General features: G+C 64.6%; 40 protein-coding genes and 1 tRNA gene (1 of these 41 running past the window's edge). 30 read left to right on the top strand and 11 right to left on the bottom strand.

Annotation, left to right across the window (positions count from 1 at the left end; translation table 11 throughout):
* The 5 genes from R2834_21150 to R2834_21130 form a co-directional block, all read right to left on the bottom strand.
* Positions 1–158: the 5' end (the start) of a VWA domain-containing protein gene (locus R2834_21150; GenBank protein MEZ4702853.1), read on the bottom strand. Its footprint begins 829 nt before the window's first position; only the first 158 of its 987 coding nucleotides appear in the window; the start codon lies at positions 156–158; its stop codon lies beyond the left edge, outside the window.
* A gap of 31 nt (positions 159–189) precedes the next feature.
* On the bottom strand, positions 190–969 hold the full coding sequence (locus R2834_21145; GenBank protein MEZ4702852.1) for an NAD-dependent deacylase: 780 nt from the start codon (positions 967–969) through the stop codon (positions 190–192).
* Positions 970–972: 3 nt separating this feature from the next.
* Complete coding sequence (locus R2834_21140) at positions 973–2,016, bottom strand: hypothetical protein (protein MEZ4702851.1); 1,044 nt, start codon at positions 2,014–2,016, stop codon at positions 973–975.
* A gap of 28 nt (positions 2,017–2,044) precedes the next feature.
* On the bottom strand, positions 2,045–2,956 hold the full coding sequence (locus R2834_21135; protein MEZ4702850.1) for a DUF58 domain-containing protein: 912 nt from the start codon (positions 2,954–2,956) through the stop codon (positions 2,045–2,047).
* Positions 2,957–3,034: 78 nt separating this feature from the next.
* The gene (locus tag R2834_21130; protein ID MEZ4702849.1) at positions 3,035–5,332 is read right to left on the bottom strand and encodes a parallel beta-helix domain-containing protein; all 2,298 of its coding nucleotides are present in this window, start codon (positions 5,330–5,332) and stop codon (positions 3,035–3,037) included.
* A 277-nt stretch (positions 5,333–5,609) separates the two neighbouring features.
* Between R2834_21130 and R2834_21125 the strand changes: the two genes are divergently transcribed.
* The 4 genes from R2834_21125 to smc all read left to right on the top strand — a co-directional run bounded on the left by R2834_21125 (position 5,610) and on the right by smc (position 14,186).
* Positions 5,610–6,029, top strand: coding sequence for a DUF2914 domain-containing protein (locus R2834_21125; GenBank protein ID MEZ4702848.1), 420 nt, complete (start codon positions 5,610–5,612; stop codon positions 6,027–6,029).
* A 24-nt stretch (positions 6,030–6,053) separates the two neighbouring features.
* Positions 6,054–6,998, top strand: coding sequence for a S1/P1 nuclease (locus R2834_21120; GenBank protein ID MEZ4702847.1), 945 nt, complete (start codon positions 6,054–6,056; stop codon positions 6,996–6,998).
* A gap of 185 nt (positions 6,999–7,183) precedes the next feature.
* Positions 7,184–9,817, top strand: a complete 2,634-nt coding sequence (gene clpB / locus R2834_21115; protein MEZ4702846.1) for an ATP-dependent chaperone ClpB — start codon at positions 7,184–7,186, stop codon at positions 9,815–9,817.
* A gap of 643 nt (positions 9,818–10,460) precedes the next feature.
* Positions 10,461–14,186: a chromosome segregation protein SMC gene (gene smc / locus R2834_21110; protein MEZ4702845.1), complete on the top strand. Its 3,726-nt coding sequence runs from the start codon at positions 10,461–10,463 to the stop codon at positions 14,184–14,186.
* A gap of 85 nt (positions 14,187–14,271) precedes the next feature.
* Here smc and R2834_21105 read toward each other — a convergent pair whose 3' ends face one another.
* On the bottom strand, positions 14,272–15,321 hold the full coding sequence (locus tag R2834_21105; protein MEZ4702844.1) for a Gfo/Idh/MocA family oxidoreductase: 1,050 nt from the start codon (positions 15,319–15,321) through the stop codon (positions 14,272–14,274).
* A 239-nt stretch (positions 15,322–15,560) separates the two neighbouring features.
* Between R2834_21105 and R2834_21100 the strand changes: the two genes are divergently transcribed.
* From R2834_21100 to R2834_21055, 10 genes are all read left to right on the top strand, one after another.
* On the top strand, positions 15,561–17,456 hold the full coding sequence (locus R2834_21100; GenBank protein MEZ4702843.1) for a cation:proton antiporter: 1,896 nt from the start codon (positions 15,561–15,563) through the stop codon (positions 17,454–17,456).
* Positions 17,457–17,461: 5 nt separating this feature from the next.
* Positions 17,462–18,358, top strand: a complete 897-nt coding sequence (aroE, locus tag R2834_21095) for a shikimate dehydrogenase (GenBank protein MEZ4702842.1) — start codon at positions 17,462–17,464, stop codon at positions 18,356–18,358.
* A 65-nt stretch (positions 18,359–18,423) separates the two neighbouring features.
* Positions 18,424–19,353: an HDOD domain-containing protein gene (locus tag R2834_21090; GenBank protein ID MEZ4702841.1), complete on the top strand. Its 930-nt coding sequence runs from the start codon at positions 18,424–18,426 to the stop codon at positions 19,351–19,353.
* Positions 19,354–19,411: 58 nt separating this feature from the next.
* Positions 19,412–20,530 carry an aromatic ring-hydroxylating dioxygenase subunit alpha gene (locus tag R2834_21085; protein ID MEZ4702840.1) on the top strand — a complete coding sequence of 373 codons (1,119 nt, stop codon included), beginning with the start codon at positions 19,412–19,414 and terminating at the stop codon, positions 20,528–20,530.
* On the top strand, positions 20,527–21,276 hold the full coding sequence (gene pgeF / locus R2834_21080; protein MEZ4702839.1) for a peptidoglycan editing factor PgeF: 750 nt from the start codon (positions 20,527–20,529) through the stop codon (positions 21,274–21,276). Before R2834_21085 ends, pgeF begins: the two co-directional genes overlap by 4 nt.
* Positions 21,273–22,280 (top strand): alpha/beta fold hydrolase, encoded by a 1,008-nt coding sequence (locus tag R2834_21075; GenBank protein ID MEZ4702838.1) that lies wholly within the window; start codon positions 21,273–21,275, stop codon positions 22,278–22,280. Before pgeF ends, R2834_21075 begins: the two co-directional genes overlap by 4 nt.
* 1,092 nt (positions 22,281–23,372) lie before the next feature.
* On the top strand, positions 23,373–26,663 hold the full coding sequence (locus R2834_21070; GenBank protein MEZ4702837.1) for a CHAT domain-containing tetratricopeptide repeat protein: 3,291 nt from the start codon (positions 23,373–23,375) through the stop codon (positions 26,661–26,663).
* Positions 26,664–27,315: 652 nt separating this feature from the next.
* Positions 27,316–30,216 (top strand): PAS domain S-box protein, encoded by a 2,901-nt coding sequence (locus R2834_21065; GenBank protein MEZ4702836.1) that lies wholly within the window; start codon positions 27,316–27,318, stop codon positions 30,214–30,216.
* 238 nt (positions 30,217–30,454) lie between these two features.
* On the top strand, positions 30,455–30,664 hold the full coding sequence (locus R2834_21060; GenBank protein ID MEZ4702835.1) for a hypothetical protein: 210 nt from the start codon (positions 30,455–30,457) through the stop codon (positions 30,662–30,664).
* 187 nt (positions 30,665–30,851) lie between these two features.
* A complete protein-coding gene (locus R2834_21055) occupies positions 30,852–33,326 on the top strand; it encodes a TonB-dependent receptor (GenBank protein ID MEZ4702834.1) in 2,475 nt (824 codons plus the stop codon).
* 22 nt (positions 33,327–33,348) lie between these two features.
* Here the strand turns inward: R2834_21055 and nfi are convergent, their stop codons facing one another.
* The gene (gene nfi, locus R2834_21050; GenBank protein MEZ4702833.1) at positions 33,349–34,014 is read right to left on the bottom strand and encodes a deoxyribonuclease V; all 666 of its coding nucleotides are present in this window, start codon (positions 34,012–34,014) and stop codon (positions 33,349–33,351) included.
* Positions 34,015–34,030: 16 nt separating this feature from the next.
* Here nfi and R2834_21045 point away from each other — a divergent pair, with 16 nt between their 5' ends.
* Complete coding sequence (locus R2834_21045) at positions 34,031–34,705, top strand: hypothetical protein (protein MEZ4702832.1); 675 nt, start codon at positions 34,031–34,033, stop codon at positions 34,703–34,705.
* Between the two features lie 66 nt (positions 34,706–34,771).
* On the opposite strand, the gene R2834_21040 is transcribed toward R2834_21045, so the two are convergent.
* Entirely contained in the window at positions 34,772–35,347 is a 576-nt protein-coding gene (locus R2834_21040; GenBank protein ID MEZ4702831.1) for a nitroreductase, read from the bottom strand.
* Positions 35,348–35,702: 355 nt separating this feature from the next.
* Positions 35,703–36,110, bottom strand: a complete 408-nt coding sequence (locus R2834_21035) for a hypothetical protein (protein MEZ4702830.1) — start codon at positions 36,108–36,110, stop codon at positions 35,703–35,705.
* Between the two features lie 242 nt (positions 36,111–36,352).
* Here R2834_21035 and R2834_21030 point away from each other — a divergent pair.
* Positions 36,353–36,426: transfer RNA gene (locus R2834_21030), tRNA-Val, on the top strand.
* Positions 36,427–37,419: 993 nt separating this feature from the next.
* Here the strand turns inward: R2834_21030 and R2834_21025 are convergent.
* Positions 37,420–37,611, bottom strand: coding sequence for a hypothetical protein (locus tag R2834_21025; protein ID MEZ4702829.1), 192 nt, complete (start codon positions 37,609–37,611; stop codon positions 37,420–37,422).
* Positions 37,612–37,735: 124 nt separating this feature from the next.
* Between R2834_21025 and R2834_21020 the strand changes: the two genes are divergently transcribed.
* The gene (locus R2834_21020; protein ID MEZ4702828.1) at positions 37,736–37,972 is read left to right on the top strand and encodes a hypothetical protein; all 237 of its coding nucleotides are present in this window, start codon (positions 37,736–37,738) and stop codon (positions 37,970–37,972) included.
* Positions 37,973–38,164: 192 nt separating this feature from the next.
* Positions 38,165–40,264: a PQQ-binding-like beta-propeller repeat protein gene (locus tag R2834_21015; protein MEZ4702827.1), complete on the top strand. Its 2,100-nt coding sequence runs from the start codon at positions 38,165–38,167 to the stop codon at positions 40,262–40,264.
* A gap of 200 nt (positions 40,265–40,464) precedes the next feature.
* Here R2834_21015 and R2834_21010 read toward each other — a convergent pair whose 3' ends face one another.
* Positions 40,465–42,009: an arylsulfatase gene (locus R2834_21010; GenBank protein ID MEZ4702826.1), complete on the bottom strand. Its 1,545-nt coding sequence runs from the start codon at positions 42,007–42,009 to the stop codon at positions 40,465–40,467.
* A gap of 346 nt (positions 42,010–42,355) precedes the next feature.
* Here R2834_21010 and R2834_21005 point away from each other — a divergent pair, with 346 nt between their 5' ends.
* The 12 genes from R2834_21005 (at position 42,356) to R2834_20950 (ending at position 57,652) form a co-directional block, all read left to right on the top strand.
* On the top strand, positions 42,356–42,904 hold the full coding sequence (locus R2834_21005) for a YceI family protein (protein MEZ4702825.1): 549 nt from the start codon (positions 42,356–42,358) through the stop codon (positions 42,902–42,904).
* A gap of 79 nt (positions 42,905–42,983) precedes the next feature.
* The gene (locus tag R2834_21000; protein ID MEZ4702824.1) at positions 42,984–43,193 is read left to right on the top strand and encodes a hypothetical protein; all 210 of its coding nucleotides are present in this window, start codon (positions 42,984–42,986) and stop codon (positions 43,191–43,193) included.
* A gap of 125 nt (positions 43,194–43,318) precedes the next feature.
* Complete coding sequence (gene thrS / locus R2834_20995; protein MEZ4702823.1) at positions 43,319–45,256, top strand: threonine--tRNA ligase; 1,938 nt, start codon at positions 43,319–43,321, stop codon at positions 45,254–45,256.
* Between the two features lie 367 nt (positions 45,257–45,623).
* Complete coding sequence (gene infC, locus R2834_20990) at positions 45,624–46,166, top strand: translation initiation factor IF-3 (protein MEZ4702822.1); 543 nt, start codon at positions 45,624–45,626, stop codon at positions 46,164–46,166.
* Positions 46,167–46,290: 124 nt separating this feature from the next.
* Positions 46,291–46,485, top strand: coding sequence for a 50S ribosomal protein L35 (gene rpmI, locus R2834_20985; protein ID MEZ4702821.1), 195 nt, complete (start codon positions 46,291–46,293; stop codon positions 46,483–46,485).
* Between the two features lie 42 nt (positions 46,486–46,527).
* A complete protein-coding gene (gene rplT / locus R2834_20980; protein MEZ4702820.1) occupies positions 46,528–46,875 on the top strand; it encodes a 50S ribosomal protein L20 in 348 nt (115 codons plus the stop codon).
* A 358-nt stretch (positions 46,876–47,233) separates the two neighbouring features.
* The gene (gene pheS / locus R2834_20975; protein MEZ4702819.1) at positions 47,234–48,244 is read left to right on the top strand and encodes a phenylalanine--tRNA ligase subunit alpha; all 1,011 of its coding nucleotides are present in this window, start codon (positions 47,234–47,236) and stop codon (positions 48,242–48,244) included.
* A 12-nt stretch (positions 48,245–48,256) separates the two neighbouring features.
* Positions 48,257–50,749 (top strand): phenylalanine--tRNA ligase subunit beta, encoded by a 2,493-nt coding sequence (gene pheT, locus R2834_20970; GenBank protein MEZ4702818.1) that lies wholly within the window; start codon positions 48,257–48,259, stop codon positions 50,747–50,749.
* A gap of 58 nt (positions 50,750–50,807) precedes the next feature.
* Positions 50,808–51,173, top strand: coding sequence for a hypothetical protein (locus R2834_20965; protein ID MEZ4702817.1), 366 nt, complete (start codon positions 50,808–50,810; stop codon positions 51,171–51,173).
* A gap of 50 nt (positions 51,174–51,223) precedes the next feature.
* Positions 51,224–51,550, top strand: a complete 327-nt coding sequence (locus R2834_20960; GenBank protein ID MEZ4702816.1) for a cell division protein ZapA — start codon at positions 51,224–51,226, stop codon at positions 51,548–51,550.
* Between the two features lie 528 nt (positions 51,551–52,078).
* The gene (gene rny, locus R2834_20955) at positions 52,079–53,785 is read left to right on the top strand and encodes a ribonuclease Y (protein MEZ4702815.1); all 1,707 of its coding nucleotides are present in this window, start codon (positions 52,079–52,081) and stop codon (positions 53,783–53,785) included.
* A gap of 309 nt (positions 53,786–54,094) precedes the next feature.
* A complete protein-coding gene (locus tag R2834_20950) occupies positions 54,095–57,652 on the top strand; it encodes a PKD domain-containing protein (protein MEZ4702814.1) in 3,558 nt (1,185 codons plus the stop codon).
* Positions 57,653–57,671: the final 19 nt, after the last annotated feature.

Raw genomic sequence — 57,671 nt, 5'->3', positions numbered from 1 at the left:
CGCAGGTACGTCCAGACGGAGCGTGGGGCGGCCTTCACCGAGGCGATGTTGCTGAACTGCATCCCCGCCCGTTTGCGCCGCGCGCGCCAGTACTCCCAGGCGCCGAGAAGCGGCGCCAGGAGCAGGAGGAAGAGCCAGTAGGGTTGCGCGAATTCCATGGGTTGGGTGTTGCCTGAATCTCCTAACGGTTCATTCGCCGACCGGTTCGCCGGCCTGTTCGCGCAGGGCGGACAGGAGTTCCGGCAACACCGTACCGGCCGGACCGATCAGGGTTTCGTCCATATATCCCGCGATGGCGCTGGGTTCGATGTTGATTTCGACGGCATATGCGCCGTGGTCGCGGCCGGTGAGCGGGATCTGGGCGGCCGGAAACACGACCCCGCTGGTGCCGATGCTCAGCACGACGTCGGCGCGCCGGGCGGCCGCGAAGGCCTGCTCGGTGGCGTCGGCCGGCAGCAGTTCGCCGAACCATACGACATCCGGCCGGATGAAGCCGCCGCACGACGGGCAATCCGCCGGCGCGCCTTCGGCGAGGCGGTCGGCGAAGCCTTCCGGCGCCGGCGCGCGGCAGGCGATGCAATAGTTCCGGTTGATGTTGCCGTGGAGTTCCAGCACGTTGCGGCTCCCCGCCCGCCGGTGGAGGCCGTCGACGTTCTGGGTGATCAGCGTGAAGTCGTCGGTCATCGCTTCGAGGTCGACCAGCGCGCGATGGCCGGCGTTGGGCTCGGCCTCCGCCGCGATCCGCCGGCGCTCGGCATACCAGCGCTGCACCAGATCCGGCTTCCGAAGGAACGCGTCGACGTTCGCGAGGTCCTCGGGGCGGAACCGGCTCCACAACCCGCCGGGGTCGCGGAACGTCGCGATGCCGCTCTCGGCGCTGATGCCGGCGCCCGTGAGCACGGCGATCCGCCTTGCGCGGCGCAACCGGTCCAGCAACGGCTGGCTGAAGGAGCGCGCGGGTCTGTCCATCGGTCAGGCGGCGTCCTGCGCGGCGTCGGCCGGCGCGGCCTGGGGCTCGGGCGGCGTCTCAGGCGGCTTCTCGGCTGCCTTGAGCGTGGCCTCGATGGCCTCGATCAGGGCGCGGGTGCGGTTCATCGCCTCCTGGCCCACATGGGGCGGCGGGAGCAGGTCTGCAAACTTGACGAGGTCCATCACGCGGAAAATCTGCTGGGCCTTGCCGACCGTGTCGTCCGGAATCACCTTCGCGTCGACGCGGCGCTTCAGCAGGGCCACGAGTTCGTGCGTGGTCGATTCCATCGCGGGGATGCGCAGCCGGCGTGACAGGTAGATGCGGATGATCTCCGACATCTCCACATAATAGGGCTTGATGGTCTTGAGATCGCTCAGATTGGCTTTTTTCTGCAGCTCGCCGAGCCGGCGCATCGCAAAGGCGTACGGCGCCTCCTGCGGGCGGGCGATCGGTATCGCCTCCGGCACGGGCGCCGGGCGGGTATTCATGTAGCGGTACGCCGCATAACCCAGGCCGGCCGCCAGCAGCAATCCCACGATCCAGGGCCAGATCGACACCGGGAATTCGGCCAGCGGCGCCAGGTTGCGGATGCCCTCCGCCTCCTCGGTCACCAGCGACTTCACGGGGATGACGATCGGGAAGGTCTCTGCGCGCAGCGTATCCAGGCCGCGGAGGAAAAACACGGGAATCGCCGGCACGAACGCGGTGTCCAGCGCAAAGGTGGTGACCTGATAGACGACGCTGTCCTGCCGGCGTCCGGCCCCGCCTTCGATCAGCCTGCTGTAGATATCGGACATCCCCACGATCTCGAGATCCCCAAAGGCCTCGCCGGCTTCGGGCGGGAGGAAGAGCGGCTGGGCGTCGGCCTCGTGCTCCGCCACGATGTACAGCGCGAACCGGTCGCCCACCGACACGCTGTCTTTCGATACGTACGACCACACATCCTGCCCGGCCGCGCTCCGTAGCGGCAGGGCGGCGGCGACCAGCAGCGCGGCCAGCGGCCAGCCGATGAGGCGCCAGAAGGGGATGTGGGAGATTCGCGGCATGACCGTTTCCAGAGTGGGCGTGAACCCGTCAACTCATTTTGCTGCGCCGGCGGAAAAACTGGATGAGCGGCTCCACATACCCTTCGTCCGTCGAAATCCCCACCCGATCCACGCGAAGCCGGCGGAGCAGTTCGGTCGTCTTCGTCTGGTGCGTACGGGCGTGCCGGGTGTAGGCTTCGAGGGCGGCGGGATTCCGGGTGTCGAACGTGATGGTTTCGCCCGTTTCCGCATCCGTCAGGTCAACCAGACCCAGTGCCGGCAGTTCCTCTTCGCGCGGATCCTGGATGTGCACGGCGATGGTGTCGTGCCGCGACGCCACCGCGCGCAGCGGACGCTCGTAGTTGTCCACCATAAAATCGCTGATGAGGATGACGATCGAGCGCCGTTTCAGCACGTGGATGACGCGGTTGAGGGCGACGCTCACGTCGGTGCCGCGGCTGTGGCGGTCGTGCGCGTAGAGATCGCGGATCATGCGGAGCACATGCCGGCGGCCCTTCTTGGGCGGCACGAACAGCTCCACCTCGTCCGAAAACAGGATGAGCCCCACCTTGTCGTTGTTGCGGATCGCGCTGAAGGCGACGATCGCCGAGATCTCGGCCGCGATCTCGCGCTTGAATTTGTACCGGGTGCCGAAATCCTCCGACCCGCTCACATCCACGAGCAGCATGAGCGTCTGCTCCCGCTCCTCCTCGAACTTCTTGATATACGGCTCTCCGGTGCGCGCCGTCACGTTCCAGTCGATGCTCCGGATGTCGTCGCCGAACTGGTAGGGGCGCACTTCGGCGAATTCCATCCCCTGCCCCTTGAAGGCCGAATGGTATTCGCCGCCGAACACGTCTTCAACCAGACCCTTGGTGCGGATCTCGATCTGGCGAATCTTCTTGAAGAGCTCTTTCAGGTCCATGCCGGGAAAATAGCGCGCAATCGGTTCGCGTTCCACGTACGAACGCGAAAGGTTTAGCGTTTCGTGTGAAGCTTCGCACGAAATCAGGGACGGAGGCGCCGGCCGGCAATCCGCTCAGAGCGACGCGAGCAGCCGCCAAACGCGGTCGTTCGCCCGCCGCAGCATCGGCGACCACGTGCTCGCCGGCAGGGTGTAGGGCAGGCGGGTGGCCTCGGGTTGGTCCCAGCTATTGTTCGTTCCGCTCAGATCCCACAGCAGGTCGGCGCCGTGCAGGCCGGCTTCCAGCACGCGCACATCCGGAGACAGCCCGTTGGCTTCGAGCGTGTTGTCGTAGATCAGATTGTCGTCCGGGAAGGGATCGACGTCGTACGCGGTGCCGGCGCCGAACACGCTGTCGAGGCCGAGGAGGGCGATGCCGGCGGACTGGTTGTTGATCACCTCGTTGCCGGAGACGCGCACCGCGTCGGCCGCGAGGATCATCACCCCGGTGCCGGACGGGACGCGCTTCACGATCGCATCGGGGTCGGCGAAGTTCTCGTGGTTGTTGCTGTACACCCGGTTGGCCCGGACCACGGCCCCGCGGGAGATCTTGGACGGGTTGTTCGGCAGCAGGAAAACGAGGATGCCGCCGGCGTTGTCGTGCACGTCGTTGTTCTCGACGAGGGCGTCCACCGAGTTCTCGATTTCGATGCCGGTCACGTTCCCGTACACCGTATTCTCGCGGACGATGATGTTTTTGGATTGCCCCACGTAGATGCCGGCGTCCCGCGCGCCGGTGACGCGGCATCGCTCGATCGTCACCCCCACCACTTCCACGGGATACAGACCGTAGAGCCCGGTGTTCTCCAGATACAACTCCCGGAATACGACGTCCATCGCGCGGTCGATCATAACGCCGTTCGCCGTGTAGTTGCGCACGGTGAAGCCGACGATCGCGATGTGGCTGCCCGATCCGACGATACCGTCCGCCAGGATGCCCTGCCCGTCCAGGATGGGCCGGAGATCGCCTTCCTGCACGCCCATCAGGGTGATGTTCGACACGTCGAGCGACAGCGTTTCCCGGTAGATGCCCGGCGCGACGCTGATCGTGTCGCCCGGCTGCGCCGCGTCGAGCGCATGCTGGATGCGCTGGCCGTAATCGACGTACAGCGTCCGGCCGACCCGGCGCACGGGGACGGCCTCCTGCGGCGGGGGCGAGGCCTGATGGTAGCGCAACTCGGCCGACTCGTTCTCGAGCCGGGGCACGACCGGCAGGCCGGACGGCACCCGCTCCGGAATCGCCGGCCGCGCCGACTCGTCGGTCAGCGCGTGGAGGAAATTGATCAGGTCGTCTTTTTCGCGCACGGTGAGTGTGAACGGGCGGATCTTGTCGTCCTGGTTCGGGATCGTGTCGCCCAGCCCCCGTCCGCCGCCGCCGCCGTAGAAATCGAGCACCTCGCCCAGCGTCTCGAACACGCCGTTGTGCATGTACGGCGCCGTCAGCGCGACATTGCGCAGCGTGGGCACCTTGAAAGCGCGTTCGTAGCCCTGGCCCTCCACCTCGGCGCGGCCGAGGTCGGGTTCCAGGTCCCCGTCCGGCACGCCGATGATCTTGAAGTCGGGGTTCGCGAACGTGGGCAGGTTGTGGCACTCGAAGCAGCGGGTCTTGAGGGAGCGAAACAGGTCGAGGCCGCGGCGTTCGGACGGCGAGAGCGCGCTGCGGTCGCCGGCGGCGTAGCGGTCGTAGCGCGCGTTCCGCGACGTGAGCGTCCGCTCGAAGGCGGCGATGGCATAGGTCACGCGCTCGAACGAGATCGGGGCATCGCCGGCGTCCTCGAACGCCTCCCGGAAGGCGCGGACGTAGGCGGGGATGCGTTCGAGTTCGCGGACCAGTTCGTCGGGGTCCTGCGCCATTTCGCTCGGGTCCTGGATCGGCCCGGCCGCCTGTGCTTCGAGGTCCGCCGCGCGCCCGTCCCAGAACTGGCGGTGGTTGAACGCGGCGTTCCAGAGGGTCGGGGCGTTGCGGCGCAGCGAGGCGCCCCCGGTGCGCCCGCGGCCCAGGTGCCGGCCGCCGACGCCCATCGAGGTCAGCCGGTTGTCGGAAAAGCCGAGGTCGGGATGATGGCACGTGGCGCACGAAATGTCGTTGCCGCCCGAGAGGACCGGGTCGAAAAAGAGCAGCCGGCCGAGTTCGACGCGTTCCGCCGTCAGCGGATTGTCGGGCCGGACGGGCATCTCCGGGAAGGGGCGATCCAGGTTTTGGCCCTCGACGATGCGTTCGAAGTGCTCGAGGCCGCGCGTTTCGATCGCGCGGGCGACGTCGACCGGCGTTTGCGACGGCGCGAGCCCGGGCAGCGGCAGGAAGAGAAGGGAAACGAAGACGAGGGTGAGCACGATGGTGCCGGCCGTCGTTTTTTTCAGGAGCGATGGCATGTCTTTCCGGAGCAGAAGTTCGATGCGCCCATGCGGCGCGCTCATCGAGGCATTCTCGGGGCTGGAGGGGCAAATTTGCAAACCCGATACCGAACGAGCGGAAGGACCGGGCGCGCAAGGCGGCTTTCGGGTCTGGTTCGCATCGCCCCGCGTACGTAATGACCTACTTATCGAGGCGACCACGGCCTCGGACGCGCCAGTCCATCGAGCCTCCGGGTGGACGGGGCCGGCGATGGAGCTGGTGCGCATCCTGATGGAATTCAATCGCTACGCTATCATGAATTGGTTTACCCTGTTGATGGCGCTCACCGCCCTGGCGATCTCGCCGGCGCGCGTTCGGGCGCAGGACGGCCAGGTCGTCGTCGTCGAATCAATCCGCTTCGGTACGGGTATCGAAGACCGGGAGCTTGTTGGAACGGGAACGACGTTCACCAGCCGGCCCGACATGATTTATTGCCATACCCGGATCGAGGGCGCCCGTCCGCCGACGCACGTCTACCACATCTGGTCCTTCAACGGCGAGGAGAAACGCCGCGTCAAGCTCGAGGTCGGCGCCGCGTCGTGGCGGACCTGGAGCGGACGTTCGACCGAGGCGCTGCTGGCGCAGGGCGAAGGGATCTGGGAAGTCGAAGTGCAGTCGTCCGAAGGCGAAGTGCTCAAACGCGCCACCTTTACCATTCGGCGCGCCGACGGTTAAACCCTACGCGTTTTCATGCCCCTCATGACATCACATACGGCGGTTCGCCGGCCCGGACGCGCGCCCTTCTGGGGCGCCGTCCTCGTTGCGCTCGCCCTGCTCGCGCCGGCCTCCGCGCTCGCCTGGAGCAGCAACGGTCACATGATGATCGCGGCGCTGGCGTATCGCTCGCTCACGCCCGAGCAGCAGGCGGCCTACGCCGCGCTGCTGTACCATCACCCCGACTATGAGTCGTGGCAGCAGGACTTCGAGGCGCTGGGGGTCTCGATGGATGCCGGCGAGTACTTTTTCATGCGCGCCAGCCTCTGGCCGGACCAGATCCGGCGCCGCGGCAGCCCGTACGACCACCCCACGTGGCACTACACGAACTATCCGCTCGTCGCCGACAGCTTCGCGCTGGCTCCGTCCCTGACGCCGGAGAACGATGTCCTGCACGGCATCCGGGTCTCGATCGCGGAGATCGGGAATACGCGCCAGGACGCGGTTCTTCGCGCGGTGCATCTGAGCTGGCTCATCCATCTGATCGGCGACCTGCATCAGCCGCTGCATGCCGCGACGCTCGTCAATGCCGATTACCCCAGGGGCGACCGCGGCGGGAATGACTTTTTCGTTCGTCCGCGGCCGAATCGCGAGGGCATGAACCTCCATGCCTTCTGGGATCAGCTGCTGGGCACGTCCGCCAACGTCCGCGAGGTGCGCAATCAGGCGACGCTGCTCGGGCGGACGTACACCCGCATGGCGCTCCTCGAACTCGGCGAAGCCACCGACCCGACGGGCTGGGCGCTGGAGAGCCGCCGGTACGCGATCGATGCCGTTTATCTGGCCGGCCAGCTCCAGGGCGAGGTGGAGGATCGGCGGAGCCAGGCGCCGGTGCTGCCGGAAGAATACCCTCTTCGCGCCAAGCAGGTGGCCGAGCGCCGCGCCGCGCTGGCGGCCTACCGCCTGGCGGACGTCCTGGCCGATATCTGAACCCGAGTCCTGCCACGACGCCGCGGCCCGGACGCCGCCGGCTGCCATCCGCGGGCATCGCTTCCTTCGATCGGCCGGCCGTGCTGTCAATCTGTCACGTTCGGCCGCGTGGTACGTTTTTCGTTTGAAGCTGGCGAAAGAAGCACCTGTGCCAGGGTGCATCACACAGACCGGGTGAGAAGGCCATGAACTTGCAGAAATTTACGGTTAAGGCGCAGGAGACGGTGAAGCGCGCGACGGAGATCGCGGCTTCGAACAATCACCAGGGGGTCGAGCCGGTTCACCTGCTCAAATCCTTCCTGAGCGATACCCAGGGCGTCGTCCTGTCCATATTCAATAAGCTGGGCGTCAACAACAGCTTTCTCGACGTCAAGGCGGAACAGCTGATGGGCAAGCTGCCGGTGGTGACCGGCGCGAGCGTCTCGGGCCAGTTCGTCGGGAACGAACTCAAAAAGGTATTCGACCGCGCGCTCGCCGAGGCGGAAGTGCTCAAGGACGAATACGTCGCCAGCGAACACCTGCTCATCGCGCTCGCCGAGGGGAAAAACGACCTCGGGGTGTTTCTCCGCGAACAGGGCGTGGGCAAGGATAGCATCCTGGCGCTGCTGAAGGATATCCGGGGCGGTCAACGCGCCTCCGACCCGCACGCCGAAGATCGCTACGACGCCCTCAAGCGGTACACGCGCGACCTCAACGACCTCGCCCGCAAGGGCAAGATCGACCCCGTCATCGGGCGGGACGAGGAGATCCGGCGCGTGCTCCAGATCCTGTCGCGGCGCACGAAGAACAACCCGGTCCTGATCGGTGAACCCGGCGTGGGCAAGACGGCCATCGCCGAAGGGCTCGCCATCCGGATCGTGCAGGGCGACGTGCCCGAAAACCTGAAGTCGAAGCGCATCCTCGCGCTGGATCTCGGCTCGCTCATCGCCGGCGCCAAATACCGCGGCGAATTCGAGGACCGTCTGAAGGCGGTTGTCAAGGAAGTGACCGACTCCGGCGGCGAACTCGTGCTGTTCATCGACGAGATCCACACGCTCGTCGGCGCCGGCGCGGCCGAGGGTGCGGTGGACGCGGCCAACATCCTGAAGCCGGCGCTCGCGCGTGGCGAGCTGCGCGCCATCGGCGCCACGACGCTCGACGAGTACCGCAAATACCTCGAAAAAGACAAGGCCCTCGAACGCCGCTTCCAGACCGTCGTCGTCGACGAGCCGAGCGTGGAGGACACCATCTCGATCCTGCGCGGCATCAAGGACCGGTACGAGGTGCACCACGGGGTGCGCATCCTCGACGGCGCCATCGTCGCCGCCGCCGAACTCAGCCACCGCTATATCACCGCCCGCTTCCTGCCGGACAAGGCGATCGACCTGATCGACGAGGCCGCCGCGCGGCTCCGCATCGAAATCGACTCGATGCCCGAAGAGCTCGACGCCCTCGAACGCCAGATCCGCCAGCTCGAAATCGAGCGCGAAGCCGTCAAGCGGGACGGGGACGAGTCCAAGCTGAGCTCCATCAACGAACAGCGGGCCAACCTCGAGGAAGAGCGCAACGCACTCCAGGTGCGCTGGCAGCGGGAAAAGGACCTCATCGTCCAGATCCAGCAGGCCAAGGAAGAAATCGAATCCCTCCGCACCCAGGCCGAAAACCTGGAGCGGATGGGCGACTACGGCAAGGTGGCGGAAATCCGCTACGGGACCGTGCCGCAGCTCGAGAAACAGGTCGAGGAAGCCAAGAGCAAGCTCGACGAGGTGCAGAAGAAGGGCGCGCTGCTCAAGGAGGAAATCGACGCCGAGGACATCGCGGCGATCGTGTCGCGGTGGACCGGCATCCCGGTGTCGCGGATGCTCGAGAGCGAGCGCGAGAAGCTGCTCAAGATGGAGGACGAGCTGGCGCGCCGCGTGGTGGGCCAGAAGGATGCCCTCGAGGCCGTCTCGAACGCGGTGCGCCGCGGCCGCGCCGGCCTGCAGGAAGAGACGCGCCCGATCGGGTCGTTCATCTTCCTCGGTACCACCGGCGTCGGGAAAACCGAGCTCGCGAAGGCGCTGGCCAGTTTCCTGTTCAACGACGAGCAAGCCCTGGTGCGCATCGACATGAGCGAGTACCAGGAGCGCCACACCGTCAGCCGCCTGATCGGCGCGCCTCCGGGGTACGTGGGGCACGAGGAGGGCGGACAGCTGACCGAGGCGGTGCGTCGCCGGCCCTACTCGGTCGTCCTGCTCGACGAAATCGAGAAGGCGCACCCCGAGGTGTTCAACATCCTGTTGCAGGTGCTGGACGACGGCCGGCTCACCGATAACAAAGGGCGCACGGCCGACTTTAAGAACACCATCATCATCATGACCAGCAACCTGGGCTCGGAGGTCATCCAGGAGCGGATTGATGCGCTCGACGGCGAACTCACGCCGGCGGCCGAGGATCGCCTCCAGGAAGATCTGATGGGGCTGCTGAAGAAACGGCTCCGCCCCGAGTTCCTGAACCGGATCGACGAGGTGGTCATGTTCCACCCGCTCCAGAAGGAGCACATCCGCAAGATCGTCGAGATCCAGTTCGCCCGCATCCAGCGCATCGCGGCGCGGAGCCACAACATCACGCTCGAACTCACCGAGCCGGCGATGGACTGGCTGGCCGCCGGCGGGTTCGACCCCGTCTTCGGCGCCCGACCGCTCAAGCGCGTCCTCCAGCGTCAGGTGGAGAACAAGCTGGCCGAGGAACTGCTCTCCGGCTTCGTCCAGGAAGGAGACCTGGTCCAGATCGATCTGGCGCCGGACAAGTCGGGACTCACCTTCGAGATCCTCAAACATCCCGAAGTGGTCGAGGCATAAAAACAAAAGGGCGTCCGATGGACGCCCTTTTGTGGTTCAAGGCGGGGAGGTTCAAGGTTTAAGGAGGTGCACTGGAAAGGGCTTCCGATGCAGGATACGGGGATGCGGGATGCAGGATGATCGATATTCCGGACGGTTTTTCGGCAAACATCCCGTATCCCGCATCCTGCACCCCGCATCCCGCATCCTGCATCCCGCATCTCGCATCCCGCATCCCGCATCCTGCATCCCTCGATCACCTCTTCAACGCACGCAACGTCATGTTTAAAGATGCGCACCGTAAGTGGCTTCCGGTGTGCATCGCCCATGCATCCTGTGAGAGGCCGGCAGACCTTGAACGTCAAGCTTTGCACATTGAACCCTTTCACCCCCTGTGGAAAGCACTGAATCCTGCCTTTCAGGTTCTTTATTTATAAATACCTGCGTGTTGTATACAACTTGCTCATAAGTTGTGGAAAAGCGGGCTTGAAAAACGGGCTGGCGCGGAGTAAAATGGGAGGCGTTTTGGAACAGGGAAGCGTTCGGTTTCGCCTGTGACACCCCCCGGAACTCCGGAGCGACGAGCTTCCGGGGCGATCAGTAGAGAAACAGGTTCGATTTTGGTTGACCTCAGGGCATCGCCGGCGGCGGCCCTGCCGGGTCCATGCGCTGTCGACAATTCTGCATCGCCGCGATCTCTGGCATCCGTCACGCACCACGTCGCGCGCGGCACGCCCTTTCGTCATCCCTCCGGGGGTGCGTCCCTCAGTTAAAGCACGCCATGTACCTCAGTAAGCTAACCATGCACGGTTTCAAGAGCTTCGCGCAGCAGACGGAGCTCAAGTTCGATCCGGGCGTGACGGCCGTCGTTGGTCCCAACGGCTGTGGCAAATCCAACATCGTCGACGCCGTGCGGTGGGTGACCGGCGAGCAGCGCTCCCGGATCCTCCGTTCGGAGAAGATGGACAGCGTCATTTTCAACGGCACCGCGCGCCGGCGCCCCCTCGGCATGGCCGAGGTGACGCTGACGATCGAAAACACCCGCGGCGTGCTGCCCACGGAATACGCCGAGGTGACGATAGGCCGGCGGCTGTACCGGTCGGGCGAATCGGAATACCTGCTCAACGGCGTCCAGTGCCGGCTGAAGGACATCCTGGATCTCTTCATGGATACGGGGATGGGCCCCGGCGCGTATTCGGTCATCGAGCTCAAGATGATCGAGGAGATCCTCTCCGAAAACACCCAGGAGCGCCGGCATCTGTTCGAGGAAGCCGCCGGCATCACGAAATACAAGCTGCGGCGCACGCAGGCGCTGCGGAAGCTGGACAGCACCCAGGCCAACCTGACGCGCATCCGCGACCTGACGGACGAGATCGGGAAGCGGGTGCAGACGCTGAAAGGGCAGGCCGAAAAGGCGGCGCAGGCCCGCGAAGTGCAGGTGCGGCTCCGGGAGCTGGAGCTGTCGCTCGCCCAGATCGAACTCAACCGGCTGCGCTCGCTCGAGGAAAAACTCAGCAAGGAAACGCAGCAGCTGAAGGATCAGATCGACGTGCACACCGCCGAAGAGTCGCGCGAGGAAGCCGACATGGAGGCGCTGCGGGTCGAACTCGTAGGGCAGGAAAAGACGCTGTCGGCCCGGCAGCAGGATCTGAACCAGCATCTGGACAAGGTGCGGTCGCTGGAGACCGAGCGCCGGCTGGCGCTCGAACGCATGGAGACGGCGCACCGCAACCTAGAGCGCGCGCACCGCGAGCAGGAAGAGGAAGGAAAACGGATCCACGAACTGCAGGAGCAGGTGGAGAAGCTCAAGATCGAGATGACCGAGGCCCAGCCCGTGCTGGAGCGCGCCCGGAAGGTCGCCGCGGATGCCAAGGTGGAGAGCGAGGAGCGCAACGCCCGGGCCAAGGAAGCCTGGAAGACGGCGCAGAGCCTGCGTGAGACCGAGGAAGCCGCCGAGCGCACGCGCCTCGAGCAGCGGCGGACGCTCGACCGGCTCGCCAGCCGCATCGAACTCGTCGAGCAGGATCTCGTCGGCGTGCACGAACAGGCGGCTGCGCTCGAGCAATCCGTCGCGGATGCCCTCGGCAAGCGGGACCAGTTCGCCGCCACGCTCGGAAAGCAGAAGCAGCAGCTCGAACAGTCGCGCCTGGCGCTGAGCGAGGCGGAGCGCATCCACGGAGAAGCCCAGCAGAAGCACGAAAAGGGCATGGAAGACCTCCGCCGCATCGAACGCCAGTTCGACGCGGTGTCGGCCGAGGTGCAGCTGCTCGAAAGCCTGATCTCATCGTACGAGGATCTCTCCGAAGCGGCCCAGTATCTGGCCGAGAACACGGGCTGGACGCGCGATGAACTGACGACCGTGGCCGACGTGATCGGCGCCGAGGAGGAACACAGCCGCGCACTGGACGCCGCGCTGGGGGCGTACGCCAGCTGCATCGTGGTGAAGACCGAAGCCGAGGCCCGCCAGGCCATCACGCTGCTCCGCAACGAGCAGAAGGGGCGGACGAACATCATCGTGCTCTCCCGGCTCAAAAAGCCCATGCACTCGATCGAGATCATCGAGGAAGCCGCCGACCGGGGCGCGCGCCCGATGACCGACATCGCCCGCGTGCGCGAGCCGGCCTATCAGACCCTCTGCGACACGCTCCTCCATAACTGCTTCCTCGTCAATTCGCTGGAGCACGGCCAGGACCTCCTCGACACGATGGAGGAAATGGCGACGATGCTGTACGACACGGTCCTCCCCCTCCGCTACTACGCGCCGTCGGGTGAGTGGCTGGACGCGCGGGGGATCATCTGCGGCGGCAGCACCCGCGGGGACGACTCGGTGCGGACCGGCCGGCTCCAGCGCCGCGAACAGTACGACGCCGCCGTCGAGAACCTCAAAAGCCTGGAAGCGGCGCTGAACCAGAAGCAGCGCATCACCCAGCAGCTGCGCGAGGCGCTGGCTTCCATCCCGGTCGACGAGCGCCGGCAGGCGCTCCGCCAGGTGGAGCAGCAGTATAACGAAGCCGAACGGATGTTCAGCCGCGTGCAACACGAGCACGCCTCGGCCGACCAGCGCCGCGAGGAGCTGGCGGACCGCATCGCCCACATGATGGAGACGGTGTCCTCCGGGCGCACGCAGATCGCGTCGCTCCAGGAGCCGGTGAAGGAGATGGAGGCCAAGGTCGTCGCCCTGCGCGCCGAGCGCGGCGCGGCGGAAGAGGCGTTCCGGGCCGCCGAGGCGGACAACCGGGAGGCGCTCAATAAATACAACGACGCCAACCTCGCCGCCGTCCAGGCCCGCAACCACTTCGACAATGTGAGCCGCGACCTGGAGCGGAGCAAGCAGGACATTGCGCACCTGCAAGGCCGGCAGCAGGCGCGCGAGCAGCATGTCGCGTCGCTCAAAAAGATCATCGAGGACAACCTGGTCGCCAAGGAGAGCTACGACCTCCAGATCAAGGACCTCTACGCGCTCCACGCCGACCTCGAGGCCGCCGTGTCCGAGGCCGAGCAGGACCGGGCCGAGACCCAGGAGCGCATCCGCAACCTCGAACTCCGTCTCCGCGCCCTGCGCCAGAGCCGCGAGCAGGGGCTGCGCGAGGAAACGCAGCGCGCCGTCCGCCTCACCGAGGTGCAGACGCGCGCCATCGATCTCGTCAAGAAGATCGAAGAGGACTTTGAACGCTCGCTCATCGAAGACCCGGTGACGGTCGCCGGCGATTTCGACGACCGGAACGCGCGCCAGGAGGTGCAGTCGCTCCGCGCACGGCTCCGCGCCATGGGCTCGATCAACGAACTGGCGCTGGAGAGCTACGAGGAGGAAAAAGAACGCTTCGAGTTCATGAGCGCACAGCGGCGCGACCTCGAGGAGGCGGAGCAGACGCTGCTCGATACCATCACCGAGATCAACGTGACGGCGGCGGCGTGTTTCGACGAGACCTTCCAGGAGGTGCGCCGCAACTTCGCGCACCTGTTCTCGACGCTCTTCGGGAAGGACGATACGGCCGATCTCCTCCTCAGCGATCCGAACGATCCGCTCGAGTCGCCGATCGAAATCGTGGCCAAGCCGAAAGGCAAGCGGCCCAGCGCGATCTCACAGCTCTCCGGCGGCGAAAAAACGCTCACCGCCACGGCGCTCCTGTTTGCGATCTATCTCGTCAAACCGAGCCCGTTCTGCATCCTCGACGAGGTCGACGCCCCGCTCGACGAAGCCAACGTCGAGCGCTTCATGCAGCTCATCCGCGAGTTCTCCAACAACACGCAGTTCATCCTGGTGACGCACAACCGCCGCACGATGGAACTGGCCGACCGCCTCTACGGCATCACGATGCAGGAGCAGGGCGTCTCCAAACTCGTCGGCGTCAAGTTCGACGAACGGGTGGAGCTGACGGAAGAACAGTGAGAGATCGCCAATTGGAAAGTGCAAAATGAAAAGGTATCGCGGGCCGACCCAGGCGCCTCCATGTTGCACTGGTCCATGTGCAATCTCAAACCGCCTCCGTTTTCCCGCTGCGTTCGGCCCGGGCGACGGCTTGAATGACGCGAACGGCGTTTACGATGGTTTCCGGGCGGGTCTCGGCCGGCGGGCTTTCGCCGCGGTGGGCGGCGTAGAGCGCGTCCCATTGATAGGCGGCGCCGAGGGGTTTTGAGAAGACGGCCGGCGGGTGAATGGTCGGCTGGGACCGGGGCCCCGTAAAGAGTTGCACCGAACGCTGCTCGGGCGATCCGGGCCGGTAGGGCAGGTCTTTTCGCACGATGGTGCCGCGTTCGAAGCCGATGGAGAGCATGTCCGGATAGGCCATCCCGTCGTCGATGCAGAACGACGCGAACAGGCTGCCGAGGGTGCCGTCGGTGAAGCGGATCATCATCATGGCGTTGTCGGGCGTCGGCCGGCCGGTGAACACGCGCGCCGTGGCGACCTGGACCGACTCCGGCTCGGCGCGGCCGGCCATCAGTTGCATAAAATCGTTCAGGCCGTAGATGCCGAGGCGAAACAACGGGGCGGCCGGACACTGCGTGGGGTCGTCGTACCAGGAACCGTCGGCCTGCTCCCGATACGTGCACCAGGTCTCCCAGCGCAGCCCGACGGCGCGGCCGAGGTCGTGCGCCGCCTCCAGCTCCCGGATATGGCGGATGTCGGGTTCGAAGAAAGGACCCGGCGAGTTGAGATGGATCGTGCGGCCCAGCCGCTCGGCCTCGCGGAGCACGCCGGCGGCCGCATCCGGGTCGCGTTCGAACGGCTTCGTCGTCATCACGTCGCGCCCGCTCAGTACGATGCGGCGCAGCAGCCCGGCGCGGCCGGCGGGGCCGGTGAACAGCCCGACGACGCCGATCGAGGGATCCTCCAGCAGGGCATCCAGCGAAAAATAGGCGTTCACGCCGTATCGCTCGGCGACGGACCGGGCGCGCGCCGCGTCCGTGTCGCAGACCGCCCGCAGTTCGAACCAGCGGTTGCCGCCTCCCCGGATGAGTTCGTCTTCGATGACCTTGGCCCCAAAATTGAGACCGACAACGCCGATACCGATACGTTCTTTCATGGATTCCGGCTCGCGGCCGGGATGGATGGACGGAAGAGATGGAAGCGAAGAGGCCGATGCCGGCCTACCCCGGAACGCGCAACCCGGAACGTCGGATTCGCGCCCCGGATCGAAACCCGGCGCGCCGGTCTTCGATCCTTTTTTGCGGAGGTTCGTGGATACTTTCGTTGAAACGGAGTACCCTTATAGGCTGAAATTGCGCGCGTAACGATTACCCACAAAGCACGGGGAGGTAGCACTTGACGGAGTACTTCCTACTGGGACTCGCGGCGATCATCGTCCTGGGCGTCATGGCGCAATGGCTGTCATGGCGGTTCAAGATACCATCGATCCTGCTGCTGTTGATCTTCGGTTTTCTGGCCGGCCCCGTGACGGGGCTCCTGAATCCCGAGGAATTGATGGGCAGCCTGCTGTACCCGTTTCTCTCGCTGGCCGTCGGGCTCATCCTGTTTGAAAGCGGCCTCCATTTCCGAATGCAGGACGTGCGCGACGCCGGCAACGTCGTCCGTCATCTGATCACGGTCGGGCTGATAGCCACGTGGGGCATGGTCGCTGCGGCAGCGTTTTACATCCTCCACATGGATCTGAGCATGTCGATCCTGATCGGCGCGCTCCTCGTCGTGACGGGGCCTTCGGTCGTGGTGCCGCTCCTCCGGCACGTCCGCCCGCTCGGCCGCGTCGGCGCGATCGGGAAGTGGGAGGGGATGTTCAACGACCCCATCGGCGCCATCCTGGCGGTGCTGGTGCTCAAGACGGTCGTCTTCCTCAACGAACCGATCGTCGGCGGCCTGGAAGTCAGCAGCATGAGCGAGGCGTTTGTCCACGCCGGCCTGGGGCTGCTGCTCATCCTGTTCGTGAGCATCGGCGTCAGCGTGACCAGCACCGGGCTGCTGTATCTCCTGCTCCAGAAGCGCCTCGTGCCGGACTATCTCAAAAACGCGGTGGCCCTGACCGTCGTCGTGGGCGCCTTCGCGATATCGGAAGTGCTGCGCGAGGAGTCGGGACTGCTGACCACGGCGATGCTCGGTATCGCGATCGCCAACCTGCGGTTCGGTTCGGTGCCGCGGTTCTCGCATTTCAAGGCCGACGTGCGCGTGCTGCTGCTCGCGATCGTCTTCATCCTGTTTGGCGCCCGCCTGGACATCACGGAGCTGAGCTACATCAACCAGAACACGCTCCTCTTTCTGGCGATTCTCCTCTTCGCGATCCGGCCGCTGGCCGTGCTGATATCGGCCATCGGGTCGCGGATCAACTGGCGGGAGCTGATTTTTCTGTCGTGGATGGCCCCGCGCGGGATCGTGGCGGCGGCGCTGGCCGCGCTGTTCAGCTTCCAGCTCGAAGAGATCTTCCCCGAATCGAGCAGCGGCCTGGTGCCGGTCGTGTTCATGGTCGTGATCGGGACAGTGGCCATCTACGGGCTGACGGCCACGCCCCTGGCGCGGTTGCTCAAGCTGGCGCATCCCAACCCGCAGGGCGCCCTGTTCATCGGCGCCCAGTCGTGGGTGCGGCGCATGGCCAAGGTGCTGCAGGAACAGGGGTTCAAGGTGATGCTCATCGATTCCGACCCCCGCAACGTGGCGCATGCCCAGCAGGCCGGCCTCGACGCCCGCATGGCCCACGTCCTCTCGAAGGACGTGATCGACGAACTCGAACTCAGCGAAATGGGCCGCATGCTGGTGATGACGCCCAACGAAGAGATCAATGCGCTGGCGACGCTCAACTTCCACGAGTACTTCGACTCCTCCGAGGTCTATCAGCTTCCCGTGCGGCCTCGCGACGATTTTCGCCAGACGAACGAATACATCGAACACATCCGGGGCCGCCAGCTTTTCGGCGACAACGTCACCTTCGCCTCGCTCAACACCCGGTTCATCAGCGGCGCGTCGATCAAGACGGGGATGTTGTCCGAGGAATTCACGTACGACGACTTCCAGATGCGCTACGGCAAAAACGCGATCCCGCTGTTCGTGATGCGGCCCTCGGGCATCCTGCATGTGTTCACGGCCGACGACACCCCGGAGCCGCAACCCGGCGACACCCTGATCGCGTTGATCAACCGCGTCGATCGCGTAGCCGGCGAGTCCGATGGCATGATGGCGCTGACCGAGCCGACGCCGGCGTCGGAGAACGACTGACCCGGATGCACGCCGACTCCCCGTCCTCCGACCGGATCGATGCGCGGACGCGGCTCGTCACGCTGCTGGGGTATCCGCTCTCGCATTCACTTTCCCCGATCATCCATAACGCCGCGTTCCGGGCGCAGGGCGTGCCGATGGTCTATCTCTGCATGCCGGTGCCACCCGATGACCTGGCCGACGCGCTGACGGGCTTGCAGGCGCTGCGTTTCGTGGGCTCCAACGTCACCATCCCCCATAAACAGGCCATGTACGGGCGGGTCGACACGCTGTCGGACCGCGCCCGCGCGGTCGGAGCGGTCAACACCGTCGTCTGCCGGCCCGGCTCCGACGGCGCCAGGCCCTCGCTCCACGGCGACAACACGGACATCGTCGGCTTTCTGGCCCCGCTCGCGCCCTATTTCGACCGCCTCCGGGGGGAATCCATGCTCGTCTTCGGCGCCGGCGGCTCGGCGCGCGCCGTCGTCTACGCCCTGCTGAGCGCCCTGGAGCCGGCGCGCCTCTGGATCGCGGCCCGCAACACGGCCCGGGCGGAAGCGCTGGCGACCGCGTTCGCCGGCTACGACCGACGCGGCGGCCTGTCCGTCTGCGCCATGGACGACGCGCCGGCGGTGCGCGCCAGCCGGCTGCTGGTGAACACCACGCCCCTGGGCATGCAACCGAACACGGAGGCCACGCCGTGGCCGGCCGGCGGCTTCAGCCCGGAGCAGATCGGCTACGACCTGGTGTACAACCCGCGCGAAACGCGCTTCCTGGCCGATGTCGCCGCGAGCGGCGCGCTGGCCATCGGCGGCCTCGACATGTTGATCGAACAGGCAGCCGCCTCCTACGTGCAGTGGACGGGCGTCGAGATGCCCCGCGAGGTGGTTCGTCAGGCCCTGGCGCTGCATCTGCCGGCTTAACCTGTCGCTACGACGGCCCGATACTGAGGGAAATTACTGTCTATGATGGCTCTTTCCGCGCCCTGATGAATCATCCCGGCCGAGGCAAAACCACGTCGCTCGCCCATCTCAACCTCCGTTATCCCGCACTGCCGCAGACGTTTTTGCGGATTATGGAGCTTCTGCAGGGTGGCGCCACGTCGGATGTCGGGGCCGTCTGCGATGCGATCCAGCACGACCCGGGTGCCGTGGCGCGCGTGCTGCGGATCGCCAATTCAGCGCAACAACGGCCCGAAGACGAGATCCGAAGCACGCGTAGAGCCGTCGAGGTCCTCGGCCCGGAGTCGGTCGCCGGCGTCATCCTCAGCATGAATATGGCGGAGATGCGTTCGACGATGGATGTCACCACGACGCTTCCGTTTCTGAACTTCATCCGGCACAGCGTGGCGACCGGGTTTCTCGCGCGCTACCTCTTTCTGATGCACCCCGACGCGCCGCGGGATGCCGGAGCGCGGCAGGAGCGCGCCAGCGAGGCGTTTACCGCCGGCCTGATGCACGACTTCGGGAAGCTGCTGCTGCTCTACAATTTCCCCGAGGAAGCGTCCCGATTCTACGGGGTGATGGTGCGCGATTTTAGCACCGACTACGCGGTGCTCGAGGCCGAACGCGTGCTTTTCGGGTTCAGCCACGTCGAAGCCGGCAGCTTCCTCGCGCGTCAGCTTCGTTTTCCGGCCGTGTTTACGCAGGTGATGGCGCTCCACCACACCTATTCCGATCTCGGATCGATGCCCGCGTCGTTGCGGCACATGATCTACGTCGTGGCCGCCGGCAACCGGGCGGCGCACGCGATGGACGACGACGCGCCGCCTGATGCGCTCGACCGCTGCTTCGCGGACGAGATCTGGCGCCTGCTGGTGCAAGATGGCGCCGTCGGATGTTCCGACGTGCCGGCGCTGCGTCAGGAGATCGAGGACATGCGGCCGATGCTGACCGATTACCTCGACGCTTTCGCCTGACTGGATCGACTCCCGGTTCCGCACGTATCATCCGCGACTTCACCTTACCGGATGCCGTATGCGGGAATCGTCCTCCATCCCCCTCCCCGACTTCTCTCCCGAGACCCTCGCCGTAGCGCCGGTCGAACGGGCCGACACCATTCCGTCGAGCTGGTACCATCACCCCGATATCCATGCCTGGGACCGCTCAGCCGTCTTCGCGCGCAGCTGGCAATACGCCGGCCATCTCGGCCAGCTCGACCGCCCGGGCGCCTACCTCACGGCAGACCTCGCCGGCGCTTCCGTCGTGCTCGTTCGCGACGCCGATGGTTCGGTGAAGGGCTTCTACAACGTGTGCCGGCACCGGGGCGGGCCCCTCGCCATGGAGCACTGCGGCCATGCGAACATGCTGCAGTGCAAGTATCACGGCTGGACCTACAAGCTGGACGGGTCGCTGCGCGGCGTTCCCCGGTTCAACCGGGTCGATCTGTTTGATAAAAAAGACTACGGCCTCGTGCCCGTGCATGTCGAGGCCTGGCAGGGATTGCTGTTTGTCCACGCCGGCGTGCCGGAGACGCCGCTGCCGGAGGTCCTGGCCGGCATCGCCGAACGCATCGCGCCGATGCGGCTCGACGCCCTCCGCTTCGCCCGCCGTGTGCGCTACGAGGTCGCCTGCAACTGGAAGGTTTACGTGGACAACTACCTCGAAGGCTACCACCTCCCGTACGTCCACCCCGAGCTGTGCGACGTACTGGATGTCGGCCGCTACGAGACCGAAACGCATCCCCATTATTCGCTGCAATACAGCCCGCTGAGCGAAACGACAACCCGCTACGGGACGGCGTCCGACTCGGCCTATTATTATTTCGTCTTCCCGAACTGCATGCTCAACATTCTGCCGGGCCGGCTGCAGATGAACAGCGTCCTGCCGCTCGGTCCGGACCGCTGCGTCGTGTTGTTCGACTACTTTTATGCGGATATCGCATCGCCCGAGGCGGCCCGACGGATCGAGGAGGACGTCGCCTTCAGTGATCATGTCCAGCAGGAGGATATCGAGATCTGCGAGTGGGTGCAGCGCGGCCTGACGTCGCCGGCGTACGACCGCGGCCGGTTCTCCGTCGAGTGCGAACAGGGCGTCTACCATTTTCAGACCCAGCTCAAGGCGGCCTATCGGCGCGCGGCGGGTTCGCCGGCATGAGCGAACCCCCCACCTGGCTTCGGCCCGATATCTTCACCCGCGCCCCCGGCGTCGCCGCCGGCTTCAGCACACGCCTCGGCGGCGTCAGCGCGGCGCCGTTCGGGACGCTGAACCTCGGGCTCAGCACCGACGACGACCGGGAGTCCGTCCTCGAAAACCGGCGCCGGCTCTTCGGAGAGGTCGGTTTCGGGCTGGATGAGCTCGCGATCACCGGCCAGGTTCACGGCGACGCCGTGTGTGTCGTCGATGCGGCCGGCCTGTACAGGGGATTCGATGGGATGGTGAGCACGACGCCGCGGCTGCTGCTGTGCCTCAGCGCGGCGGATTGCGCTTCGGTGCTGCTGGCGTCCGCGGATGGCCGAATCGTCGGGGCCTGCCACGCCGGCTGGCGCGGCGCGGCGGCCGGCATCGTGGGGAAGACGGTGACGCGGATGGCCGAACAGGGCGCCCGGCCGGGCGATCTGCTGGCCTACGTGAGTCCCTGCATCTCGGCGGAGCGGTTCGAGGTGGGCGACGAAGTGGCCGACCGGTTCGACGATCGCTTCGTCATCCGGGCGCCCGGGGCGAAGCCGCATGTCGACCTCAAGGCCGTGCTGCTCGACCAGCTGGTGGCCGCCGGCGTGCCGGATGACGCCGTGGAAATCTCGCCGCACTGCACCCACGCGGAAACCGCGCTGTTTTTCTCGCATCGCGCCGAAAACGGCGTGACCGGACGGATGATGGGCTTTATCGGGATACGCGGATGAAAACGCAGGCTACGACGATCATCGCCCCGGGCGCCGCGGTGTACCAGCCGCCGCGCTGGCTGCGCAACGGGCATCTGCAAACTGTTTATCCTTCCCTCATGCGCCGGCTGTCGGGTGTCCACTATCGCCGCGAGCGCGTCGAGACGCCGGATGGCGATTTCCTGGATCTCGACTGGCTCGGCCCCGGCGGGACCGGGCGCGCGATCGTGCTCAGCCACGGCCTGGAGGGCAGCTCCGGCAGCGGCTACATCAAGGGCATGGCCCGCGCCTTCGTGCGCCACGGCTGGGACGCCGTCGCCTGGAATTTCCGGGGATGCAGCGGCGAGGTGAATCGCCGGCCGCGCTCGTACCACGCCGGCGCCACGGAAGACCTCGACGCCGTGGTCCACCATCTGCTCGGCCTGGGTTATGCCGAGATCGCGCTGGTCGGCTTCAGCCTGGGCGGCAACCTGACGCTCAAATACCTCGGCGAGCGCGGGGACGACGCGGTGCCGGCCATCGTCGGGGGCGCCGTTTTTTCGGTGCCGTGCGACCTGGAAGCGTGCGCAGATACCCTCACGCGGCCGGCCAACGCCTTTTATCAGTACCGGTTCATGATCCAGCTGCGCGACAAGATCCGCCGTCTCGCCGACCAGTTCCCCGGGGCGGTCGAACTCGAAGGGCTGGAGGCAATGCGCACGTTTCGGGAGTTCGACAACCGCTACACGGCGCGCATGCACGGGTTTATCGATGCGGCTCACTACTGGTCGACCTGCAGCAGCCGCCATTTCCTCGCCGGCATTCGCCGGCCGACCCTCCTCGTGAACGCCCTCGACGACCCCTTCTTGTCCCGCGCCTGCTACCCCGCCCGCGAGGCCGCCGCCAACCCGATGGTCGTTTTCGAGGCCCCCCGTCACGGTGGGCACGTCGGTTTTGTGCGTCTCGCCGGCGACGAGCTGTACTGGTCGGAGCTTCGCGCGCTCACTTTTTTGGGCTCGATCGCGGGAAAAAACGGCGCCGGCTAAAAAACGCCCCGCATCGAAGAAAAAAACACGAGGCGTAGGAAAGGCTTACGTAAGGGGTGGATCGGGTTTGTAGGTAAATTCGACCACAAGACTTGCATCAAACACGCCTACAGCGCGGTCGGTGATTTTGAGTCTATATTGCATCCGCATGCTGGTGATTGCTACACCAGTTCATGTCTGTCTAAAGCACATCTCAAAGACAGTGACAGAGCGATAGCGTCATAGCCAGGACCCGCCTTCCAGGTGGGGGGAGAGGGTCCTGGCTGTGAAAACAGGCGTTTTATCCCCCTTTATCCCCCTTTTAAGTCTAACCAGTCCAGGCCAGCGTGCGTCCGCTCGCGCCGGCGTTTCGGCGTCGTCGCGGTCGATCCCGCGGTTCGTGGTTTTTACCTACACGGTGTGCGCCGAAGCGGATTATGGTCCCCGCGTGGCGGGTGGTAGTATCGTAAGCGATGGCTTACCTGTGTAGGTGATTTTTAGGTCACGACAATCAGTGCTCTGTCGGTCAAACGTCCCTCGATCGATGTCGTAGATTGGTTTCAGATCGGGGCCGCATGATGGAGCGGTTTCGGTTCCCTTCTTTCACAAGCATGTCTACAGATCGGCCGCCGGGTAGCGGCGCTGTTCAAACGGGTTTCCGGGTGGGGGAAACCCTTGAGCACAAGGCGCAGCGACTCCGCCGTCGATAATCAGCACATCTGTCTCCGCACTTCAACAGACAGTGATAGAGCGATAGCGTCGCAGAGCGGCACGGCTTCCGGGTGGGGGAAGCCGGCCGCTCTAGCGAGCCGAGATACACCTCTCTTCCAACGCAGATCTCGCCGCTCGGCATTTCTCAGACTGCCTCTCTCGAAAGAACAAGTTCGCGCCGATGTCCTACGGCCGCTTTGCCCGGTTCCGCACCTGCGGGGCCGGGCATTTTCTTGTTGGGGGATGGGCTCCGGCGAGGTCCCGGATCCAAAAAAGATGATCGGAAGATGATATTTTCTGAGCCATCTGGCGGAAGTGCGGCCCGCGTTGAATATTCCAGCATCTGTCGCCGCGGGTTATGCCGGCGCGGTGGATCCCCCCCACGCAGAAGCTCGGAAAGCCATGCCCCCCACGCGCCGCGCGTCGATACCGCTCGTTATCGGTCTGTTTGCCTTCACGTCGCTCGCAGGATGCCTGTACCCGGATGAGGACGACGCGCAGGACGGCGTCGCCGGCCTGCCCTACGTCTACGCGATGTCGTCTGAGATCCTGCCGGATACGGCCCGCGCCCGGCTGGCCCTGGAAGAAGCCGATGCCTGGCTTCTCGAAGCCAAATTCGACTCCGTTTGGCCCCGTATTGTGCTGGCCGAAAGCCTGTTCGCATCCAGCGGAGAGCCGGCTTCGATCCTGCGCGCGTCGCTGGTCAAGGGGCGGTATCTCCTCGAGCTGGGTCGCGCCACGGAATCGCGGTCGGTGGTCGAACAGGCCCTCGATGCCGCGGATCGAAGCGAGGCCACACCGGATGCCCAACGCGCTACCGCGTTGGATTTGCTGGGCATGAGCAGTCGGCTCCTCGGCGCGTTCGAAGAGGCCCGACGCTACCATCAAGAAGCACTTGACATCCGTCTCCAACGGTACGGACCGCATCATAGCGAAATCGCCCAGAGTTACCACTTTCTGGGTACGGTCGAACAGGCGCTCGGGAATGTTCAGCGGGCAGAAGCCTATTACCGACAGCGGATCGCCCTATCCCCCCTGCTGACGCGGGCCGACAGCATATCCTATGCAAAAACCCTGAACAACCTGGCGCTGGCGCGGTCGAGTCAGGGCGATCGCGATCAGGGCAGGGCGTACCACGCGGACGTGCTGGCGATGAGAACGCGCATGCTGCCGTACTATCACAACGATGTCGCGAGCAGTTATCACAATATCGGCAATGAGTACATCGCCATTTCAGACTATGAGCACGCGCTGGAAAGCTTCCAGCGCGCCCTGGCCATCCGTCATCGGCTCTTTGGTGCGAAGCACATCGACATCGCCGGCGGATATTACAGCATAGGTCGCGTCTACAACAGTCTGGGATGGTACGATCTCGCCCTGGAGTACTACGATCAGGCAGAAAGGGCCATGGATCTCGAGAAATATGTACGCCATCCGCTGCGGTTTCTTCTGGATGTTCGCAGGGCGACCGTGTTGAAGAACAGGGGGGCCTACCGGGCTTCCTTCGATTTGATCGTCCGATCGATGGAGAACATCCGCCAACAGTATGGCGAGGTGAATCGACATATGGCAGAGGTCTATCGGCTGATGGGCGCCTACTACGAGCGTGAAACCGACTATGGGCAGGCCGAAGCCTATTACGAAAAATATCGAGCTATCGCCTCACGCATCTACGGGACGAGGCATCCTGCCGCGGTGGAAGCCCTATTCAATCAGGCAGCCATCGCCATGAAAACCGAGCGCTACGACGAGGCGCTGGGGCTTTTTGAAGAGGGCATCGGGATCCTCGAAGATCTCGGCCTGGAGCGTCCTGTCAGGGCGCAGGCCTACAATGATGTGGCGCAGATCTATATAACGACCGGGAATCGGCAGAAGGCGCTCGGCGCCTTTCAAAAGGCGTTTGAAGTGAATCTGGACGGGTACACGTCTACCGATGTACTCGATTTTCCCGACGCACAGACCTACACCGCGTTTTCTTCCAGGCGGTTCTTCGAAACGCTGACGCAAAAAGCCGGCTACCTGGGCACCGTCTACCACGACACGCGAGACACGTCGTATTTGATCGCGGCTTCTGCCGCCTATCGCCAGGCCGGCGCGCTCGTGCGCAACGATCTACTGGAACACCCGACGGAGGCCTCGATGCTCACGTGGGTCGAGCAGACCCATCAAATGTACGAGCCGGCCATCGCGGCGTCGCTGGCACTTCACGCCGCCACGGGCGACGCGTCGTTCAGGGAGGCGGCCTTCGATTTTGCCGAGCAGAGCCGGGGCCTGGTTCTGACCTCGTCCATCATGGCCACGCGCGCCAGAACGTTTGGCGGCGTCCCCGATACCCTGCTGCGAAAAGAGGAGGATATTCGACTCCGGCTGACCTACTACGCACAGAGCCTCGCCGAGGAACAGGCCCGGGGCGATGCCGCCGATAGCGCCCGTGTCGGCCTGTGGCAGGGGAAAGTGTTCGCGCTGAAACGCGCCCACGATGCCCTGCTGGAACGCTTCGAGGCGGAGTACCCCGACTATTACAGGCTGAAACATCATGCGGCCTCCGCCTCGGTAGCCGACGTGCAGACGCAGCTCGCCGGCTCGAACGACGCCCTCGTCGAATACCTGGTCGGGCAGGATTCGCTCTATACCTTCGTGATAACCCCCGCCTCGTTTGATGTTGTCGCGGCGGCGATCGATTCGACGGCGGCGGACGACGTAACGGCCTTGCGGAGGGCCATCGTGTCGCACGATCGAGGCGCCTACCTGGAAAAAGGGCGTGCCCTGTACGACCGGCTGATCGCCCCGGTCGAGCCGATCGTCGCCGGCAAACATCTGGTGATCGTGCCGGATGCGTACCTGAGCCAGCTTCCCTTCGAAGCCCTGCTGACGACATCCGTCGATACCACCGTCGGTTACGGCGACCTGCCCTATCTGATCGAATCCCATTCCATCAGCTATGCCTACTCCGCGACGCTGTACATCCAGACCCGCGCCGAGCGCGTTTCGCCGCGCAAGGACTTTGTGGGGTACGCGCCGGTCTTTTCGAACGGACTGCTCGACGGGTCGCGAGGCGCCCTGTTGCTCGGCGACCGCGCCGCACCCGTCGAGGTGAATCGGGGCTTTTTGCCCGCCACGTTCGACGAAGTCAAGAGCATCGAACAGCTCTTCGTCCAGGATCGCGGCGTGCTGCGGTACCTGTTCGGCGCGAAGACCGATGTGTATCTGGAAGACGAGGCGACGGAGGCGACGATTCGCGATGCGCTCAGGGATCATCGCTTCGTTCACCTGGCTACGCATGCGTTCGTGAATGCGGATGATCCGCTGCGGTCCGGCATCGTGCTTCAGGCGGACACGACGGGCGGATATGACGGGGTGCTGGAGCTGGCGGAGATCTATAACCTGCAACTCGATGCCGAGCTGGTGACGTTGAGCGCCTGCGAGACCGGTCTGGGCCGGCAGATCCGGGGGGAAGGACTCATCGGACTTACGCGCGGCTTCCTCTACGCCGGCGCGCAGAACGTGCTCGTGTCGCTCTGGAATGTGCAGGACGCCGCCACGGCGCGCCTCATGACGCAGTTCTATAGCCGGGTGCTCGACGAGGCGCCGCTCTCCGCGGCCCTGCGCGATGCAAAACGGGGTCTGATCCAATCGAAGGGCCGGCTGGCCGACCCCTATTACTGGTCTGCTTTCGTGCTGAACGGTCGGTAAAGGCCGGTACGGAAAAAACTTCCCCCGGCCGGCTTATGCTCACCGGCCGCGCGTCGATACACCCAGAAGTCGAGCAAACGCAGCCGCCACCCACTGGCGCACAGGTTTACCCACCCTGGCGAATGTATCGCACTGTCTGTTCTGAGAGGTGCAGGACGGAGGTCCTACCCCACCGTAGTGACCTCCGTCCATTCTTTTGATGTGCTACCAGAGGTATCGGATTAGGTCCTGATACCTTAAGAGAAATCTTATGTTAACATTCTGTTGTCGGCGATTTCCGGGAAGACGGTAGAGAAAAGACCGATCCCGGTGGGTCTGCAACGCCATAGTTTTGTGACACATCGAGCACAGCTTGGCCGGAAAGACGATATAGTCGATCCGTATACTCTATCGGGATTCTGCGCGGGCGCGTCAGCCACCGGTCCGCGCGTCGTGACGCCACCCCCCGAGTCGCGTCCGCCGGCTTTCCACGCAGCGGCTTTGCCCGCCCGTGGCCCGGCAAGAATTTCCGCCTGCGACGGGTCTGTTACCGTCCTGGAACTACTTCGCGCTACCGTTTCGGCGCCGACTTCAAGCACTCATCGCCCCCCGATGATCTCCTGCTACCCCCAGGAGCCGCTGCTGAATCTTCGAGTATCTGACAATACCGCGTATGAAAGCTTCCCCTAAGCGCGAATTCGGGCTGGTCCTGCTGGGCATCGTGGCGTCGGCGGTGTTTTTTATCGTGGAGCTCACCTCGTCCATCGGGGTCTCCGGCGGGGTTCCCTACATCCTGGTCACCATCTCCACCCTCTGGATCTACAGCCGGCACCAGACGCTGCTCCTGTCCATCCTGGGCTCCTCGCTTTCCGTCCTCGGCTTTCTGCTTACCCTGGGTGACGACGGCTTTCTCTACGATGTGATCATCCGCGCCATTTCGCTGGGGGCGATCTGGAGCCTCACGCTCGCCTCGCTCCGCGTCAAGCGATTCATGGGTCAGATCTCGCGGCAGCAGCAGCGGATCGACACCGTCATCGAAGACCGCACCCGCACCGAGCGCGCCAAGCTCAGCCGCGAGAACCGCGACCTCCAGCAGGAGCTCATCGAAGTCGAACAGATCACGCAGGAGCTGCTCGAAAAAGAGGCGCACTTCCGCCAGATCGCTGACTCCGTGCCCGCGCTCATCTGGATGTCCGGCGTCGACCAGGAATACACGTACTTCAACCAGATCTGGCTGGAATTCACGGGCCGGCGGCTCCACGATGAACTCGGGATGGGCTGGACGCAATCGCTGCATACCGACGATCTGCATCGCTTTCAGTCGGTCTATCGCAGCTCGTTCGACCTGCAGAAGCCGTTCACCGTCGAATACCGCCTCCTCCGCGCCGACAACACCTACCGCTGGATCCTGGATTCGGGGTCGCCGCGCTATACGGCCACGGGCGAATTTGCCGGCTACATCGGTTCCTGCATCGATATCACGGACAAAAAGCAGATGGAAGAGGAGGTGCGGCACAGCGAGGAACGCTACCGCACCGTCGTCGAGAACCAGATCGAGTTTGTCTACCACTTCCTGCCGGATACCACGCTCACGTTCGTCAACGAGGCGTATTGCCGGTACCTCGGGAAAACCAACGAAGAACTCGTCGGCAAGAGTTTTCTCAGCCTGTTCCCCGAACCGCATCGCACCGAGGCCCGCGAGCGCATCACGAACCTCATCGTCGACCCCACGACCGTACAAAACGAGCTGCCGCTCGCGCGAGAAGACGGCAGCATCGAATGGCAGTTGTGGCAGGACCATCCGATTCTGGATGACGACGGGAATGTGATCGAATTCCAGTCGGTAGGCCGCGATATCACCAAGCTCAAGGTGGCGCAGGACAAGCTGGTGCGTTACGCCCGCGATCTTGAGGTCACCAAGACGAAGCTCGAGAAGCAGAAGCAGCAGCTTACGCAGACCGTCGACAAGCTCCGCGAAGCCCGCGAAGAAGCGCTCGCCGCGACCCGCGCGAAGAGCGACTTCCTCGCCAACATGAGCCACGAGATCCGGACGCCGATGAGCGGCATCCTGGGGTATGCGGATATCCTGCTCGATACGGAGCTGGACGAGACGCAGCGCGAGTTTGCGAACACGATCCAGGCCAACGGGAAGCGCCTCCTCAACCTGCTCAACGACATTCTGGATTTTTCGAAGATCGAGTCGGGCCACATGGAGCTGGAGCGTCGACCGTTCCAGGTGCGCACCCTCATCAAGGGCGTGGTGGAGCTGATGGCCCCGCGCGCCGTGGAAAAAGGGCTCGAACTGCGGGGCCGGGTGGACAACCTGGTGCCGGACACGGTCATCGGCGACGAGACGCGTCTCAGCCAGATCCTCGTCAACCTGCTTTCCAACGCGCTCAAGTTCACCGAGAAGGGCGAGGTCAGCGTACAACTTTCCGGCGCCACGGTGGATGATCATCACGTCCAGCTTCACCTGAGCGTGCGGGACACCGGCATCGGCATCGGCCGCGAGGCGCAGGGCGAAATTTTCGAGGTCTTTACGCAGGCCGACGCGTCCACCACCCGCCGATTCGGCGGCACGGGTCTCGGTCTGGCGATCTGCCGCCGGCTCTCCGAGTTGATGGATGGCCGCATCTGGGTGGAGAGCGAACCGGGCATCGGGTCGGTGTTCCATGTCACCGCCGTCCTGGAAGTGCCGCCGGCGGAGCCGGTCGTCGTCGAGGAAGCGCCGGCACAAGACGTCATGGATGCAGGTGTGCAGGTGCTCGTGGTGGACGACGACGACATCAGCCGCCAGCGTTTCCAGCGGCAGGCCGAGTCGTGGGGCATGACCGTGCTGGATACGGGCAGCGCGATGGAGGCGCTGAAGTGGATCGACGCCGGCGAACGTTTCGGCGCCGTGGTGGTCGACCTCAAGAACGATATCTACACCAGCCACGATTTTGCGCGGCAGCTCCGTCAGCTCCGTACGAGCGCCGAACTGCCGCTCATCGTGCTGGACGACGGGAGCGTGCAGGATCGGAGCGGGCAGGTCGACGCCGTCTATCTGCTCAAGCCGGTGAGCATGGCGCACCTCCACAGCCTCCTGCGCAGCGTGTTTCGCAAGAAGAGTGAGGTGGCGCCTTCGCGGCCGGCCGTCTCGGCGCCGGCCGAATCCGGCGACGGCGGCTACGGCGCGCTGCGTATCCTGCTGGCCGAAGACGAAATCACGAACGAAAAGCTGGCGGATCACATGCTGCGCGACCTCGGGCATCGGGTCGATGTCGTGCACAACGGCGCCGACGCCGTGCGCGCCGTGCTGGATGCCTCCTACGACGTCGTGCTGATGGATCTCCGGATGCCCGAACTCGATGGCCTGACGGCCACGCGGCAGATCCGGTCGGAGCTGGGCGACAACGCGCATCCCTATATCATCGCCTTCACCGCCCGCGTGATGCCGAGCGACCGCGAAAATTGCCTCGCCGCCGGCATGAACGATTACCTCGCCAAGCCCTTCTCGGCGCGTGAACTCAAGGCCGCCATCGACCGCAGCCAGGCCGCGTCCCGCAGGGTGCCTACGTTTACCGAACACTGAGCCGGCCTGGACCGAATACCTGCACCCCGCTCGTGTCCTGCGAGCGGGGTTTTTTGTTTTCCGGCCGCATCCCGTCGAAGAATTTCGCGCGGCTGAAAACTATGTAAAACACATGTGACACACAGGTGTCATCCACCCGGTTCTATCTTGGTCCCATCATGGTTGCACAAGGCCGGGGGCGCATGGATGGCGGTTCGTGCGGTCCCCGGCCGACCTCACACAGACTTGCGAGCACGACATGCATCGGATCGAGCTGAACCGGATGGAAGGGCGCCCGATTGAGGGGCGCCAGATTGAACGTCAGCGCCCTCCTGCCCGATGGACGCGTTGCGTCGTCTACACGATGCCGGCGGCGCCCGGGCGACGCGATGACGCGGACACGCCTTATCCCCTCACGCGCATCGTAGCGCTCCGGCAGGCGCGGGGCGGCACGTTGACGGCGGCGTGAAGTCATCTCCTTTTCTGGGGAGCGGATCGGCCGATATGACAGCATAGCGAGCCTGCCGGCCCGGAACGTCCCGTGCCATGCATCGTTCGAGGCTTTCCCATGTATCGCTCATCTCAGGAGACCAGGAACCCGGTAGACTGATACCACGCACCTTTCCTGTTCAGTCTATAATCGGTTGCAGTGCATCATGCGCTTCGCCTTCCTATTTCTTACGGGTCTGTTTCTCGTTGGTCCTGTTCCCGCTGCATTCGCCCAGAACTGGGGCGAGGTGGAGGGTCGTGTGACCGAAGCGTCGTCGGGCCGGCCGATCCCTGGAGCTACGGTGCTGGTCGACGGCACCAACTACGGCACCGCCGCGGATGAAACCGGCTACTACCATTTTCGCGTCCCCGCCCGGCGTTACGCCCTGCGCTTCTCTTCCGTCGGCTTCATCTCCCGGGTGGATTCCGTGACGGTGGTTCGAGACCGCGTCGCCACGCTCGATGTATCCCTGCGCGATGAAACCCTCGAAATGGAAGGCATCACCGTGGAGGACGCGGCGGCGAATTACCAGGACGCCGGCGTCTACGAACTCGATCCGGCCGCCATCCAGAACATCCCCACCCCGCTGAAGGATGGATTCCGGGCGCTCAAGGTGGTCCCGGGCGTCGTCACCAACAACGAGCTGTCGAGCCAGTATTCGGTCCGTGGCGGCGGGTTCAACGAAAACCTCATTTTCCTCAACGGTTTCGAGGTCTACATGCCGTTTCGCCCGCGGCAGGGCGAGCAGGAGGGGCTGGGATTATTCAATGCCGACATGGCCGAGCGGGTGACGTTTTACACCGGCGGCTTTCCCGCCCGCTACGGCGGCAAGCTGTCGTCGGCGCTCGACGTGCAGTATCGCCGGCCGACGAGCGAGCCGTTCGCCGCCTCGGCCTCGCTCTCGCTGCTGGACGCGTCCGCCACCGCCTCGTCGTCGCTGCTGAACGGCCGCATGGGCTGGGTCGCCGGCTTCCGCAAGGCGCGCGCCCGCTACCTCTTCGGCACCCAGGAGCTGAAAGGCAACTACCAGCCGGATTATACCGACGTGCAGGCCTTCGTCACCTACCGCCTGACGCCCCGGCACGACATCGAGGCCATGGGCATCTGGGCGGATCACGTCTTCCGGCTCGATCCCAGCAACCGGCGCACGTTTTTCGGGACGGTAAGTCAGGATCCCCGCGTCCCCTCGAACCTGCAATCGCTCTGGCTGGATTTTAACGGCGAAGAAAAGGACGGCTATGCCACCCGTTTCGGGGGTGCGCGCATCAACAGCCAGATCGGCCGCCGGCTGCGGGCGATGCACGATGTCGCCTACTTCAAGACGATCGAGGAGGAGCGCTTCGACATCTCCGGGTCGGCGGTGCTTTATCTGGTCGACCCCGGCAGCGATCCGAACAACAACACCGAGTTTCTCGCGACCGGCATTTCGCGGACGGAGGACGAGGCCAACAACCGGATCGGCGTGGATACGTGGACCGCGCAGAGCCGCTGGATCCTCGGGCTGGATCGCCATGCCCTCGAGGCCGGCGGCATGGTGCGCAATCTCCGGTTCGACGATGAGCTGGTCGAGAAATCGGTCGTGATCGGGCGTTCGCAGGAGGGCGATGTCGTCCGCATCGTGGTCGACAGCCTCGACGGCGCCGCCGCGCTTGATGCCTGGCAGGGCGGCGTCTATGTCCAGGACGCTATCGACGTGCTGCCGGAGTCGGGCCGGCTCGTGCTCACGGGCGGGCTGCGGGCCGACTACTACGATTTTAACGGCGAGTGGACCGTCTCCCCCCGGCTGTCCGCCCGGTTTCTGGCCTCGGAGCAGACGACGCTCACCGCCTCGGCCGGCATCTATTATCAGGCGCCGACCTACCGCGAGCTGCGCGGCGAGCCGGATCCGGCGATCAATCTGCTGGACAACCTGAATCGGGACCTGCGGTCCCAGCGGTCGCTCCAGTTCGTGGCCGGCATCGAGCGGTTCCTGCCGCAGTCGCGCCTCTACCTCCGCGCCGAGGGGTATTACAAGGACCTCACGAACATCGTGTCGTACGACATCGAGAATGTGCGGGTCGTGTATTCCGGCGAAAACGATGCGGAAGGGGAGGCGTTCGGGCTCGACCTCCAGGTGCGCGGCGAGTTCGTGCCCGGGCTCGAGAGCTGGGCGAACTACAGCTTCTTGATGTCGCGCGAGCGGTTTCTGCCGGCGTATCGGGACGACTTCAAACAGGGCAGCAACCCGCGTCCGACGGATCAGCGGCACACGGTTTCGATCTACATCGCCGACTACATCCCCGGCGACGAGACCTGGAAGCTGCATCTGCGCACCCTTTTCGGCAGCGGTTTGCCGTATACGCCCCCCATCGAGGGCGAGCGGATCGGCAATATCGTGACGCAGGTGCCGGGCGACCGGTTTTCAGCCCGCTATCAGCGGTATTTTCGGTTCGACATGGGGATCTCGAAGGAGGTCGTGATTGCGGATCGGGGGATTCGCAACCCGGTGTCCCTCCAGATCACGGGAGAGATCCTGAACGTGTTCAACATGGTCAATACCGTGGCGTATTCGTGGATCCCGCGCAGCGACGGCATCTGGACCCGCGTCCCGACCCGCCTGACGCCGCGCACGATCAATGTCCGGATGGGGTTGCGGTTTTAGCGCGCCGCAGGTGACCTCGACGTCATACCGTGCGGTACGACAACGCATGCGCCAGACGCGTCGGTTCGGGGATTTTGTACCGCGGGCAGCAGGCCAGCGTGAGGCGCTCGGCCTCGGCGAGCGTGATCCGATGCCCGACGCTGACGTACACCGGGTGGGTGCGGTCGCGCGTCCGGAGCACCGTGCCGATGGGCTCGTCGCGATCCGTGAGCGCCGCGCGCGACCCTTTTTTGACCCCGGGTTCTTTGTAAACCCCGCACAGCCGGCTCTTGGCGACGCCAAACGCCGGCCAATCGAGCACGACGCCGAGATGGCAGGCGAGCCCGAAACGCCGCGGATGCGCGATGCCCTGGCTGTCGGTCATGAAGACATCGGGCCAGACGCGCAGGGCCTCGAGGGCCGGCAGGATGCACGGCATCTCGCGAAAACTGAGCAGGCCCGGGATATAGGGAAACGGAACGTCGCCCTCCCACGTTGTTTGATCGACGACCGCCAGGTCGGGCATCGAAACGACGACGATCGCCGTCCGCGCCCGATCGCCGCGGATGCTGACATCGACCCCGGCGATGGTGCCCGGTTCGGCGGCGAGCGGTTCGTGGCGCACCAGGCCGGCGAGATCCTGCTGGATCCGGATGGCCTCGGCCGGCGAGACGTCCCAGCGGTGGGGGTGTGCGATGTTGATTTTCATTACGAAAGATGCGGTTATGACCCGTTCTGAGTACAAGGTCCGACGTTTGAACTGGGTAGCGCTGCTGCTGGCCGTATCCGTGGGGATGCCCGCCTACGCACAGGAGGCGCCCCGACGCGTGACGCCGGCGAAGGCGTTTGCCTCGAGCCTGCTGTTGCCGGGTCTCGGCCATCGCTACGTGCAGGGCGGGTCGTGGCGCGGCAAGGCCACGTTGTTTGCGGGGATCGACGCCAGCCTCTGGCTGGGGCTCCTCGGGGCCAACTGGCAGCAGGGACAGCGGGTTCAAAGCTACGAGACGCTGGCCGTCTCCCGCGCCGGCGCCCTCATCGAGGGCAAGGATAGAGCTTTTTACCTGAACCTGGCCACTTACCTGTCGTCCGACGACTACCTCGACGCCCAGCTGCGCAACCGCGCCTGGAATCGCCTCGATTATGTGAGTACGCGCGCGTTTCAGTGGGAGTGGGCAAGCGAAGCGGATTTCGGGCGTTTCCGCGAGCTGCGCGACGATGCCGAAACCTTCAGCCGCCGGCGCTCCATCTACGCGGCGCTGCTCGTGGCCAATCGCCTCCTATCCGGGATCTCGGCCGTCGTCCAGGCCGGCAAGGTCAACGCCCCGGATCTCTCGATCGCCCTGTCGCCGCCCTTGGAGGCGGGGTCTCCGCCGGGTGTGCATGTGACGGTGGGACTGTAGAGCTGCCCTATACTTCATGGCTGGCCGGCGTCATTCCCAACTCGATTGGGAATGACGAGGGGCCCCTCAAGGGCGCCACTGCAGCACATCCTCCAGCGGCTTGCGCTTCGTCTCCGGCGATTCGGCCGGGTAGCCATACCAGAAGAGCCCGACGACCTCCTCCGCTTCCGGGTCGATGTCCAGCATTTCGCAAAAGCGCGCGTCGCGGATGACGTCGCCCGAGGCCCATTTCATGCCGATGCCCTCATTCCACAGGTAGAGCATGGCGTTCTGGATGGCGCAGCAGGTGGCGGCGTAGTCCTCCTTCGCCCGAAGCGGGTTCGTGGAGCGGACGCAGGTAACGACGAGCCAGCCGGGCATCTCGAGCCAGCGCGCGCGCTTGGCAGCGCCGGCGGCCGGACCCTTTGCGGCCGTCACGATCTCGGTGTTCAGCTCGACGATGGCTTCGGCCGTCTGGCTGCCGAGCAGGTAAAACCGCCAGGGTTCGGTAAGTTTGTGGTTCGGGGCCCAGCGCGCGAGGTCGAGCGCCTTCAGGATCGTTTCGACGGGCGGGGTTTCGGGCCGGTAGAGGTGGATCGTCCGGCGCGCCCGGATCAGGCTGGCCAGGGCATCGGGTTCGATAGCGGTAGTGTCGTGGTGCATCGTCCGGGAAAAGCGTTGTACGGAATGCGAGGTGCCGGGTCATGCAGGAGCCGGCGCCCAGCAAAAACGGCCGACTCCAGGGCAGGAGCCGGCCGGCTTGTACACGGACGGAGGGAGGAAAGGTTCGGGCAGCCGCGGGGGCTGCTGCTGGCACTTAGATTTTATCGCGATGCAGGATGCAGGATGGTTTTTGTCGATGTCGTTCTTGCGTCCCCATCCTGCATCCTGTGTCTTGCATCCTCAAACAAGGCGTGTCTGAAAAATCGTTCGGGTTGTCCCGGAGCATCCAAAACATCGTTTGATCCTGAATCACGTGCAGGATACGTTGCTGTCTGAAGGATTTTTTAGACAGAACCTAATTGTACCCCGGGGGCGGGGCCTCGATGCCGGGGCGGAGTTCCACCGCATCGATGATCAGGAGCGCCGTCATCACCGTTTCGCCGGGGAAGCTGGGCATGTTGGCGCTATAGACTTCCTGTACGCCGATCGTGACGTGATAGCCGAGTCCGAGCGCAGTATGATAGAGGGTGCCGCAGATCTGGTCGAGCCGGCGTCCCTGTTTGAAGGCGAGGGTCGCGGCGGCCTGCAGCTGGGCCTCTATGTAGGATTCCGGGCGGGTGATGAACTGCAGCGCCGGGGGGAATCGGCGTAGGATCGGGACCTTGCCGGCGGCGGCGTGGCCCTGGGTGTAGGCCGAGTCTTGAGCGGATCGGTCCGAAGCCTGGTACGTGTCCATGCCCGAGATCGTCAGGGGGTACTTCATAACAGTTGGCGATGCGTAAGCAGGTGGGGGAAGCAGGCGGGCGGAGTGCGCTGCATTGGGGGTATCGGCCGCGCCTGAAGAAACTTAAGCCCGGAAAAAAACAGCCGATCCGTGGGGCCGGCGTGTGGCGTGCGAAATGTTCTTGAAGGAGATCCCGACCGGGAATCGCGCGTACAACCCCACCTATCCGGCACACGGGGTTGACATGCCTCGCCCCGGTGCGATATATTGCGTCCCCTTTCGGGTCCTTAGCTCAGTTGGTTAGAGCGCTACGTTGACATCGTAGAGGTCGGTGGTTCGAGTCCACTAGGACCCACAACAACCCTTGTAAGTCGTTGGCTTGCAAGGGTTTTTTTTGTTGGTGGGTACAACAACTAGATTGTATTAAGCGCTCTCTCGAAATAACTCATTGGTATGTTTCGTCGCTAATGACGACCGAGACGAGTTTATATTAGTTAAGCTATATTCGAGTGCCCCAAATATGATGCTAGCCCCCAGGGCAATCGCATCCATTGTGTATCTACCCGCATTTATCGCTAACAATTTGTATGCCTACGCTCGAACACCGTAAGCAAGCGATTGTATTGGTTCGATTAGCTTCATAGCGATACCTCCTTGATTGTTCGAGTCCACTTACAGGAGAATGCGACTGCTCGATGATAGACTCTTGGAAGGTTGTGCGCTGGCTTGTGCTGCTCTATTCGATGCCTTTCTGGACGGGTGTGCATTCGGTTCCAAATTACTGCAGCCAATCTCAGGAACATAGCCAGATGAAGGTGCAACTAGATGACGACCCATCAGGTCAAGGCACTGCCTCGTTACCTTAGCGACCTCTCTTTGCAACTGGAGTACCGGACTGGTGAGCATGATCTCATAGGTGATTTCTACGGTCCATGTCTTTCAGTAGCCAAGACATACGATCGAACCGTTGGATACTTTAGGTCCAGTGCCTTCCTTGTTATTGGTAGGAGTGTGGTAGATTTTGCCTTACGTGGTGGGACCATCAGACTTATCTGTTCTCCAGAGCTACTTGATGAGGACATTCAGGCCCTCGAGAAAGGCTATAAGAATAGAGAAGCGATTATAGAACAAGCGATTTTGAGGGATCTGACACAACTTCTCGATAACAGGTCGCTATTCCAGCATTCAGAAGCCCTCGCGACTCTGGTTACCGCCGGCACGTTGGACATTCGTGTCGCCTTTAGACCCCCATATTTCGGCATCTACCACGAAAAACGCGGGATATTTACGGACGGCGAACACAACGCTGTCAGTTTTGCCCCCGGTTCAGGGAGCGGCGATCAGGTGCTCATCGCGGGAAAACAATGTGGTGGCGTCCAACGCGTGGCGGACCGGCGAGTTGGGCCTCGTTCATGGCATTGTGGTCACGAATTCCGAGACGACCCGTGTCTTCCGCAACACCGTGAGCAATGCATTCATCGATTTTTATCAGCGGATTGAGGGAAAGCTGATGGACAATTCCGTCCAGCAACTCGTTCATCGGCTATTTCTTCTGCAAGATGCCGATGCCCTTGGCAAAAGCGCCCGATGCACATCCTCGGCTCGATCATCCCGGCCACGGACTGGTTGGCCACAGGAAATACATCGCATGACAACTCTGAATATTGATTTCTTGTCATCGACGGGGCCACGAAGAACAAACCACCGGCAATCGGGCATGGAACAACGGTCTGTATGACTACGAACTGGCCGGCGAATCGGTGCGTTTTGGCTTCTTTACGGGGGCCTCGGTCCGAAACAAGCTGGAGGCCGGCCCCGACGAGGGCGTGAAGGACTGTGGTATCGACAACACCGTGCGCGGTGGCACGATGGTGGATCTCACGGTGGATCCGTGCTTCTGATACAGCTCGCGCATTGAGGGATACGACACCCTGGCGTTTCGCGCGGCGCGAGGGTGTCGCTCCCGGGCCGGCGCGGCCGAATCGGCCGGCTCGGACGGACCGCATTGTATGAATCGGCGGCTGTGACCTACTTTCTGTGGTTTGATGCCACGTGGTCGGATGCTGCGTGGTTGGATTCTACAGGGAGAAAACATGGCCCGCACCGCGCTGATTCTGGTACTCGTCCTCTCCTCCTGCGCCGCCCCCGATGGAAACACCGACTGGCGCTACTTCGGCGGCGACCTCGCCAACAGCCAGTATTCGACGCTCGACCAGATCGACCGTACGAACGTCGGCCGGCTCGACGTCGCCTGGACCTACCACACCGGCGACGCCGACTCCAGCAACCGCTCCCAGATCCAGTTTAACCCGATCGTCGTCGACGGCGTCCTCTACGGCGCTTCGCCGCGGCTGAAGCTCTTCGCCCTCGACGCGGCGACCGGCGCCGAGAAATGGGTGTTCGACCTGTACGCCGCCGGCGACGCGCCGAGCGTCTTCGGCGTCAGTCGCGGGGTGGCCTACTGGGAGTCGGGCGACGACCGACGCCTCCTCTACGGCGCCGGCCACCGGCTCTTCGCCCTCGATGCCCGCACGGGGCTGCCGATCCCGTCGTTCGGGTCCGGCGGGTTTGTCGACCTTCGGGAAGGGCTTGACCGCGACGCCGCCGGCACGTTCTGGTCGCTGAACACGCCCGGCGTGGTTTATCAGGATCTCTACATCGTCGGCGGACGCGTCGCGGAAGAGCTGCCGTCGGCCCCGGGGCATATCCGCGCCTACGACATCCGCACGGGCGAGCGGGCCTGGATCTTTCACACCATCCCCCAGCCCGGCGAATACGGCTACAATTCCTGGCCGGCGGACGCGTGGCAGCGCACCGGCGGCGTCAACGTCTGGAGCGGCATGAGCCTCGACCCCGAACGCGGCACGGTCTACCTGCCGACGGGCTCGGCGGCGTTCGACTTTTGGGGCGGTAACCGGCACGGAGAAAACCTCTTCGCCAACGCCATCCTGGCGCTCGACGCAGCGACCGGCGAGCGGAAATGGCACTACCAGACCGTCCGCCACGACATCTGGGACCGCGACCTGCCGGCGGCGCCGAACCTCGTCACGGTCACCCACGACGGCCGGCGGATCGACGCGCTGGCGCAGATCACGAAGTCGGGGCACGTCTGGCTGCTGGATCGCGACACGGGCGCGCCACTCTTCCCGGTCGAGGAGCGGCAGGTCCTGCCTTCGGATCTGGACGGCGAAGCCGCCTGGCCGACGCAGGCGCTGCCGACCCGACCGCCGCCCTTCGCCCGGCAGCAGCTCGGGCCGGACGACATCAACGACCTGTTCCCGGAGCAGGCGGCCGTCTTCCGCGACAGCCTGGCGCGGCTCCGCAGCGCCGGCCAGTTCGTCCCGCCGAGCACGCAGGGCACGATCATTTTCCCGGGGTTCGACGGCGGCGGCGAGTGGGGCGGCGCCGCGCACGATCCGAACGCGGGGATCCTGTACGTCAACGCGAACGAGATGCCGTGGGTGCTCCAGATGCGGAAGATCGACCTGGACGCAAGCCAGCGTTCGTTCTCCGCCGGCCAGCAGCTCTTTGCGTATTACTGTTATAATTGTCACGGCGCCGGCGCCTCGGACGCGACGGGGATTCCGTCGCTCGCCGGCATCGGCCAGCGGAAAACGCGCGAACAGGTCGCCGCGCAGGTTCGAGGCGGCGGCGTGCGGATGCCGGCACTGCCCTACCTGAAACCGGACGAGGTCGACGCCATCGTCGCCTTCCTATTCGGCGACCCGCAGCCCGAGGGGCTCACGGCCTCACCGGAAGCGGCCGTCCGGTACAACCACATGGGCTACAACCGGTTTGTCGACGCGAACGGCTACCCGGTCGTGCGCCCGCCCTGGGGCACGCTCAACGCCATCGATCTGAACCGGGGTGAGATCCTGTGGTCCGTCCCCCTCGGCGAGATCCCGGAGCTGACGGCGCGGGGCATCCCGAAGACCGGGACGGAAAACTACGGCGGTCCGATCGCCACGGCCGGCGGACTGCTTTTCATCGGGGCGTCGAAGGATGAGCGCTTCCGGGCGTTCGACCGGGCGACGGGGGAAGAACTCTGGTCGACCCGGCTCCCGAGCGGCGGCTACGCCACGCCGGCGACCTACGCGGTGAACGGCCGGCAATACGTCGTCATAGCAGCCGGCGGAGGGAAGATGGGGACGAGGTCGGGCGACGCGTATGTGGCCTTCGCACTGCCCCGGTGAGCGCGCCAAAATGGAAGGGTTGGGCGCTCATTAATCAAAATATGAAGGTCATCCCGACCGAATCCCCGCTAATGCGGGGAGCCGTGGAGGGACCTCCTGACTATGGCAATGCCATTCATCGGGAGGTCCCTCCGCTGCCCACCGATTTCATCGGCGGTCTGGTCGGGATGACAACTTTTATTCATGATGACATGGTTGTTTCACATCGCCCGCGACCGGCCGGCTGATTTTAACCCCTCCAGCAAGGCCGCGAGTTCGGCGGCGATGTCGGGGTGGGCTTCTGCGACATTCGTTCGTTCGCCGGGGTCATCCGCCAGGTTGTAGAGCTGGGGCGTGGGGGCGTTGCCGAGTTCGGTGTTGGTGTAGGCGTTGTAGGCGGCGCGGTCGCTCGGTTCGATGTACTTCCAGTCCCCCCGGATGATGGAGAGCGTGCCGCCCGTGTTGTGCTCCACGAGGTGCTCGCGGCCGGCCGGCATGTGGCCGATCAGCGTGTGCTGGAGGTCGAAGCTGTCGGGTGCGTCGGCGTCGGTGAGCGGGACGTTGCGCATCGCGGCGAAGGAAGCCATGAGGTCGATCTGCGAGATCAGGGCGTCGGATGTCGTGCCCGGGGCGACGCTCGCGGGCCAGCGGACGAGGAACGGGACGCGGGTGCCGGCCTCGAAGGCGCTGTATTTGCCGCCGCGGTACGGGCCGGAGGGGGTATGGTCGCCGAGGAGTTCGACGGCCTGATCCTGGTAGCCGTCGTCGACGACGGGGCCGTTATCGCTGGAGAAGATCACGAGGGTGTTGTCGGTCAGACCCAGGCGGTCCAGCGCGTCGAGCACTTCGCCGACGGTCCAGTCCAGCTGCAGGATCGCGTCGCCGCGGGGGCCCATCCCGCTCTGGCCGGCAAACCGGGGATGGGGGACGCGCGGGACGTGGATGTCGTGCGTGGCGAAATAGAGGAAGAAGGGTTCGTCCTGGTGGCGCTCCATAAAGCCGACCGCCTCGCCGGCGATCACATCGGCCATGTCTTCATCCACCCACCGGGCCGACTGCCCCCCGGACATCCACCCGATCCGGCTGATGCCGTTGACGATCGTCATGTCGTGGCCATGGCTCGGGTGCATCTTGAGCAGTTCGGGGTGCTCCTTGCCGGTCGGCTCGTCGCCGATGGGGCCGTCGAAGCTGACGGCGATCGGGTCCGACGCATCGAGCCCGACGATGCGCCGATCCTTCACGTACACCGTCGGCACCCGGTCGCCGGTGGCCGGGATCAGGAACGCCTCGTCGAACCCGAGTTCGAGAGGCCCCGGCGTGATGTCGCCGTTCCAGTCGGGGCCGTCCGGCCCGCCGAGGCCCAGGTGCCATTTGCCCACCACGCCGGTGGCGTAGCCGGCCTGCTTCATGACGTCCGCCAGAGTCGTTCGCCCCGGCTCGATGATCAGCGAGGCATTGCCCCGGGCAACGCCCGTCCCGGGCCGGCGCCAGGCGTATTCGCCGGTTAGCATGGCGTAGCGCGACGGCGTGCAGGTGGCAGACGGTGCGTGGGCGTGCGTGAAGCGCAACCCTTCCGCGGCGATCCGGTCGATGTTCGGGGTCTGGATGGCGGTGGCGCCGTAGCTGCTCACATCGCCATAGCCGAGGTCGTCCGCATAGATGATGACGATATTCGGCGGTTGCTGCGGCGTATCGGTCGGGGCCTCGCACGACGAGAGGCCGAGCAGGAGCGTCGCGACCAGGAAAAAGGGGCGGATCGAGGACATGTGACGTGGGGGGATGAAGGTGAGGGCGACAGCCTGTTCGCCGATGGTTGATTGAACTTACGATGCGCGGCCGGCGAGGGCAACTTCAGGCGTCCGAAGGCCAGGGCAATCGTATGCTCGCCGTGGCCGTGAGAAGCGTATGGGAGTTTGGGTGCATGGGGGCATTTTTACCGCAAAACCTCCCATACCCCCATACTCCCACACCGGGAGATGCTCACGTTTGAAGAGCATGCGATTGCCCTGGTCCAAAGGCCCCGTGGGGCGGGCGAATCGGGCTGATCCGGGCGGGTCGGGAACGGGAGGGCCGGCAGTCGGCGTCTCAAGGGTACACGAACCGGCGCACACCATGAAATTCATCCCGATCCTGCTCTTGATAGCTAGCCTGTATGCGCCGGCGGCGCACGCGCAGCAGTACGCCACCGACGCCGGCAAGGCGGCCTTCACCGGCGAGATCCCCGTGAACCGGTTTACCGGGATTTCGGAATCGCTGAGCGGGCGGGTCAGCCTCATCGACCGGTCGGTGCGGTTCACGCTCGATCTGAACACCCTGGACACCGGCATCGGCAAGCGCGATCGCGACATGCGCAAGACGCTGAACACGAGTCGTTTCCCGGAGGCCGTTTTCGAGGGCCGGCTCGTCTCCGAGTTCGACCCCGGGATCCCGGAGATGCAGCCGGCGCGCGTGCAGGGCACGTTCACCCTGCACGGGGTCAGTCAGGAGATCGAGGTTGAGGGGGGATTGCAGCGGGTCGGGGAAGGGCTGATGGTGACGGCCGAATGGGTGCTGAATATGCGCGATTACCGGATCGAGCCGCCGCGGATGCTGGTGATGCGCGTGGCCGAGACGATCGACGTGCGCATCGAGGCGCTTCTGGCGTCGGTGAACGTTCCGTGAGGACCGTTTGCGCCGCATCCGCGGCCGCAAAACACCGTATCCTGTGGGGTCAACTCGCCACAAAACGCGGAGGCACGTCATGAAACGGCTATCCTTTTCTTCGTTGATCGTGATCGCGGCAACATCCCTGTTCTGGGCCCTCGTCGTGGCCGATACGCTGGTGCGTCAGATGGATACGGGCGTGACGTACATCGACCTCGCCGCCGTCTTCGTGCTGGGCGCCATTTCCGGCACGGCGGCCGGCGCCGCGTACGTGATGCGGCATCACGACCGGGCGGTCGAGGCCTGAATCGCACCAATTATTAACGCCGCGCCGATTTCGGGCCGGGATCCTGCCGTCAACTGGCCGGGTATGTGCCGATTCATACCCATGCAACTTCATTTGCGGGGCTGGAACGCTCCGTGTATTCCGCCATGATCAAGATTACCCTGCCCGATGGATCGGTCCTCGAGAAGGAAGCCGGCGTGACCGGCCTCGCGATCGCTGAAGGCATCTCGGAAGGCCTCGCCCGGATGGCGCTGGCCGTCAATGTCAACGGGGAGGTATGGGACCTCAGCCGGCCGATCGACCGTGATGCCCGGGTGCAGATTCTGACGTGGCGCGACGCGGAGGGGCGGATGGCCTACTGGCACTCCTCGGCCCACCTCATGGCCGAGGCGCTCGAGGCGCTGTTCCCCGGCGTGAAGTTCGGCATCGGGCCGGCGATCGAAAACGGATTTTATTACGACATCGACCTGGGCGACCGCAAGCTGGCTCCCGAGGACCTCGAGGCGATCGAGGCCAAGATGACCGAGCTGTCGAAGCGCGACGTGCCGTACAGCCGGCGGTCCGTCTCCAAGCAGGAAGCCCTCGACTACTTCACCCGCAAGGGCGACGAGTACAAGCTCGAACTGATCGCGGACCTCGAGGACGGCGCCATCACGTTTTACGAGCAGGGGGATTTCACCGACCTGTGCCGCGGCCCGCACGTGCCGTCGACCGGCGTCATCAAGAACCCCAAGCTGCTGAACGTCGCCGGCGCCTACTGGCGCGGAGATGAGAAGCGGCCGCAGCTCACCCGCATCTACGGCATCACCTTCCCGAAGAAGAAGGAGCTGGACGAATACCTCGAACGGATCGAGCTGGCCAAACAGCGCGACCACCGGAAGCTGGGCCGCGAACTCGAGCTGTTTACATTCAGCGCCAAGGTGGGTCCGGGCCTGCCGATGTGGCTGCCGAAGGGCGCTATGCTGCGCGAGAACCTCGCCGAGTTTCTGAAGCGCGAGCAGGTGAAGCGCGGGTATCAACCCGTCGTGTCGCCGCACATCGGCCGGCTCGAGCTGTACCAGACCAGCGGGCACTATCCCTATTATAAGGACAGCCAGTTTCCGCCCATGTTCGAGGACGCGGAGCAGCAGGAAGGCTACCTCCTCAAGCCGATGAACTGCCCGCACCACACGCAGATCTACGCGAGCAAGATGCACTCGTATCGCGATCTGCCGGTGCGCTTCGCCGAGTTCGGCACCGTGTACCGGTACGAGCAGTCCGGCGAACTGGGCGGCCTCACCCGTGTCCGCGGCTTCACCCAGGACGACGCGCATATCTTCTGCACCGACGACCAGGTGAAGGACGAGTTCAAGAACGTGATCGACCTGACCCTGACCGTCCTGTCGGCGCTGGAGTTTACCGACTTCAAGGCGCAGATCTCGCTGCGCGATCCGGAGAACAAGGAGAAGTACGTCGGCGAAGACAGCCAGTGGGAGCGGGCCGAGCAGGCCATCCGCGAGGCGGCGGCCGAGATGAACCTGGAGGCGACGGAAGCGACCGGTGAAGCCGCGTTTTACGGCCCGAAGCTCGACTTCATGGTCAAGGACGCCCTCGGGCGCGAGTGGCAGCTCGGCACGGTGCAGCTGGACTACAACCTGCCGCAGCGGTTCGACCTCACCTACATCGGCGAGGATAACGAGAAGCATCGGCCGGTGATGATCCACCGCGCGCCGTTCGGCTCGCTGGAGCGCTTTATCGGCGTCTTGATCGAACACTGCGGCGGCAACTTCCCGGTGTGGCTGGCGCCCATCCAGGTCGCGGTGCTCCCGATCAGCATCGACATGAACGACTACGCGTCGGCGGTGCGTCAGCGCCTGGTCGAAGCCGGCCTGCGGGTCGAGGCCGATCTCCGGAATGAAAAGATCGGCTACAAGATCCGGGGCGCCGAGGTGCAGAAGGTGCCTTACATGCTCGTGCTCGGACGCAAGGAAGCCGAGGAAGGCACGGTGGCCGTGCGGCAGCACCGGGTCGGCGCGCAGGAGTCGATGACCCTCGGAGATTTTATCGATCGGCTGAAGGCGGAAGTCGCCTCGTCGATCCGATAGTCGCGTGCGGGCTATTGACTTGAGGCCCGAAACAGACGATACTAAGGCGAACGGAGGCGCTCTGGCGTCTCCGTTTGCGTTTTTATGGAGCGTCGGCTGCGCCGGCGGTCAGGGAGGACGGTCACGGTTCGTGTGCGCTCCGGGGCCGCGAACGGTTGCGGAGCGGCCCGTAGAAACAGCGCGGCCGGCACAAACCTGCTTTTGCAACAGCGCGAAAGGGCTTTCCTCGTTCATATGGGGCGGCTCGTACTGAAACCTCGGGCAGGGCCGGGCGTGAGAACATCAATCCATTCGGGGGATTCCCCGTCGCCGGCGCTTCACGCTCGATCGCCGCGCGTAGCTATTTGATTGTGAAACAAACCGCAGAATGAGTCTGAAAAAAGCGCCTCAAGCACCTCAGAAAAGAACTCGCATCAATAACGAGATTCGCGCCTCCAAAGTCCGTGTCGTCGATCCAAACGGCAAACACGGGGTCTACACGCTGGATGAGGCCCTGGCCCTCGCCGAAAATTACGGGGTCGACCTCGTAGAGATCGCCCCCGATGCCGACCCGCCTGTCTGCAAAGTCGTCGATTACGGCAAGTATATCTATGAGCAGCAGAAGAAGGAGAAGGAAGCCCGGAAGAAGTCGCACGCCGTGGTGCTGAAGGAAATCCGGTTTCGTCCGCAGACGGACACGCACGACTTCGAGTTCAAGGCCAAGCATGCCCGCCAGTTTCTGGAGGAGGGCAACATGGTCAAGGCCTGGGTGCAGTTCCGGGGTCGAGACATCCTCTACAAGGAACACGGCGAGTCGCTCCTGAAGCGGTTTATCGAAGAGCTGAAGGAAGTGGGCCGCGTCGATCAGGCGCCGCGCATGGAAGGGCGCCGCATGACGCTGATCATGGCGCCGGCGCGGAAAAAGACGTAACGGCTCCCGCCCGTTACGTTCGCTGTTTTTTTAAAATACTCCGGGAAACGTATGCCCTGAGGGGGCGTATAGAGCACACTTTTACCTGCCCGTGCAGGTCGAAGGCAAACGTAATGGTGAGCATATGCCCAAGATGAAGTCGAACAGCGGCGCCAAAAAGCGCTTCAAGGTTACCGGCAGCGGCCGGCTGAAGCGCGAAAAAGCGTTCGCGAACCACATTTTGACGAAGAAGTCGCAGAAGCGCAAGCGCAACCTCCGCCAGTCCACGCTGGTGAGCGCCGTCGATGAGCCGCGCATGAAGCGCATGCTCAGCGTCTGATCGTCTCCTACCACACGAGTTTGATAAGCAGAGTAAGGTTCCATGCCTCGAGCCACAAACAGAGTAGCCTCTCGCCGGCGCCGCAAAGGGATTCTGGCGCTAGCCAAAGGGTACTGGGGACGCCGTAGCAAGGTCTACACCGTCGCCAAAAACACGGTTGAACGCGCCCTCGCCTTCTCGTACCGGGACCGCCGGCAGCGCAAGCGCCAGTTCCGCCGTCTGTGGATCACGCGTATCAACGCGGCCGCGCGCCTGAACGACATGTCGTACTCGCGCCTCGTGGGCGCCCTCCGCAAGTCGGAAGTGCGTCTCAACCGGAAGGTCCTGGCCGATCTCGCCGTACACGATCCGGCCGCCTTCTCGAAAGTCGTCGACCATCTGAAAAACTAGGCGCGGCCTGAGTTTTTCAGAACGAGCCGTAGCCTGAACCTGAGTCAGGGTCCAACGCGGCTCCGGGGGTTCATTCGGCACTCCGGTTTGCCTCGAACGATTTTCAGACGCTGACAGGTTTTCAGACACTGACTAGCATGGTCCGCCGTCCCGTATATCGATTTTTTACGTTCACGCCGCTCGCCTGCCGACTGGGGTGCTGAACGTTACGGTATGCACGTTTGCAAAAGTCCCGCCCCTGGTCAAACAGGTCAGGCGGGACTTTTTTGTATAGTACCCCCGCATAGTAGTATCCCCGCATAGTAGTAACCCCGGCCGTGTCGCGCCCCGCCGGCGCGACACCTGAACCCGCACCGCTATGGTAGAACAGCTCGAAGCATTGCGCCGCGACATCGAGGCGGCGACGCTCGACACCGCCGAGGCGATCGACGCCTTCCGGATCCAGTATCTGGGCCGCAAGAGCGGCCGGATCACGGATCTCTTTCAGGGGCTGAAAAACGTGCCGCCGGCCGACAAGCCGGCCATGGGCCTCAAGATCAATGCGATCAAGGTGCTGGCCGAAGAACGGCTCGAAACGGCGCAGCAACAGCTCAAGTCCGCCTCCGCCCCGTCGACCGCGACCCTGGACGTGACGCTGCCGGGCCGGCCGGTTGCGCTCGGTTCGGACCATCCGCTGACCCAGACGCTCTGGGAGATCCAGCGCATCTTCGCGCATTTCGGGTTCGACGTGGCGGTCGGCCCCGAGATCGAGGACGACTGGCACAACTTCTCGGCGCTGAACTTCCCGCCGGACCACCCCGCGCGCGACATGCAGGACACCTTCTTCCTGCGCGAGGGCAAACGCGACGGCGAGGCCGTCGTGCTGCGCACGCACACGTCGCCCGTGCAGATCCGCGTCATGGAAAACAAGAAGCCGCCGATCCGCGTGATCGTGCCGGGCCGGGTATACCGCAACGAGTCGATCACCTATAAATCCTACTGCCTCTTCCACCAGGTCGAGGGGCTCTATGTAGACGAAGGCGTGACGCTCGCCGATCTCAAGCAGATGCTGAACCTGTTCGCGCGCGCGATCTTCGGCGACGATGTGGTGACGCGGCTGCGCCCGAGCTTCTTCCCGTTTACGGAGCCCAGCGCGGAGCTGGACATCTGGTGGCCCAACCCGGCCTTGCCCGCCGGCGGTCGCTGGATGGAGATCCTGGGTAGCGGGATGGTCGACCCCAACGTGCTCGAAGCCGTCGGGATCGATTCGGAGCGCTACACGGGTTACGCCTTCGGCATGGGGGTCGAACGGATCGCCATGCTGCGCTACAACATCCAGGACATCCGCGTTTTCTACGAAAACGACATCCGCTTCCTCGAACAATTCTGACCCCTCCCGGCCATGAAACTCAGTTATAACTGGCTTGGCGACTACGTGGCGCACGGTCTCGACGCCGATGCGCTGGCGGACCGGCTCACGATGGCCGGCCTGGAAGTGGACGACGTGGAACGCCACGGCGAAGCGCTCGACGGCGTCGTCGTGGGCCGCGTGCTGGCCACACAGCGTCATCCGAATGCAGACCGGCTCACGCTCTGCCAGGTGGATATCGGCGCCGGCGACCCCGTGCCCATCGTCTGCGGCGCGCCCAACGTGGCGGCCGGCCAGAAGGTGGCCGTGGCCACCGTGGGCACCATCCTGTCATTGCCCGACCGCGAAAAGCCGGGCGAACGCGTGGCGATCACGATCAAGAGCGCGAAAATCCGCGGCGAAGCATCGCAGGGCATGATCTGCGCCGAAGACGAACTCGGTTTGTCGGACGATCACGCCGGCATCCTGGTGCTCGACGCCGCGGCCCCGATCGGGCAGCCGTTTTCCGCCTATCTGGCGGAGAAAGGGGTGGCGCTGGTCGACTACGTGCTGGACGTCTCCATCACCCCGAACCGGCCCGACGCCATCAGCCATATCGGCGTGGCGCGCGATGTGGCCGCGGTGGGCCGGCTGCCGCTGGTGCGGCCCAAACTCGCCCTGCCCGCGCCGGGAGGCCGCGCCGCGGAGCGCATCGCCGTCGAGATCGAGGCGCCGCAGGCCTGCCGGCGGTACGTGGCGATGATCGTGGAGGGCGTCGTCATCCAGGAATCGCCGGAGTGGCTCAAGCAGCGGCTCCTCGCGATCGGCCTCCGGCCGCGCAACAACGTGGTGGACATCACCAACTATGTGATGTACGAGTGCGGACAGCCGCTGCACGCGTTCGATTACGACCAGGTGGCCGGCCGGAAAATCGTCGTGCGCTGGAGCCATCCCGGCGAGACGTTCGTGACGCTGGACAGCAAGGAACGCAAGCTGCCCGAGAACACGTTGATGATCTGCGATGCGGACCGGTCCGTGGCGATCGCCGGCGTGATGGGCGGCGAAAATTCCGAGGTGACCGACCGGACGACCACCGTCCTGATCGAAAGCGCGTATTTCGATCCCTCGACCATCCGGCGGACGGCGCGCCTGCTCGGGTTGCAGACCGATGCGTCGTACCGCTTCGAGCGGGGCGTGGACAGCGACGGCCAGGTCTGGGCCGCCGCCCGGGCGGCTTCGTTGATCGCGGAACTCGGCGGAGGCATGCTGCTGCCGGGCATGGTGGACGCCCATCCGAATCCAGCGCCGGCGCGCACCGTGCTGATGCGTCCGTCCCGCGCCGTACGCGTCCTGGGCGTCGAAATCGACACCGCCGTGATGGTGGAGCTGCTCGAAGCGCTCGGTTTTGATGTGACGCGCGGACACGAGTGGCTCGGCGAGCCGGCGCTGGCGTGCGTCGTGCCGGGATACCGCCCGGATGTCGAGCGCGAAATCGACCTGATCGAGGAGGTCGCCCGCCTGTACGGCTACGAACGGATTCCGCTGCCGAGCCATGTGCCGGTGGCGGCCATCGCGCCCTACGTCGCGCCGGAAACACGCGCCGCGCAGCGCGCTCAGCAGTATCTGACGGGGCTCGGCTTCCGGGAGATCTACACGAACAGCATGCTCAGCCGCGAGACGGCCGAGCGCTTCAACCTGCCCGTCCTCACCGGCGCCGGCCACCCGGGCGAGGTGGTGGAAACGCTCAAGCCGATCTCGCAGGAGATGGCCGCGCTGCGGCCTGCGCTGCTGCCCGGCATGCTGGCCGTGATGGCGCACAACCAGAACCACGGCCACGACACGCTGCGCTTTCTGGAGTTCGGCCACGTGTTCAGCAAGACCGACGCGCCCGACGTCATCGTGCCGGGTTACGGCGAACATACGTCGCTGCTCGTGGCCTTGAGCGGGCCGGCCGAGCAGGCGAACTGGACGAACAAGGAGCGGGTGGCCGATTATTACGACCTGAAAGGCATCGTCGAAGGGCTGGCGCGCCGGCTCGGATGGAAGCAGGTCGCCTTTACGCCGGACTACGCAGCGACGCCGGCGACGGCGTACCACGCCAACGTATCCATCGGCGGCCGGCATGTGGGGGTGATCGCGTGCCTCTCCGACGCCGTTCAGCGGCAGTACGACCTCAAGGCGCCCGTGTTCTTCGCGGAGTTGAACTGGGATGCCGCCGGCGCGGCGTCGGCAGACATCGCCGGCGTCAAATATGCCCCGATCTCCCGCTTCCCGAGCGTCGATCGCGACCTCGCGGTGATTGTGGACCGTTCGGCGCAGGTGGGCGACCTCACGGCCGCGATCCGATCGGCCGGCGGCACCCTGCTGCGGGCGCTGACCGTGTTCGACGTATACCGCGGCGACCAGGTGCCGGCGGATAAGAAGAGCGTTGCTTTCGGGCTGCGTTTTTCGGCCGACCGGACGCTGCAGGACGATGAAGTCGACCGGGTCGTGACGCGCGTGCTGGACCGGCTCTCGGCCGATTATGGCGCGGAACTACGGCGCTGAGTCGTATATTGGCGGCGGACCCGTCCCCCTTCCACAACCAAGACGAAAGGCAGACGCTATGGACGCATCGGAAGTGCCAGATCGCGATGAATCGAACCCCGCCCCGGGCGGCGAAGCCGCTTCGGGTGGAACGGAAGGCCAGCCCGAGGCGGCACCCGGCCTGAAAGGCCTGCGCTCGCTCCGGCGTCTGCGGGATCGCGTGCAGGCGGCGGCGCACGAGCTTCAAGCGCTCCGCCAGGAAAATGCGGCCCTGCAGAAGCGTATCGCCGAACTCGAACGGGGCATGCCGGAGGCGGCGGGCGACGGTGGAGCCGGCACGGCCGCGCTGGCGCTGGAAGGCGACCCGGAGCTGCTGCGGCGCAAGGTCGAAGGATTTATCACCGCCATCGACCGGTTTCTGGAAGAAGACAGCCGCGTCGGATGAGCGCATCCCCGCTCCGAACCGGACCACTCGCATCTCTAACGGATCATCTCATGGAAAAAACGATACGGGTTCAGGTGATGGGGCGCGACTATCCGCTCCGCATCGCCGAGTCGGATGAGGCGCTGACACGTGAAATGGCGGCCTACGTCGACGCCAAGATGAAGGCGTTCAAACAGGCCTTTCCGAAGCAGCCGGAAGTCACCACCGCGGTCGTGACCGCCCTTGCGCTGGCGGAAGAGCTCTTTTCGGCCCGGGACGCCCACACCCGGCTTCTGACCGAGGCCGATCGCGAGGTGGCGCAGCTCGACGCGTTGCTGGAGGAAGTGATGGGGGCGTCGGCGAACGGCGCGGCGCCGAGTGTGGAGGGCGGACGCTGATTCGCGGCGCGAGGTCACGATCCTGCGATTTTTCGGTCCGCCCCGTATAGGCGCGGTCCTGCGGGCGGGCTGGATATTGTGATTTTTTTTTGCGTGATTACCCGGAGCCCGAATACGGCAGACCGACCGCTCGCACGGCCGGCCGGCGCCCGATTCGCACGGAACTGCTTAGGTAAAGTCGGATATAAACGATACTGCTCTCATGGTGACCCCTTGAGGGCCCTTTGTACTGACCCGTTCTGCATATATAAGAACTTTACTAGTATGCCTTAGGGAGCCACCCTTCACGCTACGACAGCAGGCCCCACTCCCTCACGGGATTTCTCTTCGGAGAGCCGGGGAAGCCGGAAGAGTTTGAGCGGTTCCCACTGTGTGAATGTGAAGGAAGTTCTTCATATCACCGGAGCGGGTTAGTATGAATGAAAGTGCCCCGGCTTGGTTACGTGTGATCATGCAACCGGCCGGGGCATTTTTGTGTCCTTCCCGGGCGTTTTGAGCGGGACGCTCCCACACAAACGTACATACACCATGGATATAACGGCGGTTTTCGGCGATCTCATCGCCGTCGCCGTGGTCGCTCTCTGCATCGTGGTAGGCATCATCATCGACCGTTTCCTCCTTTCGCGGAGCGTGCGGGTTCAGGTGAGCAAAGCGCGAGACGAGGCGAAGCGGTTGCTGGATGAAGCTGAGCAGGAAGTGAAGCGGATCCGGTTTGAGCGGATCGAGAAAGTCGAGGCGGATATCGCGATGCGGGAGGAGACGCTCCAGCGCGAAACGCAGGAGACGAAGCGCTCCCTCCGCCGCATGAAGCACGTCTACAAGCGCCGGCTCGAGAAGCTGAGCCAGCGCACCCAGCGCATCGCCGAACGGGAGAGCGTGCTCCAGAAGGCGACCGAAGCCATCGAACTGCTTCGCAAGGAGGGCCGCGGCAGCCAGCGCGAAGCCGAGCGCCTTCGCCGCGCCGCCGCGCAGCTGGCCGAGGACCTGCAGGGCAACAAGGCGGCGATCGAGCGTAAGGAGCAGGAGATCACGGCCATCCGGACCTCCCTCCAGACGCGGCAGGAGAAGATGCAGCAGGTGCTCGAGGAGCAGACACGCAAGCTGGAGCAGGTATCCGGCATGTCGCCCGAGGAAGCCCGCCATGCGATGATCGAGCGGTACGTGGAGGAGGCCAGGCTGGAGGCCGCCGGCCGGGTGAAGGAAATCCGCGACGAAGCCAAGTTGACGGCCAACCGCCAGGCGCGCAAGGTCATCCTCACCGCCATCCAGCGGACGGCCGCCTCGCACGCGATCGAGAACACCGTGTCGGTGGTCAACATCCAGTCCGACGAGATGAAGGGCCGGATCATCGGGCGCGAAGGCCGCAACATCCGCGCGTTCGAGGCCACGACGGGCATCGAAGTAATCGTTGACGACACCCCGGAGGCGGTAATCCTGTCCGGATTCGACCCCATCCGGCGCGAGGTGGCGCGCATCTCGCTGGTCCGCCTCATCCAGGACGGGCGCATCCATCCGGCGCGGATCGAGGAGGTGGTGGAGAAGGTGCGCGAGGAGGTCAACGAAGAGATCATGGAGGTCGGCGAGCGGACGGCCATCGACCTGAACCTGCACGGGATGCATCCCGAGCTGATCCGGCAGATCGGGCGGATGCGCTACCGCACGAGTTACGGCCAGAATCTGCTCGCCCACTCGATCGAGACGGCGCACATTTCATCGCTCATCGCGGCCGAGCTGGGGCTGGACGTGAATCGCGCCTGCCGCGCCGGCCTGCTGCACGATATCGGCAAGGTCGTCGAAGAGGACATCGAAAACCCGCATGCCATCGTCGGGATGGAGCTTTGCGAGAAGTACAAGGAGCACCCCGACGTCTGCAACGCGGTGGGCGCCCATCACGACGAGATCGAGATGACCTGCCTCATCGCCCCGGTCGTGCAGGCGGCCGACGCCATTTCCGGCGCGCGTCCCGGCGCCCGTCGCGAGGCGCTGGAGTCGTACATCAAGCGGCTCGAGAAGCTCGAGGATCTGGCGCGCTCGTTCAACGGTGTGGAGCGGGTCTATGCGATCCAGGCCGGCCGCGAAATCCGCGTCCTCGTCAACCACGACCTCGTGTCGGATGCCGAGGCGGAGAACCTCGCGGTCGACATTTCCAAGAAAATCCAGAACGAACTCCAGTACCCGGGTCAGGTCAAGGTCACCGTCATCCGGGAGGTACGCTCCGTCTCGTACGCGAAGTGACGCCACACGCCGGATGATCGCTTCGGCGCATCGACCCCGCCAAAATCGGTAGGTCGATGCGCCGCATGTTGCGCCGGAAGGCTCATGCCTCCCGGCGTTTTTTTATGTACCCATGTCCTTGTGCCAATCCAGTCAGTTCACGGCACGGTAGGCGAGGCGTCTCTCACGATCGTTTCGGAGCGCCGCGCTACCCACCAGGCGGGCCCTATGTTTGCCGCCTGTCCCGCATCGGCCTAACCGTTCGATGTGTTTACCGGATCGCCCCCCATTCCCTGTACGACCTACTGCACGTTACCTCTGGGGGGTTCTATGAACATCAACAACCTGTCGCGAGGGGCCATATGGGTTGGCGTCGCCCTCGCCCTCTGTGCACCTGGCGCCGCCTTCGCGCAGATCGCCTTCACCGAGGTGGCGGCCAGCGCCGGCGTCGGCGGCGATATCTACGATAGCACCTCGCGTCACGGCCTGGGCGTCAACTGGATCGACTACGACAACGACGGCTTTCCGGACCTTTTCCTGCCCAACGGCGGCGGCGAATTGCCGCATTTCTTCCGGAATAACGGGAACGGATCGTTCACCCGGAAGGACGCGCTCCTGCCCTCGCTCCCGGTCGTCGAAATGACCGGCTCCGTGTTCGCCGACTATGACAACGACGGCGACATGGACATCTACATCACGGTCGGCGGCAGCGATCTGTACGATCCGGACGGCTCGCCGAACTTCCTGCTGAAGAACCTCTGGGTCGAAAACGGCAACGCAGAATCCACCCCGATGTTTGTCGAAGTCGCCGCCTCCGCCGGGGTAGACAACCGGCCGCCGGTGGCCTTTGGGCCCAACGGAGGGTACAAGAGCTACACTGCGACGTGGCTGGATTACGACCTCGACAGCTGCATCGACCTCTTCGTGGGCACCATGGTGTGGGACGCCGGCGGCTCCGATGTGAACCGCAATGCGCTCTACAAAAACAACTGCAACGGCACCTTCACGAACGTGACCACGAGCGCCGGCCTGTTCAACGGCGATCCGGTCATGGACCGCCCGACGCTCGTCGTTTTCGGCGGTCTCATGGATGACGACGCGTACCCCGATCTCTACGTCGTCAACGTGCAGCAGCCCTCGCCGTACCATCACGATCAGTATTTCCACAACAACGGCGACGGCACGTTCACCGAATTAACCGCCACGATGCCCGGCATCGGCGACGACTCGGGCGCCGGCATGGGCATCGACCTGGCGGATATCGACCTCGACGGCGACTGGGACATCTACATGTCCGACCTCGCCAACCCGGGCGGGATCGAGCCCGTGGCGGAGAACAACGTCCTCTACAAGGGCAATCCGGGCGGCACCTGGAGCGAAAATTCGGCGCCGGCCGCCGGCGTGAAAAGCTTCGACTCGTGGGCGGTCAACTTCTTCGACCTCAACCACGACGGCTACGAGGAGCTGCTCGTTGGCGTGATCGCGCCGACCCAGATGAAGGACGAGCTGTTCCAGAACGACGGCGACGGCACGTTCACCGACATCTCCGTCGCTGCCGGCATGATTTCAGGCGATTCGCGCGGTTCGGCCGCGGCGGACTACGACCGCGACGGCGACGTCGATTTTGCGGTCGTCAACCTCAACGGCAATCTGTTTCTCTACCGCAACGACACGGCCGGGAAGCAGAACTGGCTGGAAATCGACCTGCAGGCCACGGTCAGCAACCGGGCCGCCATCGGCGCGCTCATCGAGGTGAAGGCCGGCGGGCATACCTACATGCGCCAGATCAAGAGCGGCGTCAGCTCGCATTCGCAGAACGAGCGCACCGCCCACTTCGGCCTCGGCAGCGCGACCACGGTCAATGAGATCAAGGTGACGTGGCCCTCCGGCGCGGTGACCGTGCTGCCCAGTGCGGCCATCAACCAGCGGATGACGATCGTCGAGGATGGAACGGTGGGCAACACCCCGCCTAGCGCCAATTTTTCGTTCACGAGCACCGGCCTGACCGTGAACGTGGATGGCTCGGCCTCCACGGATGACGGCGGGATCGTGAGTTATGCCTGGACGTTCGGCGACGGGGCGACGGGTTCCGGCATGACGGCTTCGCACACTTATGCGGCGGCCGGCACCTATACCGTCGGGCTGACGGTGACGGATGGCGAGGGGCTGACCGGGACGACGAGCAAGAGCGTGACCGTCAGCGCGGGCACGGGCGGCACCGGCGCGTTCCTGGAAGCGGGCGGACTCGTGTCGATGGAATCCGAAAACGCACAGAGCCAGGTGGACCGGGATGGTCATGCCTGGACGCTGGCGACCGCCAACGCCGGCTTCAGCGGCGCCGGCGCCATGCAGGCGACGCCCGACGACGGCACCCGCATCCGGACGGCTCCCGAGGCGGTGAGCCCGGAACAGGTGTTCGAGGTGAACTTCACGACGACGGGCACCTACTACGTCTGGCACCGCATCTGGGGCAACGATTCGAAAAGCAACAAAACGTTTTCAGGCATCGGAGGCGTCGCCGACGCCAGTCCGATGAGCGTCAGCACCTTCGGGGCGTGGACGTGGACCAACGGACGGCTCGATGGCACCGACGCCACGATCACGGTGGATACGCCCGGCATCCACACCGTGCATGTCTGGATGGCGGAGGACGGTGCGTCGGTCGACAAGATCATCCTCTCCACCGACGCCGGCTTCGCGCCGGAGGGCATCGGGCCCGCTGAGAGCCCGCGCGATGGCGGCGGCACCGGCAACAACGCGCCCGTGGCCAGCTTCACGCATTCGGCGACCGACCTCGCGTTGTCGGTCGACGGCAGCGCGTCCTCGGACAGCGACGGCACGATCGTGAGTTATGCGTGGACCTTTGGCGACGGCGCGACCGGCTCCGGCGCGACCGCGTCGCACACCTACGCGGCGGCCGGCACCTACACGGTGGCGCTCACGGTGACGGACGACGAAGGCGCGACCGGTACCGCGAGCCAGAGCGTGACGGTGACGGACGGGACGGGCGGCACCGGCGGCTTTATCGAAGCCGGCGGGATGGTGGTGATGGAGGCCGAGCATTTCCACGCCAACATCCAGCGCGGCGCCGACACCTGGGTGGCTGCGGCGGCCTACGCCGGCGCGAGCGGCGGCAGCTACATGGACACCACGCCCGACGACAACACGGAGATCAAGACCAACGCCGAGACGACGAGTCCGGAGTTGTCGTTCGATGTCGATTTCACGACCACGGGCAGCTATTACGTCTGGGGTCGCATCTACGCGCCGAGCAATAAATCCAACTCGATGCATGCCGGCATCGACGGCGTGATTTCCAGCACGACGAACGGCTGGCAGACCAATGCCCTCAACGAGTGGGTATGGGTCGCGCTGGTCAAGGGCGGTTCCGCCGTGCCGCTCTCCATCGGTTCGGCCGGCGCGCACACGGTGCATGTGTGGATGCGCGAGGACGGCACCGCCCTCGATAAGCTGGTGCTTACCACCGACGCCGGCTTCACGCCGACGGGTGAAGGTCCGGCCGAGAGCCCGCAGGCGGCGGCGCCGGTGGCTGGCGCGCTGCGGAGCGTCGCGGCCGAGGGCCTGACGCTTCAGGCCGAGGCGCTGCCGACCGCGTTTGCGCTCGAAGGCAACTACCCGAACCCGTTCAATCCGACGACGACGATCCGTTTCGCGCTGCCCGAGGCGGCGCAGGTTCGCCTGACGGTATACGACATGCTGGGCCGCGAAGTGGCCCGGGTGTTCGACGGGGAGCTGCCGGCCGGCCGCCACGAGGCGAGCTGGAACGGCCGCACGGACGCGGGCGCGACAGTTTCGAGCGGGGCGTACCTGCTGCGGATGTCCGCCGGCTCGTTTTCGGCCGTGCAGCGGATGGTGGTGGTGAAGTAGGCTAATAGGTTGCAGGTTG

This window comes from Rhodothermales bacterium (assembly GCA_041391505.1).
GTDB lineage: Bacteria > Bacteroidota > Rhodothermia > Rhodothermales > JAHQVL01 > JAWKNW01.
The sequence above is the reverse complement of the archived record's forward strand: the minus strand, read 5'-3'. Positions and strand labels throughout refer to the sequence as shown.

Excerpts from the sequence above, each read along its gene's own strand:
- R2834_21145 (MEZ4702852.1), bottom strand. The coding sequence starts at position 969 with ATGGACAGACCCGCGCGCTCCTTCAGCCAGCCGTTGCTGGACCGGTTG.
- R2834_21140 (MEZ4702851.1), bottom strand. The coding sequence starts at position 2,016 with ATGCCGCGAATCTCCCACATCCCCTTCTGGCGCCTCATCGGCTGGCCG.
- R2834_21130 (MEZ4702849.1), bottom strand. The coding sequence starts at position 5,332 with ATGCCATCGCTCCTGAAAAAAACGACGGCCGGCACCATCGTGCTCACC.
- R2834_21125 (MEZ4702848.1), top strand. The coding sequence starts at position 5,610 with ATGAATTGGTTTACCCTGTTGATGGCGCTCACCGCCCTGGCGATCTCG.
- R2834_21120 (MEZ4702847.1), top strand. The coding sequence starts at position 6,054 with ATGACATCACATACGGCGGTTCGCCGGCCCGGACGCGCGCCCTTCTGG.
- clpB (MEZ4702846.1), top strand. The coding sequence starts at position 7,184 with ATGAACTTGCAGAAATTTACGGTTAAGGCGCAGGAGACGGTGAAGCGC.
- smc (MEZ4702845.1), top strand. The coding sequence starts at position 10,461 with ATGCGCTGTCGACAATTCTGCATCGCCGCGATCTCTGGCATCCGTCAC.
- R2834_21105 (MEZ4702844.1), bottom strand. The coding sequence starts at position 15,321 with ATGAAAGAACGTATCGGTATCGGCGTTGTCGGTCTCAATTTTGGGGCC.
- aroE (MEZ4702842.1), top strand. The coding sequence starts at position 17,462 with ATGCACGCCGACTCCCCGTCCTCCGACCGGATCGATGCGCGGACGCGG.
- R2834_21090 (MEZ4702841.1), top strand. The coding sequence starts at position 18,424 with ATGAATCATCCCGGCCGAGGCAAAACCACGTCGCTCGCCCATCTCAAC.
- R2834_21085 (MEZ4702840.1), top strand. The coding sequence starts at position 19,412 with ATGCGGGAATCGTCCTCCATCCCCCTCCCCGACTTCTCTCCCGAGACC.
- pgeF (MEZ4702839.1), top strand. The coding sequence starts at position 20,527 with ATGAGCGAACCCCCCACCTGGCTTCGGCCCGATATCTTCACCCGCGCC.
- R2834_21075 (MEZ4702838.1), top strand. The coding sequence starts at position 21,273 with ATGAAAACGCAGGCTACGACGATCATCGCCCCGGGCGCCGCGGTGTAC.
- R2834_21070 (MEZ4702837.1), top strand. The coding sequence starts at position 23,373 with ATGCCCCCCACGCGCCGCGCGTCGATACCGCTCGTTATCGGTCTGTTT.
- R2834_21065 (MEZ4702836.1), top strand. The coding sequence starts at position 27,316 with ATGAAAGCTTCCCCTAAGCGCGAATTCGGGCTGGTCCTGCTGGGCATC.
- R2834_21060 (MEZ4702835.1), top strand. The coding sequence starts at position 30,455 with ATGCATCGGATCGAGCTGAACCGGATGGAAGGGCGCCCGATTGAGGGG.
- R2834_21055 (MEZ4702834.1), top strand. The coding sequence starts at position 30,852 with ATGCGCTTCGCCTTCCTATTTCTTACGGGTCTGTTTCTCGTTGGTCCT.
- nfi (MEZ4702833.1), bottom strand. The coding sequence starts at position 34,014 with ATGAAAATCAACATCGCACACCCCCACCGCTGGGACGTCTCGCCGGCC.
- R2834_21045 (MEZ4702832.1), top strand. The coding sequence starts at position 34,031 with ATGACCCGTTCTGAGTACAAGGTCCGACGTTTGAACTGGGTAGCGCTG.
- R2834_21040 (MEZ4702831.1), bottom strand. The coding sequence starts at position 35,347 with ATGCACCACGACACTACCGCTATCGAACCCGATGCCCTGGCCAGCCTG.
- R2834_21035 (MEZ4702830.1), bottom strand. The coding sequence starts at position 36,110 with ATGAAGTACCCCCTGACGATCTCGGGCATGGACACGTACCAGGCTTCG.
- R2834_21025 (MEZ4702829.1), bottom strand. The coding sequence starts at position 37,611 with ATGAACGAGTTGCTGGACGGAATTGTCCATCAGCTTTCCCTCAATCCG.
- R2834_21015 (MEZ4702827.1), top strand. The coding sequence starts at position 38,165 with ATGGCCCGCACCGCGCTGATTCTGGTACTCGTCCTCTCCTCCTGCGCC.
- R2834_21010 (MEZ4702826.1), bottom strand. The coding sequence starts at position 42,009 with ATGTCCTCGATCCGCCCCTTTTTCCTGGTCGCGACGCTCCTGCTCGGC.
- R2834_21005 (MEZ4702825.1), top strand. The coding sequence starts at position 42,356 with ATGAAATTCATCCCGATCCTGCTCTTGATAGCTAGCCTGTATGCGCCG.
- R2834_21000 (MEZ4702824.1), top strand. The coding sequence starts at position 42,984 with ATGAAACGGCTATCCTTTTCTTCGTTGATCGTGATCGCGGCAACATCC.
- thrS (MEZ4702823.1), top strand. The coding sequence starts at position 43,319 with ATGATCAAGATTACCCTGCCCGATGGATCGGTCCTCGAGAAGGAAGCC.
- infC (MEZ4702822.1), top strand. The coding sequence starts at position 45,624 with ATGAGTCTGAAAAAAGCGCCTCAAGCACCTCAGAAAAGAACTCGCATC.
- rpmI (MEZ4702821.1), top strand. The coding sequence starts at position 46,291 with ATGCCCAAGATGAAGTCGAACAGCGGCGCCAAAAAGCGCTTCAAGGTT.
- rplT (MEZ4702820.1), top strand. The coding sequence starts at position 46,528 with ATGCCTCGAGCCACAAACAGAGTAGCCTCTCGCCGGCGCCGCAAAGGG.
- pheS (MEZ4702819.1), top strand. The coding sequence starts at position 47,234 with ATGGTAGAACAGCTCGAAGCATTGCGCCGCGACATCGAGGCGGCGACG.
- pheT (MEZ4702818.1), top strand. The coding sequence starts at position 48,257 with ATGAAACTCAGTTATAACTGGCTTGGCGACTACGTGGCGCACGGTCTC.
- R2834_20965 (MEZ4702817.1), top strand. The coding sequence starts at position 50,808 with ATGGACGCATCGGAAGTGCCAGATCGCGATGAATCGAACCCCGCCCCG.
- R2834_20960 (MEZ4702816.1), top strand. The coding sequence starts at position 51,224 with ATGGAAAAAACGATACGGGTTCAGGTGATGGGGCGCGACTATCCGCTC.
- rny (MEZ4702815.1), top strand. The coding sequence starts at position 52,079 with ATGGATATAACGGCGGTTTTCGGCGATCTCATCGCCGTCGCCGTGGTC.
- R2834_20950 (MEZ4702814.1), top strand. The coding sequence starts at position 54,095 with ATGAACATCAACAACCTGTCGCGAGGGGCCATATGGGTTGGCGTCGCC.